Raw genomic sequence first — 57,671 nt, forward strand, 5'->3', positions numbered from 1 at the left:
TTGAGATTCGAGAAGAGCCTTCGGGTTCGGGTAACTACATTGGTTTCACCACAGATACTTCAAATGTCGAGACTACAGTCTTCACGCTTGCATTTAGCAGCACGACTTTAGGTGAATACACCTTCACGCTTATAGAAGCGATTGACCATACACCAATTCAAGGTAATAACGACCTAACATTCAACTTGCCGGTGTACGCGGTCGATAGTGATGGCGATGACTCTCTGATGTCGCCTCTGGCTGTAACGATTACCGATGATATTCAAATCATGGTTGATGGTGCGCTCAGCATTGAAGAGCCGACAGTGGCCGACTTAGCCGCGGGTACGCCGACAACAACGACCGTCAATATTCTTGATCAAGAAGGGGCAGACGGCACAACTATTACCCAAATCAATTACGATGGCACAGTGTTTACGCTTGACCAGAGTAATGCGGGTGAGCAAAAGTTTGTGGTTGCTGAAGGCTCACTCTATATCACGCTGCAAGGCGATGTGCGCTTTGAACCAAACCGCGATCTTAATCACACGGGCGGGGATATCGTTAAGTCGATAGTGGTCAGTTCAAGTGACTATGATAGTGATGTGGTGACTTCGACAGTCACGCTAACCATTACCGATGGCGATCTGCCAATCATCAACGTCATTCCTGGCGTGAGTCTTTCTGAAGTCGATCTGGCTGATGGTTCTGCGCCAACGGGTAACCCAGTATCGATGACTCAAGTGATTACCTATACCGAGGGTAGTGACGATGTTAGTCATTTCAGAATTGACCCTGCTCAGTTCAATACTTCGGGGGCTTTGAAGTCGAATGGCTTAGAGGTTGAGATTAAAGAGCAGCCAGCGAACTCTGGAAACTATATTGGCTTTGTAAAAGACGGTGCTAACGTAGAAACCAACGTCTTCACAATCAGTTTCTCAACCACCAATTTAGGGCAATACACGTTTACGCTGCTTGAAGCGTTAGACCATGCGGATGGCTTGCAGAACAACTCCTTAAACTTCGATGTGCCTGTTATAGCAGTGGATACCGATGGTGATGAGTCTGCGATGTCACCAATGACAGTGACCATTACCGATGATGTACAAGGTGTACAAGACGGGTCATTGAATATTGTTGAGCCTTCATTGGCGGATCTAGTGGCAGGCACACCAACTACGCCAACCATCGATGTAATGCCGACTCAAAGTGCAGATGGCGCAAAGGTCACCCAATTTATTTACGATGGTGGTACTGCTGTCACCTTGGACCTGAATGTATCGACAGAGCAGGTGTTTACCGTAACCGATGGTTTTCTGTACATCACGATTGAAGGCGAAGTTCGTTTTGAGCCAAATCGAAATCTGGATCATTCAGCTGGTGATATTGTTAGAACGATTGTGGTAACGACCAGCGACTTTGATAACGATACTGATACCGCGGATGTCACATTAACGATCCAAGATGGTATTGATCCGGTCATCGATGTTGTTCCTAGCGTAAACTTATCGGAAGTGAACCTAGCAGATGGCTCAACGCCGAGTGGTTCTGCGGTAAGTTCAACACAAACCATTACCTACACCGTGGGTAGTGATGACTTAAGCCACTTTAGAATTGCAACCAACGAATTCAATCCTGGTGATGTGCTGAAATCAAATGGTCTTGTTGTTCAGCTAAAAGAAGATCCTGCTTCACCTGGCGACTACATCGGGTTTACTGATGACGGGGCCGGTAACGTAACCAATGTATTCACCATTGATTTTGATAGTGTCAATAAAGGTCAGTTCACCTTCACGCTGATTGAGGCTCTCGATCACCTTGATGGCGCGCTTAATAACGACCTTAATTTCAATTTACCTGTTTATGCGGTTGATACTGATGGTGATGACTCAGTTAAGCGTGATGTTGTTGTCACCATTCAAGATGACCTCCAACAGATGCAAGATGGTACGTTAACCATCACAGAGCCAAATACTGGCACACCAACTACCTCGACCGTTGATGTATTGCCTACGCCAAGTGCTGATGGGGCAACCATTACACAGTTCACCTATGACGGTGGCTCTGCGATTACTTTGGATCAAAGCATCAGCGGTGAGCAGGAATTTGTTTTCACTGAAGGCTCGCTGTTTGTGACATTAGATGGTGATGTGAGGTTTGAGCCAAATCGTAATCTTGACCACTCTGCAGGCGACATTGTTAAGCTGATTGAATTTACTTCTTCTGATTTTGATAAGGATATTTCTTCTTCAACGGTCACACTCACTATCGTTGATGGTGATGGACCAACGTTGAATGCCGTTCCGAGTGTTAGCTTGTCTGAAAGCTTACTTGCTGATGGTTCAACGCCGAGTGGCAGCCCAGTCAGCGTGACCCAAACCATTACTTCACTCGCAAGCAGTGATGACATCGAGAAGATTGTCGTCGAAGTAGGGTTGTTTAATACCAGCGGTGTATTGAAGTCTGATGGCCTTGAATTGAGCTTGCGTGAAGAGCCTGCTGGTTCCGGTGATTACGTAGCATTCACAACGGACGGCTCAGGTGTTGAGAAAGTTATCTTCACCCTAGAATTTGATAACACTAACCCGAGTGAGTACACGTTTACTTTGTTAGAGCGTTTGGATCATGTCGACGGATTAGGAAACAACGATCTCAGCTTTGACTTGTCGGTATATGCACAAGACACCGATGGCGATATTTCACAGTCTAAACCGCTTTCTGTGACCATCAGTGATGATGTTCAATTGATGCAATCTGGTGCTCTTAGCATCACAGAGCCAAGTACGGGCACACCTACCACAACGACATTTGATGTGATGCCTGCGCAAAGTGCAGATGGCGCCACAATCACTAAGTTTACCTATGGCAGCCAACCTGAAGAGTCACTAGTACAAACCGACACGGGTGAGCAAGAATTTGTGTTCACTGAAGGTTCTCTGTTTATCAATCTTGAAGGTGATGTACGTTTCGAACCTAACCGTAATCTCGATCATTCGGGTGGTAACATCGTTAAGACCATTACGGTGACATCGGAAGATAAAGATGGCGATATTGTCACTTCAACAGTGACGCTGACTATTGCAGATGGTGCTCCACCAGTTATAGATACAGTACCAACGGTTGCATTGGAAGAAGCGAATCTGGTCGACGGCTCTTCACCGGGATTACCTGTGAGCCAAACTGAAACCATTACTTTCACAGCAGGAAGTGATGATGTGAGCCACTTCCGTATTGATACCACTCAGTTCAACACGTCTGGCGATCTGAAAGCGGATGGTTTGGTGGTTCAGCTAAAAGAAGATCCTCTGAACAGCGATAATTATATTGGTTACGTTGAAAGCGGCGGTGTCCAAACGGATATCTTTACCATCACCTTTAGCAGCATGGTTCTAGGAGAGTACACATTCACCTTGTTGGAAGAGTTAGATCATTTGCCAGTTCAGGGTAATAATGATCAAATATTCACGTTACCAGTGATCGCAGTTGACCAAGACAATACTGATTCTGTGATGAAACCTCTGACCGTTACTATAACCGATGATGTGCCTGTCATTACTGACACGACAGCGACCAGCACATTTGTGGTTGATGAAGATGATCTTGGATCTGTGGTGTCTCAAGCAACAGGTGCATTTGTTACCACAGAAGGTGCAGACCAAGTAGAGGTTTACGAACTGCGTAATATCTCTGCGCTTGAAGCGACATTGAACTCTGGAACCGAAGCGATTTCTATTACAGAAGTCACAGGAGCTGCGAACACAACGACCTATCAAGGTACGACGACAAGCGGGACTCCTATCTTCACGCTCGCGCTAGCGAATGACGGCTCTTATACCTTTACGTTGCTAGGTCCTCTAAACCATCCAACAAGCCCGAATTCCAATACCTTAACGATTCCGTTTGATGTTGTTGCGGTTGATGGTGACGGTGATGACTCTAATCAGTATGTATTGCCGATCGAAGTGCTCGATGATGTGCCAGTAATGAGTGCGCCAACAGGTGAGACGGTAGTTGATGAAGATGATCTTGCTGGGATTGGTTCTGATCAATCCGAAGATACCATTATTAATGGACTATTCACCGTTGATGAAGGTGCTGATGGTGTTGTTAAGTATGAATTGGTCGATGAAAACTTAGTGATTGCAGGCTTAACTTCTGATGGAGAAAGCCTAGAGTGGCTGCCTGTTTCACAAAGCGGTACAACCTTCACTTATGTTGCACAGACGGTAACTAGCAATCAGCCTGTGTTTGAAATCATTTTTGATACCTCAAACAACAGCTATCAATTTGAGCTGTTTAAACCACTTAAGCATCCTGATGGCGCGAATGAAAACACCATAGATCTTGATTTCTCTGTCGTGGCCGAAGATTTTGACCGAGACCAGTCGAACGCGATCGATCTGACTATTACTGTGACTGATGATGTTCCATTGGTGACTACTCAATCGATAACGCGAATTGAAGGGCAGGGTTACGGTAATTCCAAAGTTAACATGTTTGCTAATGCGACAGATGTGGGTGCGGATGATGCAGCACTGACTCGCATAGAGGGCATTACCAGCAATGGCGCTGATATCGTTTTCCGTACCGGAAATAGTGGGCCTTACAGTGATGGTTTCGATTTAAACAATGGTAGTCAAGAGGTTCGAGTATACGAGCAGACCAATGGAGGTGTTGATACTCGTGAGCTTGGTCGATTGCGTATTAACTCAAATGGTGAGGTTGAGTTTAGAGCTAACGGTTATCTAGAGCATAACGGTGAGACAATAGATTTCTCTATTAACGTGATTGCGACAGATGGAGATTTGGACACATCTGAAACACCGTTAGATATTACGATTACAGATAGGGACTCTACAAGAATCGCGCTGAAAGTGACGACCTTCGAGGATGCGGGTAGAGACTCAACCATACCTTACGCAACAGGCGATGAGCCGACTCTTGAGAATATTCAAGATAATCAAAGCGGTTTGCCTGATGCTCCTGCACAAATTGCGCTGCAGGTTAACATAAAGGACCAAGATAATAACGAGTCTATCGGCCAACTGACGATTCAGAGCGGTAATCACAGAGGGACGTTCTATTACTTTGATGGCGTGGAATATCACAAGTTAGTCGCTGAACCAAACGGTGATATCTTGTTTGGTCCGCCTCAAATGCAGCAGAGCTTTGCTCCAGACACGAATCAACCATTAGACACTATTGCGACAATCGACAACTTGTTCTTTGTTCCAGACCAAAACTACGGTTCGAATGACAATGGTGTGCGAATCAACTACGAGCTCGAAATTGATAACAACGGCACGCTTGATCATACAGTAAATTCAAACTTCAGAATTGAGATTGAAGCGGTAGCGGATATTGCAACTTGGGATGATGCGAATAGCGCGTATCAGTATCAAGTTAACGAAGATGAAGACAACGTTACGTTGCAGCTGAACGCAGAGTCGCAAGATAACAGTAATACTGAGACGATTACCTATGAACTTGAAGTTGTTCAGGGAGATGGCCAGTTTGAGCTTCTCGACCAAAACGGCAACGTCCTTACTCCGACTAACGGTGTTTACATCATTGCGGCTGGAGACATCAATAGTACGGTCGTAAACCCGATCGATAACTTCTCCGGTCAAATAGAGTTTAAAGCAACAGCGATAACGGAAGAGACGCGTAATCCGTACGATGATTCTGCAAATGGCGGGGTGGACAAAACGACCGCTCGCTCTGTAGAGCAAAACATCATCATTGATGTGACTGCCGATGCAGACCCTGGCTCGTTCAGCGTTAACCGAATCCGTATTAACGAAGACAATATCGATGATCCAGATTACGTCGGGCCTTTAGACAATAAAGACGCGTTCACGTTAGACGAAGTCATCACCATGACAGGTTCGGTAGATGCTGACAGTTCTGAAGAACTGTTTGTGCGCATCAGTAATGTTACGGAAGGTGCAGAGCTTTACTTCTTAGGTACCACGAATGTCGTTCCAACAGTCACTATTAATGGTATCGATTACCAAGAAATAGCGTATTCCGATTTGGCAAACGTTGAGGTTGTTCCAACTAAACACAGTAATGTCAATTTCACCTTCGATGTCACGGGTGTGGTCAAAGATACCGCAAATCTATCCACGGGCGCCCAAGTCGATGAGGAGATATTAGGAACTAAAACGGTGAACGTTGAGGTGAAAGGCGTTGCCGATACTCCTTATGGTGGAACGAATGGTACGGCTTGGACAGCAATTACTGATGGCACAACATCTGGCGTTCAAACCACAATCCAAGAAAGCCAAAATGGTGATACCTTTGCTGAGCTAGATTTCACTGTATTGTCGGGCGAGAGAAGACCAGATAGCGGCACAACACCATTACCTGACGATGGCTCAGAGTCGATAACGGTTATTCTTTCAGGCATCCCTGACGGCGTTATTCTGGAAGATGGCGATGGTACCGTGATTGACTTGAACTTTGTTGGTTATGAAACGGGACCGGGCGGTAGCCCTGATCTATCTAAACCTATCTACGAAGCGAACATCACTGAAGCGGGGAAAACTTCAGGTATCCGTATTAGACCTGTTGATTCGTCGACAGAGAATATCCATATCCAGGGTAAAGTGATCGTGACTGAGAATGATGGTCATACGCTCTCTTTTGATCAGGAAATTCGCATATTAGTTGAGCCTAGGATTGATACCTCAGCAACCTACAATACGGTAACTCGTGGGGACGAAGATACGGCGATCAACATTGATTGGCACCCAGAGGGCACTGATTACATTGACGATGATGAGCACTTCACTTCAATCGTCATCAGTGGCATTCCAAGTGGTGTTGCAAGTGTGGTTGTAAACGGTGATGTAATTTGGAATTACGATGCCGTAGCCGGAACGCTAACCATCACACCTAAGAGTGGGCAGACTCCAGAAGCGTTCACTCAGATAGCACTGAACAATAATTTTATTCAGATAACACCGGAGCAAGATTCGAGCACCGACTTTACGCTTAGTACGGTTGTCATGATTGAAGAGCGCGATCATGAGTATGTTGATGCAACTGATCCTGGTCAGGGCATCGTTACCGCGACGATTACAGGTACGATTGATGTGCGTGTAAGACCTGTCGTTGAACCTGGCGATGCCGACAACAAGATTGTCGTTTCAAACGAAGATGGCTCTGGAGATCTCACTACGATTACGGCTGATGCTAATGGTGTCATTAAATTTACAACTAACAGTGATAACACATCAATTTCGGATGAATACGTCGTCCGATACCAAGAAACGGATTTAAGCACAGTAGAAGAGCAAGTCGACGAAGTGATTGTTCAGTTGACTAACACCGACGGAAGCGCGTTATCTGATGATATTTTAGGGCAACTTTTGGTCACAGGCGCCTCTTACGAAGGCGGTGGCCGTTGGGTTGTGACCAATGAAGATGCCTTTAGCGTCAGTGCGCCCAATGGATTAGATTTCACCCCTGAAAATGATGCGGATGATGTGGCTACTGATTTCAATGATATCAAGATGACAATTTTCACCTTAGTATCAGATCCAGGTGATGCCAACAATGAAACTTCAGCCCAAGTACAGCGCACCGGGGAAGTAACGCTTTCTTACCCTGAAGTGCTGACGGCTCCTGACAAAGTTGCCGCAGATATTGCGATTGTGCCAGACAGTGTTATCGATGCGGTCGAAGATACACAACTTGATCTCGGCGCGGCACTAAACGGCATTTTAAGCTTTACGGGTCGCGATGATTCTACTGACCAAGTGACGGTGATCATTGATGGTACTCTGGTCATTGATGCTACTACATCATTCCCAATTAGCCTGTCGGGAACAAGTGATGTTGACTTTGTGAACGGGAAATATGTTTACGAGACGACAATCGAACAGGGCGTAGCCATCGATTCATCGGGTTTATTATTGAACCTGCCTGCTGACTATTCTGGCGACTTTAGGTTACCAATCACAATAGTAACCAAAGATACACTTTCTGGTGATGAGAAAACCTTGGTGACCGATGTAGTTATTAAAGTTGCTCCTGACGTTGAAGGTAATCCAGACATTGATGTTACGGTTGTTGGTTCGCTCGATGATTCATTTAATCCTGTCGATACTGATGGTCAACCTGGACAAGATCCGGTGGGTTACGAAGATACTTACATTCAGCTTGATTTCAGCACAACCATTACTGATCAAGTCAGTGGGGTTGAGGGTGGTGACGAAAAATTCACATCTATTACGCTGACTTTGGATGACACAAGTGTCGGTGCATTTTACACAAGCGCGGGTGTATCGCTTGGTACGTCCGTGACCTTCAATGAAGCGGAAATTAATGCTGGTGCTCTGGATAATGTATTGTTCCGTCCTGCTCCTAATTACCCAACGGGTAACGATATTAACCAAGTACAAGTTAATGTCAGCGGAACAATAACCGATACTGCTACCTACAATGACGCCTCATCTCCAGCCGGAACAGCAACCGATACTGATACGTTCAATACCAGTGTTAGCTTTGAAGTTGTCCCTGTGGTTGATGATGTGCTTGTAACAGGGCCGGGTAGTGATCCTGATGTCATTGAGATCACGGGCAATGAAGATCAAGCTATTTCTCTATCGGGAACAGGGCCAGTCTCCATTGCGCTCACTGACCTAGACGGCTCAGAGCAGTTCGTTTCGATTAAGTTCACCGGTGTACCCGATGGCTTCTTAATGAGTGCAGATCCGGGCTCTGCTTATACAGTGAAGAACAATGGTGGTGGTGAGTGGAGTGTTCAACTTCCTCAAGCTTCAGGATTGTCATTTGATTTGAGTGAGATTTCGATCCTACCGCCTAAAGACTTCAGTGGTACGGCTGAGTTTGGTGTTGAAGTCTTCACTCAAGAATCTTTGTTGGGTGTGCCTACTGCGGCGGCAAATTTACCAAGCTTTAAGCTGCATGTTGTGCCGGTGGGTGATGATGTTGATACCAACCCGACCGATTCTGTGACGGGTAATGAAGGCCAAAACATTGATATCGAAATCAATGCGACCATTCTTGATAAAGAGCTGTCGGCAACTGGAAACGGAACGTATACCGAAAACGCGCCAGAAACACTTCGAGTCGAAGTGGCTGGCGTGCCTCAAGATGCTTCTATCTACTATCCAGACGGAACCACCTTGGCTAGCTATGATCCTGCGACGCAGATCTGGACGCTAGATGTTCCTGCACAGTCACTAGATAAGATCGTATTCAACTCTGGTGAACATAACAGTGATGCAGGCAATGCACTGGGTATCAATGGCCCGCTGCAGATTACTGTTCGCTCTGTTGATACTGATGCTGATAACACGGAATACTTGGGGACTCCAACGACCTTCGATGTTGATTTGGTGATTGATCCTATCAACGATCAACCGATCTTTGTAAACGTAACGAATATTGAAACATCTGAAGACATCAGTGTTGCCATCGACAACTTTAGTATTTACGACGTTGACGCTAATTTTGATAATCCAGATGCGCCGTATGTTCTTACGTTGCAAGTGGATCAAACACTGCCGGGAGCGCAAGGTGTGTTTGAGTTTACCAGCTCACCTGACGTAACGTTTGTATTGCAGCCTGACGGCTCATTGGTGATTACTGGTAAAGAAGCCGATATCAATACCGCGTTGGTGAATGGGGCTGTTACTTTCAAACCAGACCCAGATCAGAACTATCTCAACCAGAGTGGTTTAGTCACGATCAATGCAACGCTCGATGACGGTGGTAATAACGGTCTGATTGACGCGGGTGACCCGAATACCGCTCAAAGCAATGAAGCTACCTTCACCATTAAGGTGACGGAAGTGAATGACGCTCCTGTGGCAAACAACGTTGATCTAGGCTCGATTGCAGAGGAAGGACAGCTTGTTATCGTTGAAGGTGACTTAATTGCAGCAAGCTCAGATCTTGAAAACCATAACCTCACGGTCACGGGTGTGACCCTTACTCAAGGCCAAGGTCAATTACAGCGCTTTGAAAACGCTGGTGGTGCTGACAACGCTGCGATTACGGGCCCATTCTGGATATTTACGGCTGCTGATGATTTTAACGGTGACGTTAAACTCGATTACAGCATTATCGATGATGGTACAACCAACGGCGTGGATGACTTCTTAACAGACACTGCTGAAATAAGTCTTGTAGTAACAGAAGTCAATGACCAACCAGTAGCAACCAATGTTGACTTGGGCACCATGCCAGAAGAAGGTCAGTTGATCATCAAAGCTGAAGACCTAGTTTCTGCAACGACAGACCCTGAAGGCGATGCGATCACTGTGACTGGAGTTGTTATCGATGAAGGTCAGGGGCAGCTTCAGAAGTTTGAAAACGTCGGTGGTTCTGACGACAACTCGATAAACGGTCCATATTGGGTATTCACTGCCGCTGATGATTACAATGGCAACGTTAAGTTCACTTATACCGTAGAAGACAATGGCACAACCAACGGCGTTGATGACTTCTTAACGGATACCGCTGAAATAAGCGTTGTTGTAACTGAAGTGAATGATCAGCCAGTGGCAACCAATGTTGACTTGGGTACCATGCTTGAAGAAGGCCAATTGATCATCAAAGCTGAAGACCTGATTGCAGCGACAACTGATCCTGAGGGGGATGTTGTTACAGTGACTGGAGTCGTTATCGACCAAGGTCAGGGACAGATTCAGAAGTTCGAAAATGTCGGTGGTGCGGATGACAACTCGATCAATGGCCCATATTGGGTATTCACAGCAGCCGATGATTACAATGGCGACGTTAAATTCACTTACACAGTAGAAGACAATGGCACAACCAACGGGGCTGATGACTTCCTAACGGATACAGCAGAAATCAGCGTTGTAGTGCAAGGCGTTAACGATACGCCTATTGTAAGTGGTGACAACGTCACCGATTTGATTGATGAAGACGCCGGTCAGTTGTTGAGTGGCATCAATGTCAGTGACCCTGATTATGTAGATGCATTCTCTGATGACTTAATGACAGTCACGCTGACGGTGGATTACGGCATATTGAATGTAGCTCTCCCAGCAGGGACGACGGTGATGGTTAACGGCAACAACACGGGTTCAGTCATCTTAGTCGGTACTCTTAACGATTTGAATGCTCTAATTGATACGCCAACCAGTCCAAGTGGTGTCTACCTCGATGCGAGTTTATCTCCAACCAATAGTATTGGATTAGAAGTCATCGCTAAAGACAGCGGAAACCCTTCTGGTATCGCAATAGAAACGACACCTGTGATCTATGATATTGCAGTGACACCTGTGGCGAATGCGCCAACCTTGTCTATCGACCCGACATTTAACTACGTGAGAAACATTACTACCAGCTCATCAGTGGTCGCTAATAGTGGAGTCGCTTTAGTCGGAATTGTTGCTGCATTGACGGATATTACTGAAGAGTTAACGTTGAAGATCAGTGATGTTCCGGATGGTGTTAATGTGGCCAGTGATGCGGGTACGGTTTCGCTAGTAGGTGACACTTGGATAGCGACGGCTGATGCGATTGATAGTCTCAGACTCGTCGAGCAACCATCAGCTGGTAAGCCGTTAACTCCTGGTAACTACACGTTGAAGGTTGAGGCGGTATCTGAGGAAACGGACAATAACGATATTGCGATATCTCAAAACATTGATCTAAACCTCAATATAGTTGCGAACCCACTCGATCTCGATCTGTCTTCTGAAACAGACGATGTGCAACTTTTAGCGAGTGACTTTGATACCAACCTCACTGGCGGGTCAGGAAATGACCGACTTGTAGGTGGAGCGGGTGACGATACGCTTGTTGGCGGTGATGGTAACGACACCCTGATTGGCGGTGGAGGCTCAGACATCCTGACTGGTGGCGCTGGTATGGATTCGTTCGTATGGCTGAATATCGAAGATGGCGTTGAAGACACCATCACTGATTTCAGCCTGTCTGAAGGAGACCAGATCGACCTAAGAGAAGTATTGCCAGAGTTGAAGAATACTTCACCAGACATGACAGCGTTACTGCAGCAGATAGACGCGAAAGTGGACGGGGATGATATTGAGCTTACGATCAACCCTGATGGTGTAGGTACAACGGAGCAGGTGATTGTGGTTGAAGACCTTGCGCCACAACTAACCTTAAGTGGCACTATGCCTTCGGATATTCTGGATGCATTAGTACAGCAGAACGTGATTACTCACGGTTAACGTGAAGCATTAAACCAATACGAAATAGGCCAGCAATGCTGGCCTAATTTTTGTCACTGTATAAATTGAAAAGACGTTACTTAAGAGAGTTGTGGATCAGAAACTCTTCTTCCACGCCTTTCAATTTCATCTCATCCATAATGAAATTTACCGTGTTCAATAGGCGCTGTTCGCCTTTTGGAATCAGATAACCGAATTGGCTGTTGGTAAACGGTGTTTCACAGCGAGCTGCCTCAAGGCGCTCATCCGTTACTTGATAGAACAGACCTTCAGGGGTTTCTGTCACCATGACATCTACTTTGCCTTCCGCAACGGCTTGCGGAACGTCTAGGTTATTCTCGTAACGTGTGAAGTTTGCGTTCTGCAAGTTAGCGTCGGCAAATATCTCGTTGGTACCGCCAATATTTACACCTACACGAACCGAAGACAAATTTACTTTCTCGATGCTGTCGTACTGTTCTGCTGTGCCTTTCGCAACCAAGAAACACTTACCAAAGGTCATATAACCTTGAGTTTGTTCTGCGTTTAACTGGCGTTGCATTTTGCGTGTAATACCACCCATCGCGATGTCGTACTTATCGTCATCTAGGTCGCTCAGTAGATCTTTCCATGTGGTACGAACAATCTGTAATTCGACACCTAGCTGTTCTGCAATGTGCTGTGCAACATCGATATCGTAGCCAGAGTAGGTTTTGCCGTCGAAGTAAGAGAAGGGCTTGTAGTCGCCAGTGGTGCCCACACGAAGAGTGCCTGATTTTTGAATGTCTTCTAACTGGTCAGCTTGTGCGACACCAGAAAGTGCCAGAGCAATGGAAGCAAGTAATAGTGATGTTTTTTTCATTATAATTGTCTGTTGTGTTTGTGTTGTCATTCAAAGTAACAGAAACAATCAGAGAAAGAGATCAAACCATTGGAAAGGGTTGGAGTTGAAAGTTTATTGAAGAGTTGAGAGTGTGAATCAGCGGCTATTGTTAGTTCTACAAGTATTAAAAAGCGATCTTAGCGATCGCTTTATATCTTAAATATTAATTACATTAAAATGCCAGAAGGTTAGGCCGCTTAATTATTTACTTACGAATTCAACAGCGTCACGAACAAGCTTTCCGAGTTCGTTCCATCTTCCTTCATCAATAAGATTAGTTGGAACCATCCAAGTTCCGCCACACGCAAGTACAGAAGGGATAGATAGGTATTCATCTACATTCTTCAAACTTACGCCGCCAGTTGGCATGAATTTTACTGGGTAAACAGCCGTTAGTGCTTTAAGCATAGCTGTCCCGCCTGAAGGTTCGGCAGGGAAGAATTTTAAAGTGCGAAGGCCCATTTCCATTGCCTGTTCAACTAGGCTTGGATTGTTAACACCCGGTACGATTGCAACATCTTTGTCGATACAGTATTGAACGGTACGTGGGTTAAAGCCTGGACTCACAATGAAATCAACACCAGCTTCGATAGAGGCGTCAACTTGCTCGTTAGTCAGTACAGTTCCAGAACCGATTAGCATGTCTGGGAACTCTTTACGCATGATACGAATTGCTTGGATTGCACACTCTGTGCGTAGCGTGATCTCTGCACATGGCATGCCGTTTTCAACAAGTGCTTTCCCTAGAGGGATTGCGTCTTCAGCACGGTTGATCGCGATTACAGGGATTACTTTTAGGTTTGCTAGTTGTTCATTTAATGTAGTCACGAATCTTTTCTCACTATGAAGCGATCATGGAGGGCAACGGTGATAAAGCACGCCAAGCTTCGGTAAGTCATCTACAAGAGCTAAGTTAGCTTAATATGCAGCATCGTTATTTAAACGCACGCATTTAGCATGCGTTTTGTCCTTCAACTTTTCCTATTTGCATAACTCTATATTTAAGTTAATCCATTATAAGAAATAAACCAATGAGAGTCGATTTAGGTTTTTAGGTCAATCACCGCACGTTCTAATGAGTCGGTTTGTTCGACCACAGACGTTGCAGAAGCTGCGTTTTTTGACGCTCCCGTTACACTGGTTAGTGTTAGCTGCTTAATTGTACTCACGTTTCCAATGATCTCTGAGGTAACAGCGCTTTGTTCTTTCATTGCATTCGCCACTTCCAAACTGTTATTTAGAATGGTTTCCATATCCATGATGACCGAAGAGATTCTTGAATGCGCATTCTCACAAGAGTCGACACTGCGGTTGCCTTTCTCACAACAACTTTGAATTGTATTTACGACCATTTGTGTTTGGTCTTGAACGCCTTGGATTATCGTTGAGATCTCTTCGGTTGAAAGTTGTGTTCGGCCAGCCAAGGTTCTCACTTCATCTGCGACCACCGCGAAGCCACGGCCTTGTTCTCCCGCACGAGCTGCCTCGATTGCTGCATTAAGAGCAAGTAGGTTGGTTTGTTCTGCGATGTCTTTAATCACCTCCAACACGGTATTAATCTTCTCTGAGTGAACAGAAAGGCGATTTACTTCTTCAGTGGCACTGACAAGATCAGCCGAAAGGGTATTGATGGTGTCTCTGGTGAATGCCACATCATTTAGACCTTCGTTCGCCGTAGCGAAACTGGTTTGTGCGTTGGATGAGGCGTTTTCGCTGTTGGTCGCAACGTTTTCAATATTGCTGCCCATCTGGTTTATCGCGGTCGCAATATTCTCAGTTTGTTGCTGCTGTTTGTTTAAAGCGCTCTCAACTTCCATTCCGTCGTGTTGTAGCTGGTTCGAAATATTGCCGAGCTCTTTAATAGAGCCCTGAACTTGGCCGACAAGCTGACGAATATCGGTGAGGACTGTATTAAATGCCTTTGCGATATCGGCAATCTCGTCCGATCCCTTGTCTTCGGCTCTTACGGTAAAGTCGCGTTGTTGAGCGACGAGCATCATGGACGAGTTCAACGAGGCTATTTTCTTTGCTATGCGAGATGAGATGCCGAAAGATAGCAGCATTAATAATGCAGCGACGGTAATAATGGAGCTTACAATGAAGGTCGTAATGGTTTGCTGAATCGATTCGACTTGCTGTTCTAATCTGCCTTCAACGTTGATGAATATAGAGATGATATCTTCAAACAGCATTTTCATTTCTGATTTGAGTTCAGCGACCTTGGCTGGGTTGCGGTCGATGGCATCGACCATTAACGAAAAATCTTTGTTGTATTGCTTTACTTCAAGTGTCAGCTTTTCTAACTCTGGGACTGCGATATCAGACTCTTTAAGCAAGACAGAGAAACTGCCCATCAGTTGTTGAAAGTGAGAGTACTCTTGGACAAATACCGACTTGAGCGTTTTATCGTGGCTTATTAGAAACTCTAACTCTGTTCGATTGAGCTGAAGCATAGAGACTTCGAGTGACTTTACTTTGATCAGCGTTTTCTCAAGTTTGATCAGTTTTAGATTGGCCAGTTCTGTGAATGACACAACAACCAATAACGAAATAATCGACAAGCAAGTAAGGCTCAGAAGGGAGGTTTTAATTTTCATAGGCGGGCACCAAAGCAAAACAAAATGACTCAACAACGTATTTATAATCGTGTTTCTCTTATTTGCGTGTAGATAGCATACGGGTCGATAATTGAGATCTGACTCGCAACGGAAACGTTTGCTAACAGTATTTTATAAAATGATTATTAACAAGTTAAATATTTATTATTTCAATGACTATTGATGATTGTTTTGTTATTAGTGATTATTTAGAGCGTAAAAGGAACCGGAAGAAGAAGGGGGCGGAGATGAGGTCGATAGATCTTGTTAATGGAGAATGCGGTGCTTACCTGAGATTAAAGAAGATGAGTACTTGTGCTTTGTCACACGAGCACTCATCCGTTTGTATTTAGCTTTCTGTCGGCATCCAAACTTGTTTAGACGTGATTTTGTGGTCTTTAAAGGTCAGTTCTTCAACCTTGTCTCCGTTAAGGTTCCAGCGCGTTAGTTTTCCATTCGCCACTTCGCCTTCATCGAATTTCGCTTGGCTTGCCTTATTGCCGTTAGGGTAATAGTCCGTTACCAGACCATCTTTTTGTCCGTCGCTGTATTCAGCGGTCAGGCTTTGTTCGCCATTTGGATACCATCGAGAAGCAACACCTGACAGCTCATTGTCTTTATAGTTGAGCTCGGCTTTCTTCTGGCCGTTGGGATACCAGGTTTCTGCTTTGCCTTGTAATTCACCTTTAACGTAATTCACTTTAGAAGCAACTTGGCCGTTCGGATACCAGTTGGTTTCTTGACCCAGTTCTAGGCCGTCAGAAAATTGAGCTTGGGTCGCGACTTGGCCGTTATCGAACTTCTCTTCAAATTGACCGGTAAAGGGTTTTGAGTGGTTTACTTGGTAAGCCACGCCTTTACGCATTTGTAAGTAGTCAACAGCATCTTCGCTGGTGGCCGCATAGCTCATAGAAGATACCGTACTAAGAGCAATTAAGATTGGAACGTATTTCTTCATAATGACACCTTTTTAATGGACGGGGAAAATGTAATCGGTGTGTTAAAAGCATTCCATTTTCCCGAACGGCTGTCAGTACTTATTACTGGTTTTCAAGTTTTCACTATTGGTGTGTCGTATTGGGGAACTTTATTTCATTTTTGATTTGATGGTGAAATCGAGCCATCGATAGGTACTTGAGCCTAAGGTTTGTATTTATGCAGCAGATCCCAAGGGATATGACATAAGTGATGATCTTCAGGGAAGTGGCTTAAGTGATGCTGATGGATGTTGTCGCTGGCAACATAATTGGTCAATGGCAACACCTCAACAGCAATACGGTCGGCATCATCTCGCGCGGCGATATAACACTTAGCTTCTGTTAAGTGTTCGGCATTAGTGCTGTATACGCCAGTTCGGTATTTCTCTCCGACATCGATACCTTGTTTATTCACACTGTACGGGTCAATGATCTCAAAGAGGTGGCCCATTAGCGTGGTTACTGAAGTGAGGCTTGGGTCAAACTCAATTTGTACACATTCTGCGTAGCCATCGTATTTGCTTGGTTTGCTTCGGTTATCCTTTATCTGAGAACTTCCATTGGCACGACCTGCTTCTGTGCTGATAACGCCAGGAACGTACTTAATAAATTCTTGTACGCCCCACAAGCAACCGCCAGCTAAATAAATTTGTTCCATACTTCTCTTTGAGCTCTCTGTGTTTGTTGATGTTCGTTAGGTACGTGAATCAATACGATAATACCCGTACGTATAAAAAAGCGTCTATAAAAATGAGTGCGCAAATAAAAACAAGCGTTTAGGCATTGTAAACCTGTGCGACTGAACAAACATAAGTTTAATATGATTTGTGGTTATATAAGTCAGTATTGCTTTGTCATCAACCCGAATCTCAACATCAAGTGAGCGTTACTCTAAACATGTTTGATCAAATAAAAGACTTCATTAATCCGAGCAAGAACCCAGACTTGACTCAGGCCCATGAATATCAGCGTAAGCATCTTCCTACATTGTGGCTGTTGGGCAAAACGGGCGCGGGCAAGTCATCGTTTATTCAAGCGGTTACTGGTGACTCTTCTGTTGAAGTCGGCAATGGATTTGCTCCGTGTACCATGACGGCGATGTCATATGAGTTTCCGCAAGACAAACCCGTGATGCGCTTTCTCGATACCAGAGGTCTAAGTGAAGCGAATTATGATGCGAAAGAAGATCTGGAAGAGATTGGTCAGGCAGGTAATGCGCTCGTTGTGGTGATGAAAGCCGACGAGCCTGAACAATCCGCCGTGCTTGCTGCTCTAAAACAGATTAAGAAACAGAAGAAGATTAAACACTTGCTGCTTGTTCATACCGCTGTGTTGTCTTCCAGTGAAACAGATCGAGCAAGGCAAATTCAGTTCAACACCAACCAAGTAGAAAAGGTTTGGGGTAAAGGGTTTGAATCGGTAGCGGTCGATTTTGAAACCGATAATGGTGATGTCTATAACCTCGAATTCTTGTTAGATCGCTTGACCAGCATACTTCCTGTTATAGGCATGATGGTGCAAGACAAAGAACACGCTACGCAAGAAGAAGCCAACTTTGACCAAGTAGAAAACGAAGTGCTCTGGTACGCAGGAAGTGCAGCTGCGAGTGATTTGATTCCGGGTGTTGGCTTGGTATCGGTACCTGCGATTCAAGCCAAAATGCTTCATAGCTTGGCAAACCAATATGGTGTTGAATGGAACAAGAGAGTCTTTAGTGAGTTGATAGGTACTCTGGGAAGCAGCTTTGCTGTGCAATATGGAATGAAACTGGGTACTCGACAGTTGATAAAGCTGATTCCCGTTTATGGTCAAACGGTCGGCGCGGTTGCTGCTGCGGCAATGAGTTTCGGCACCTCTTATGGTTTAGGTCGCGCGGCCTGCTTTTACTTCTATCATAAGAACAAAGGCGAAGAAGTGTCTGAACAAGAGATGCAGAAGATCTACAAAGAATCCCTGAAAAAAGGTAAGGCGGCGTCGGGCTATGAAGAAAATTAGAAACTTATTTCGATTACTGGCGGTGCTATCGAGTGGCCGCTGGGGTATTGCTCTGATTTCGGCGATCTTCCCAAGCCTCATCATGATGGGCTTTGGCCTGTTTTTGGCCGTCAAATACGGCTATCTGTTGGAAATGTCGATTGCCATTGCCGTGAGTACATTGGTATTTACCATTCCTTTATACATTTCTAGTCGTTCTTCACGCGATTCTTCAAGCCGATCTTCAAGTACGGAGCCCTTCCCAAATAAAGAGAGCGATGACCTTGGCGAGGATATTGCTGAAGCTGAATCACAACATAAAAAAGCTGATATCAACGATGCATTGGTTAAGGCTTCGACTGATTGGTCTCAAAAAGAACTGTCGATCTGGAATGATTCAAAACATCATGTACGCCAACAATTAATGGTCGACATAGAGTGGGGCAACCTAGACCAAACCGGTTTAGAGGTACTTGAATTCGTTGCGAAAAAGTTTGATAAGAAATCGCTCGATTTTTCGATTCCTGAAGGGCTAAAACTGTTCGAAGAAGTAAGTCGACGTTACAAGTTGGTAGTGCGAGAGCATATACCCGGCATTGAGTATCTTAAGGTTTCCTACATCAAAGCGGGCTATGAAGCTTATGATAAATACGGCGAGCTAGGTCAGAAGATCTTCAAAGCGGCTATTTGGGGCAACCATCTTAAAAACCTATATTTGAATCCGCTAAAAGTGATTTCCGATTTGGGTCGAGAACAGGCGACGGCATCGATGACAAGAGGTGTGGTTGATGACATGCAATACGCCGCTAAACAAGCCTTGTTAGATGAAGTCGCTGCGGTTGCGATTGATCTCTACAGCGGACGGTTCAGCATTGAAGACGAAGCTCTAAGGGCGTCGGATGTGTCTGAAACCGATGAGAAACGCTTTGCTCCTGAGTTAGAGCCTGTGCGAATCGTGTTGGTGGGGCAAACCAGTTCTGGTAAATCTTCACTTATCAATGCACTCAAGCAAGAGTTGGTTGCTGAAGTCGATGTACTGCCATCAACCGACACTTCAACGGTATACAACGCGTTTGTCGACGACAATGATGTTCGCGTTGTTGAGCTTCAAGGGCTTGATGGCAACCCTAAAACTGAAGCCTTAATGTTGAAAGAGATGACCCAAGCCGATGTGGTGCTATGGGTACTAAAAGCCAATCAGTCTGCACGTGAGTTGGATAAGCAGTTGAAAGATAGGTTTGACGCTTTCTATGATGATCCTAAGAATATCTCACGTAAGAAGCCGATAGTTGTCTCGGTTGTCAATCAGGTAGACCGATTAAAGCCTGTAGACGAGTGGAAACCGCCGTATGACTTAGAGAATCCAACATCGGCCAAAGCGAAGATCATTGCTCAAGCGCTCGAATACAATCAAACACTGCTACAACCCGATATTGCATTACCGCTGGCGATTGCGCCAGAAAAGGTACAGTTTGGTTTAGATACTTTAAGGCAGACGTTGATTGAGCGTATTGCTGATGCAAACAACGTTCAGAGAAATCGCCAACGTTTGGAAGCCATGAAAAGAGGCACATCGGTTAAAGGCCAACTGAATAAAGCGGTCAATGCGGGTAAGAAGGTTGCCCCTAGTGCATTGAAAGCAGCGACCCCAAAATTGGCTGAAATGGCCATCAAGCAAGTCGTGAAGAAAAAGTAATCTATGACTGCGTTTGCAATACGGTTCTGGTGAGGTTTGAGCCTCATCAGAATCTTAATTTTTAAAGCTTATCTTATTTAGTTAGAGCGGAGAGTTTTAGAGCTCGGATTTTTAGAAGATGACCTTTATAGAAATAGCTACCTTTGTCCTTTGTTAGAGATCATTGAATTTAAAAAGTAGCCGCAATTATTAGCTCTCTCTTTGAACTAGTTTAATAGTATATAAACTGATGCTAATCACATTTTATATAACACGCTATCATCTTTAATCACCATTCTAAATATTGATCACATTTATACTTTTCTAAGCTTTATTTATAAAACAATTGCACTATATTTAAATTTCGGATCATCTTGATTTCAACGTAGGGATATATTGTGAACATGTATCTGAAATGGCAATCAACAACATGGCTAACCCTGTTAGCTTGGTATACTTTAGATCATCAGCTCTCGTTCCACCTTTCTTCAGAGTAGTACCCTCTAGGCGTCACGCGCCAGCAAAGCAGCGTGCTTTGTTTACCTATCAGCAGCTTTGATAACCTTTGAACACATGAATGTCGCACTTATTATTCCGTACAGGGTGTTCGTTGTTTTGTCGTTTTTGTTAATTATCTTAGCGTCTGTTTAGGTTTGATTAATAAGTCATTATTTAACTTGTTTATTTTCACTGTTAATTCTTCGTGTGTCTTCATACGGACCGATTAATTTAATGGTGAGGATTCGTGACATCTAAAGAAATTATATTTCGACCTGATCGGAGTGTACTGAAAGGTATTATTATGGAAAACTTCAAACATCTACCAGAACCGTTTCGTATTCGCGTTGTAGAGCCAGTAAAAAGAACGACTCGCGCTTATCGTGAGCAAGCCATTGTCGAAGCGGGTATGAACCCATTCTTGCTCGACAGCGATGATGTGTTTATTGACCTACTGACAGACAGTGGAACAGGATCTATTACTCAGCGTATGCAAGCCGCGATGCTAATGGGTGATGAAGCTTATAGTGGCAGTCGCAGTTACTACGCACTGTCGAATGCGGTGAAAGATATCTTTGGTTATGAGCTGACTATTCCTACTCACCAAGGGCGTGGCGCAGAGCAGATTTACATTCCTGTTTTGATTAAGAAGCGCGAAATGGAAAAGGGACTCGACCGCAGCAAAATGGTCGCTTTATCGAACTACTTCTTCGATACAACACAAGGTCACACTCAAGTGAATTGCTGTGTGGCGAAAAACGTTTATACCAAAGAAGCGTTTGATACCTCAGTGAACGCAGATTTCAAAGGCAACTTCGATGTGGTGAAGCTGGAAGAAGCGATCTTAGAAGCGGGAGTGGCAAATGTTCCTTACATTGTGAGCACCATTACTTGTAACTCTGCTGGTGGACAGCCAGTGTCTATCGCCAACCTAAAAGCCGTTTATGAAATCGCTCAGAAGTACGATATTCCTGTGATCATGGACTCGGCACGCTACGCTGAAAATGCTTACTTCATTCAGCAACGAGAAGCCGGTTATCAAGATTGGACTATCGAACAAATCACTCGTGAGTCTTACAAATACGCGGATGGTTTAGCCATGTCTGCCAAGAAAGACGCGATGGTACAAATGGGCGGTTTGTTGTGCTTTAAAGACGACTCTTTCATGGGTGTATACACAGAATGTCGAACACTGTGCGTCGTACAAGAAGGTTTCCCAACCTATGGTGGCTTAGAGGGTGGCGCAATGGAACGCCTTGCGGTTGGCCTTTATGACGGCATGCGTCAAGACTGGTTGGAATATCGTATTGGTCAGGTTCAGTACTTAGTCGATGGCTTAGAAGCTATAGGTATCGTGTGCCAACAAGCAGGCGGTCATGCAGCGTTTGTCGATGCGGGTAAACTGCTTCCTCATATTCCAGCAGGCCAATTCCCGGCGCATGCTTTGGCGTGTGAACTGTATAAAGTGGCAGGTATTAGAGCGGTTGAAATTGGTTCTTTACTGCAAGGTCGTGACCCTGCAACGGGCGAGCAACATCCATGTCCTGCAGAATTATTACGCTTAACCATTCCACGTGCCACTTATACGCAAACCCATATGGATTTCATTATTGAAGCGTTCGAAAAAGTGAAAGAGAACGCAAGCAAAGTGAAAGGGCTCGACTTTACCTATGAACCGCCAGTGTTAAGACACTTTACTGCGCGCTTGAAAGAGGTAGAAATAAGCGAGAAACAAGCAGGAAAAAAGAATGAACAAACGCTCGAAGAAGCATTTTAGAATAAAAACATAAGCGAATAGTCACTAGAAATATACTCAAAGGCTCCCTCGGGAGCCTTTTCTTTTGGACCTTAAAATCGCTAGTCCATTAGGGCTTAAACTACGCTTGTTTGTTTTTCAGGGTCGCTTTCAGTATGCGTAATAACCACTGATTTAACGGTGCATCTTGTTGCGAACGGCGGCAGCTCATCACATAGCTCACATCAATGAGCAGTTTCTCAGGCAGGTCAATACTGCGACAGCCCTCTGGTACGCTGCCACTGAGTGTGATGCCGTAATAGTCAGACTTGAGGACTACATCGTGAATCATCGCAGGGTGGTCGACTTCTACTTTCGGAGTTACATCAAACCCGATGTTTCTCAGGCGCTCAAGGATCGGGTACTTGTTGTCATTCCACCCTGGGGTTTTAAATAGAACCGTTGGAAAATTTGCCAGTGACGCGAACTCTTGCGCTGGGTGAGCATCCCTTACAAAGAACACCACTTTTTCTTTTCCGAACTCCATTTGAGAAATCGACTGCGGCATAGTTTCATCAAAGTAGTGAACCGCGATTGATTCTTCGCCGTCAATCAATCGGTTCTTAACATTGCTTCCCCATCGAACAAATGAATAGTTTGCGTGCGGCGCTTGTTTACTCAAAGCAAAGTAGAGTTTCGAGCCAAAGCGCTCCCAAAATAGCGTATTCGCGTAGATCTTTATGTCGCCTTGGTAGGACTCTGGGGAAAACTCTTGGTGTTTTATGGACTCGATGCTACTGAGTATTTGTTCAAAATTACCGATATTACTTTCAACAAATGTTGTGGGTTCAAACCCTTGCTTAGATTGAATGAACAAAGGATCACCGAGTTGGGCTTTGAGCTTGGCTAGGTTTTTACTGATCGCTCCCGGCGTTTTACCTAATGACTCCGCCACTAAGCTAACATTACGCAGTTCATACATTCGCTTTATAACAAGGATATTTTGAATATCTAGATTGAGGTCCACAGGCTCTCCAAATCGGTCCTTAATAGGCAGAAATTATGTGACCTCAATATCATAGTGGTAATGCCAAACTTTTAAGACAGCACAGCGTCAGAACTTCGCTAATCCCTTGATTTTCCATTTGGTAAATCTTGCTTTTCCTCGAATGGTCCATGTTCGATTGTTAAAGTTACTCCAACAAAAACACAGATACCAAACGAACAAAGAATTAAAAATACAACGAGGTGATGTATGAACAAGTTAATCGCACTGGGATTGATGGCTCTATCAATGAACACAGCTTTCGCGGCTGACGGTACTTATGCGAGTACTCTCGATATGACGAGAAGTGAAGGTAATCAAGTAAAGGCTGAGCGTGTTGAATCTGAGCCAGTACTGGAAGGACGAAATGAAGCTTCTAATGGTGGAATCCAATTCCAAAAGAATGTTGATCAAAACCAACCGATCCAACTTACAGGTCGTCGTGATTAACGTTTAAAGTGTGCTTACCATTGTCATGAGAAATGCTGTGCCTTCGGGTACAGCGTTTTTCGTTTTAGAGTCTTTTATAAAATTCAGCCATCTAGCCTTGGCAGTATCTGTAACCTGTGGCATTTTGTTTTTCTATTAACGTTAACTTGCGACTGGGTGTGTGCTCGAATGACACACCAGTAAACAAAGACTCGAAAAGGACTAGCAATGAATCGAAAAGAAACGGGAATGATTCGTCATATTTTGCTGATTAAGTTTAAAGAAGATGCAGAAGAATCTGAAATAGAGAAACTGAAACGACTGTTTGAAGCGATGCCAAGTAAGGTTGAAGGCGTAACTTCAGTCGAGTGGGGGCTAAACGACAGCCCAGAAAACAAGAACCAAGGTTATACCCATTCGGTGCTAATGACGTTCGCTGATGAAGAAGGCCGTCAGAACTACCTTCCACACCCAGAGCATGATGCGCTGAAAGATGTGTTTCGTCCGCTTCTAGACGATATCATTGTGTTTGATTACTCCCTGTAACCAGCTTCTCAGTACGTCTCTTATGTTTTAGCCACCTTTGATAATGAAGAGTTAGGGCTTGTGTGATTAAGCCCTAACTAAACAAGGATCGATTTACTCTGTCGGTGAAATCGTAACAGGGGTGAACGAAGCAACCGCATTACCGCCAGCACCCGGGCGATCAACATAAGGAGTGTTTTGCATTAAGGTGTAATACACGTCTACGAAGTCATCATCATTCACTAATACGCTTTCAGGAATCACATCAATGATCTTACCTGTGATTTGAGGAATGATCGCATACCCCTGAACTTCAGGATCTGGAATCATCTTCAATATCTCTTCTGCGGCTTCAACTAGCAGTTTGGCTAGCGCTTTATAATCGGTGCCGTCATCGTGCTCCATCAAAATCATATCTGCTGCGCCCCAACGGTAGCGAGGCCAGAAGATTACCGTTTGATTTGGGTAGTATGTCTGTTTGTCGTAATCCAGATAAGGCATCTCAACCAGGTCGATCTGTGGTTCTATACGGCTTGCATTAACCCCAGTGACAATAGCGTAGATTTCAGCTTTGCCAGAGATCCACGGTTCTCTATCAATGGCCAAACGAATCTTAGACAATTGGGTGGTGTTCAGTTCTTCAGGTTCAGATTCTGAAATAGAGCGACGAACTTTATTCATTAAAGGCTGTTTTTGAGACTTGTGGGCGCTGATTTTATCACTGTTGGCATTGATTTGAGTTTCAGTACCCAGTTTGTTCATCTCAGTCTGCATCGCCATTAGGCCTGCTTTGAGTTCTTCTGCGCCGTTACTATCAATAACAAACACAGGAACGTCTGGTGTTTGGTAAACGTCTAGTTCGTGAACTTGCCCATACACATCATAAGCTTCGATGTATTGCCAGTTTGAATCATCGCCTGATGGTTCGAAAGCAAACAGCGGGCTCTCACCGTTTTTCCAAGCTTCAATCATCGCTTCATCAGCCATGCGAATTTCTAACACAGAGTCACTGAAGTCGTTGATCCCTTTCATCGTGCGATAACCAAGATCGGCTTTCTGCATTTTGCTTGAAAACGCGGAGTAGGGCTTGTCTGAGCTAAGCTTGTCTATCGGTGTAGACAGCTGTTTTTCTGTTATCTGGTCTTTTAAAGAAAGCTCAAGATCAGAGTAGCGGGTACTGATTTGCAACGCCAAAGATTGCTTTTGTGCTGAGGAGTTCTCTGAAAGAGAGAGTGCGTCTGTCGTGTCGATATTGTTTGCATAGGACTGAAAGCCAACCACTGTCGTTGCAAGTACCATACTGATAGAAAAAGATGGTCTCATAAATAATCCTTATTTTAGTTTTTATCATTAATAGAGCATTTGCCCTATAAGGATTAACCTATCAGTAACGTGAATGTGTTTAAAAGTTAGACAGCTTAATTTTATTTCGTTGTGCAGCACAGGATCTCAATTTAAATAATTTATAAAATATTAAGTGTGTGACGACTTGATATATGTAAATTTATAAACCAATCAATAATTTAATGACGAAATTATTAACTAGCCTAGTGATGTGTGGTCTATTGGTGGGGGATTAGGGATCGTGAAGAATGACTTCTGATGGAGGTTTTAGAGGGGGGAGATCTATAGGTACACCCTATATCTACTATAGCCACTGCGTTATTTCGGACTTGGTGTTTTTCGGTATAATTCGCCTCCCTTGATAAAAAGTAACCAATCAAAGCAGCGCCTAAACGATCCATAACGCTTACCAGATTGCTCTGAACATCAAACGCACTTTACACACCAACGTACTCTGTCCAACAACGTAGATTGCAATCGAACAACGTTAAGAAATTCCTTTACGTTGAATCGGTTCTAACACGATAGCTCCCATGTAACACTTAGCACCATTGAGGGTTTGGCTTAAACGCATCAGGAATACTGAATATGACGAATTTTAATGGCGCTTCATGCTTATCAAAAACACTGATTTTTCTCTCTATTATTTCGAAGTCCGCTTTCGGTTTAGAAGTACCTGACAACGCGCTCGAATCCTATGTGGGGGACTTCTCAGCGTTGCGTGAAAAAGGCGTTGTGCGTGTTTTAGTCTCTGGTGATATGGGCTTCTATCATATTGAAAATGGTAAGCCGAAAGGGATTCTTGCTGAGCAGATTTATTACTTTGATCAAGAGCTAAAACTGCGTGACCCTTTACTACGCGTTAAGGTTATTCCGGTTGAACGAAGTGAACTGCTGAGTGCCTTAAATCAAGGCCGAGGCGATATTGCGGTGGCGAACTTAACCGTCACAAAAGAGCGAGAGCAATTGGTCGATTTCAGTATTCCGATTCGTAGCGACATTGATGAATGGTTAGTGACAAGCCGTTCTACACCTTTGATTAACGACATCACCCAGTTACAGGGTAAAGAGGTCTGGTTAAAGCAGAATTCCAGTTATATCAGCAGTGTTCGCACTGTTAATAAACAGCTAGAGAAGAACGGTTTAGCACCCATCTATATCCATTTGTTAAGTGACAACCTCCAAGATCTTGAATTGCTAGACTTGATTAAACGCGGCCAAATTACCGCAACCATTGTGGATAGCCACAAGCTTGAACTATGGGGAAACCTAGAACAAGATATCCGAATTCATAAGGATCTCGCCTTTAGGCACAATGCGGATATTGCTTGGGCTATACGTAAAAATAACCCGCAACTGAAAGCCAAAATCGACCAATATTTGCAAGATTCAAAGCAGGGCACCTTATTGGGTAATGTCATCGACAATCGTTATCTCGAAAGTACGTCATGGATGAATAGAGCCTCTAATCCGATGCAAAACGAAAAGCGGGATAAGCTAGAAAAGCTGTTCATGGTTTATGGAGAAAAGTTCGAGATCGATTGGTTTATTTTGTTAGCTATGGCTTTTCAAGAATCAGGCTTGGATAACTCAAAAATATCGCATCGTGGTGCGGTCGGTATTATGCAAGTGATGCCAAAAACCGCCAAAGATTGGTATGTCGACATTGATAATGTTTACGACTTAGAAAATAATATTCATGCAGGCAGCAAGTATCTTCGTTTTATCTATGACCGATATTTTGATTTGCCTGAAATCTTGGATATCGACAAGATTCATTTTAGCTTAGCCGCTTATAATGCTGGACCAGCTAAGATCAGACGAATGCGCGTGCTTGCCGCTAAACAAGGCTACAATCCAAACAAATGGTTTAATCATGTTGAAGTGGTCGCAAGACAAAACATTAGCCAAGAGCCTGTAAAATACGTCGCCAATATTAATCGATACTTCACTATTTACCAGCGATTGGATGAATTTCAAGACATTCGAGAAGAGCAACTAAGCAACATGACTCGTCAGTTGAATGTGAAACGTTTTTCTCCTTACTTTGCTTATTAGTCGTGGCTATTCTCCATAAGCCATAAGCCATAAGCCATAAGCAAGAAAGCGAGAAAGCGAGAACGATAAACAAAAAGAGAGGTTAGCGACTAAGCTAACCTCTCTTTTTATAGGTACTGACTAACTGAATTGATTGGGGGGAGCAGTGAATTCTACGTTGCTTAAGACTGCTCAGCTGATGCCATGTACATCTGCATCTCTTCCAAGTTTGTTTTTGCAATCACTTGGTTATCAATAGAGTAATGAACTGTATCACCGAAACGTTGACCCGTTAGAGTCGCGCGAGTACCGTCGTTGTAGGTTAGCTCAATTGCAATTTCGTCTTGGTTAAGTACTTTCATTTCACTGTGGTCAATCACATGCTTTGCCAATGGGTCAATAGGTGCTTCTGTTAAGCTGTCATCCAGTTGGTCATTAACATCAATGTAAGTATCAACCTTCGAATCGAAGATGTGTGGCTTCTTGTTGATTGGGTTCTTACCCGTCCAAAATTCCAGTGAGTTAAACACGATGTAATCGGCAGCAACGGTAATACCGTAAGCAGGGGCAAGTAACATGTTTAGGCCACCACGAGCGTAACGGTTATCAACGGCTTTCACGTTAAACTCCATTAGTTTACCTGTTACTGCGTTGCTACCTACGCAGCCAAATAAAGTCACTAGGCTTGCTGAGATTATTATCGGTTTTACAAATCGGTTCATCATTCTCTATTTCTATATGTGTATATTTAGGAACCAGGAATTATGTCAAACTCAAGCGTCTTCTAATATAACGTCACACCTATACTAGATATCAGGAAAACCTATATCTTTATAAAAACCAGTCTGTTACCTGTATTTTGGTATTTGCTCTTTAAGTACTAATGTACTAGTTCGTGTTATTTTAGTTTGGCGTTTTAACAATGTTCTGTCATAACCCTAACTAAAGTATGGGAATGGAAAGCGATAATTCACAGTCATTTAAACGATATTATTTTTATCGTTTATTTAAATACGTGACTGCCTGAAGAGCTCGAATGAAACGATTTAACCTCAACCTCATCTATTACTTTATCGCGATATATGAAGAAGGAAACCTGACGTACGCAGCAGAAAGGCTCAACATCTCTCAACCTAGTCTCAGTGCTCACTTGAAGCAGCTTAGAGACGAATATCGAGATCTGCTCTTCGTTAGAAAATCGTACACGCTTGAACCGACGCCTGTTGCTAACGATTTATACCCAATCTTCAAGCAAGCGTACAAACTGGTCTCTCACTCGTTGCCTGAAACACACGACTTTGAACCTAAAGAGTGCAGTTATACGTTTAGAATTGCCGCGATGAGTATTTCAAGCAGTGTGACGCTGCCGCAAGTTCTGGATAGGATTCAGAAAGAAGCACCAGACTGCGTGATTGAAATCGTGAACATCAAAGAAGACATGGCGACCGACATTCGAGAGAAAAAGATCGACCTTGTTGTCGACTTAACCAGCGCACATCCAACCTTATTAAGCCAAGAGGTATGGAGCGATGAGTTGTGTATCGTGTGTAGCCAAAACCACTCGAACATCGACGAACAAGTCACCTTAGATCAATATCTTTCAGAAAAGCATGTAACGCTTACGCATGATAACTACCGAGTGAACCAGCTCTCCGAGTTCCACAGTCCAATATTTTCAGAGAGGAAAGTGGCAAGAAAACTCAATTCCATCGCTGACTTTTCGGACACGATTTATAATAGTAATTGGGTTGCTACCTTCCCCAAAAGCGTGGCGAAAGCGTACTTCGATGAAGAAAAAATAAAGATGTTAGATCTGCCGTTCGAGTACACCAAGCCATCATTGAGTGTGTATTGGCACAGCAACCGTAACGACGACATCGTAAACCGATGGCTAAGAGAACTGTTTACCAGTGAGATCTTAAAGCTTTCGGCATGATCAATTTGGCGTCTTAATAGGTCGTCTCAGTCTATAGAACAATCCAGCCTTTTAATAAGCAATGAAGCCTACTCATGTGAGTAGGCTTCATTATGGGTTGTTGCCTTCAGCGGTACGCTCTAACTCAATCTAAACGCAATGTTAGGCCTGAGTAGTTAGAGTATCCGCGCAGTAACACGTGGTAGGTTACGCCCGGTTGAGCGCTCACACTGCACTGCTCATTGTTTCCAGCGCGATAAGGGCGACAGTCGTAACTCGATGTCGTTGGCTTGCTTCCCGATTTCACGTAAAGGTCGGCATCACCTGAACCACCAGACATTGAAACCGTCACGTTTGATGCTGAATCTACAGTGAAGGTGTAGAAGCTCTCTGATGATTGGTTTCCGCTTAGGTTCGCAATCGGTGTACCTTTCGTTAATACATTGCCAGTTGGAGGTGTGACACCACAGCTTGCATTCACGCCTACGGTGTTAAAAGCATCTTCAACATCGGCAACCACATAGCCCATGTCTGCTGCAGCTTTTGCTACGCCACAGGCACCGGCATCAAAGGTACTGTTTGCCGTCCAATACAGTTGGTTTGCGACTGTGAATATTTCGAAGCCCTTACGCACATCCCAACCCGATTTGTTCGCTAAAAGGTAAAAGGCGCGGTTATAAACACCGCTAGATAAGTGGACGTTCAAACCGTCGTAGTATTCAGAGGCATGATCAATCGAGCGGCCATCTTTTGATGGTTGATCAAAGTAACGCAAGCCACCTTCCGATTTGAATATATCGCTACCAACAATCCAATCCACATTACCACGCAAGTAGTATTCAGCCGCTTCGCCCGCAATATCGGAGAAGGCTTCATTCATACCGCCCGACATGTTTCGGTAAACAAGCCCCGAGTTCTGCTCTGTGAACCCGTGGCTGACTTCGTGAGCACTCACGTTAATATCGACCAACGGATAAAAGGTGCTGCCACCATCGCCAAACGTCATTGATGAACCATTCCAAAACGCATTCTCGTAATTCGAGCTGTAGTGAACTCGCATCGTCAGCTGGAAAGTTAAAGGCGAGGTGTTCATCCACTCTTTATACATATCGAATACGACATTACCAAAATAGTGCGCATCGTTAAGAGGCGAGTAAGCCCCGTTAATGTATTTGTGATCGGTGTAGTTGGTGCCGTCGGCACAGTTGTAACTGTAGGCTGCGCTGCCGGACGTTCCGTTCCTCAAATCGACTGTCTTAACCGAATCGTTTTCTAACTTACAAGTCGTGCCTGTTTTGTCGATGGGAAAGCTAGGGAAGTCACTGCCATATTCATATCGAGTGGTTTTGAGGTTACCACCGGGGCCAGTACCAGACGATTTAGCGTGGTTTAAACCATTCCATTTTTGGATTACTTCGCCAGTCATGGCATCAATAAAGTAAAAAGGGCGCTCTGGATAAGAGGAAGCGATAAAGAAATCGACCAGATACACCACTTGGGCGACTTGGTTCTCATCCAATCTCACCATCAGTTTCGCGTTTTTGTTTTCAATCGACTTTTTGCCGACAGTAAACGTGCGGTGAGAGGAAATAGCGGCTTCAATCGCTTGTTCCTGATTCAGCTTTGGCGCGATGCTGGATAAGTCTCCACTGATCCCTTGTGCCATTGAGCCAAATACCTGAGTGGGTTGGTTCTTGGAAAGGGTGGCGACAACGGAGGTATCAAAGACGGGTAAACCTAAGTGAGTTTGTTGATAGCGGACTTTCGTTTTCCCATTGGGCAATACCACCCGTTTTACTTCAGAAAAACCTAATTCTAGTGGGGCAACACTCTTTGACTGCGCGACGAGGCTTTGTTGTAGCAGTGTATCATTATCGATTCTGACCATTTCTGCAGCGTGTGCAGTAAAGCCGAAAGACGTACCTAGAATGGCTGCTATTTTCCAGCTTAGTTGACGTTGTTGGTTCATTTTTCGTTCCTGATTTTAATATAAACTCCTTCTTCCCAACGGCTTTATAGGAAGTCTATATGCAACACGAAAATGCCATGTGTTGCGAATCAATATTGGAAGAGCATTTCGGCTTATGACAAGTTTTTATTAGAGATTAAGTTTTAGAGTATGTAATTCAAAGTTTACAAAAAATCTTATTGATCAAACTGTTTTTATAAAATCAAATTTTATTATTTATCGTAAACGTATGAAGGGGCGAGAGTTATTAAAATCCGCTTTGTTTTAATTTATAGAATTAAAGTATCTAAGCTAACTTCGATATTTTTCGGTTTTTATCTTAATTATAAATGAGTAAATAATTGAGTTTTTGGAAGTGGAAATATTGTCTTTATTATCAGTAGTAAACTTGTTTTAACAATACTCTCCAGAGAAGTTATCAAGTTTTCTTCATTTAGTTTTGTTAGGCAGAACTAAACTCTATATTTACTTGTTAAATCACAAACTAAGAACGATAACACGTTGTTATAAATAAAGTAATTAGATTAATATAATCGGAATAAGAACTAGACAGGTTTTTGGAGGTTAAAAATGGGTCAGGATGTATTGTTTGCGGGGCTATTTGGTGTTTTCTCTACACTAATTGGTGGGCTAGCGACTTATATGCTTAGTTTTAGTCGTGATCAGCGGCTAGAAAAAGCTGAATTCAAGGTAATTTATTCATCACTAGTTGCTGACCTGAGAGCAATCAGAAACGGTTTTGAAAAGGACAAAGAGTATATTCCTCGATTTTCTAGTTTTAACGTATTTAAAATGAAAGGTGGGTATGGGTATGCTCCTTCTGAGGTGTGTGTGGCACTCGAAAATTTGTCTTATGAGCTAACTCGAATTGAGGACATTACAAAAGAAGATGTGTCGTTTAAGGTCGCTGTAGCTAGTACTGGGAACACCAACCTTAGATACAATAACGGTACCAAGTTGACGGAAAGGAAGGAGTTACTTGAAGGTTTGAACGAAAAATTAGACAAGACCGTAGCACTACTGCAAAAACAAACCATACAAACCTTTTAAGAATAATTCGCAACGAGTGGCGTCTTCACTACGTATTGCGTTTAGTGTTTAAGGTGGATGTTGCGTTGCTCACACCCTGATAGGGCGTTAAACATACCGACTAAAATATTGTTATAATAGAAAATTTTATTAAGAAGTTAAGTAATGAGTATTGAGTTTTTATTGAATGATCTAGATAAGGTAAATTATTTGAGCAACTTGCTCACTAGTTCCGCAACTGGTGGAGATGCTGACAATTCAGAGTTTGTTCAACTTAGGCATGAGTTGTTAAAAAATCCTATTTTAGCACCTATGCTTCCGGGTTGGCTTAAGCTTCACCGTGATCTGGCGTCATTTTGGGGTTTTATTAAAAATAAACGAGGGACGTACGCAGAAAGACGTACATATCTTTCTGAAGAATTTGCATCCGTGTGTAATTTTTTAGAATTTGGAGAGCAGCCTGCTGTTAGATTAGAGCCAGTGAAACAGATTTCTAGTGTGCAGCCATCACCTCAAAAGGCCATCGTAGAACCCAAGAAAAACAAGGTATTTATTGTTCATGGGCGTGACAATGAAGCTAAGCAAGAAGCAGCAAGACATATCGAAAGTATCGGCCTTGAAGCCATTATATTGCACGAACAAGCAAGTAGTGGGATGACAATAATTGAAAAAATTGAGCATTACGCAGGTGAAGCGGATTTTGCAATCGTAATATATACGCCTTGTGATAAAGGGCGCGGAGCTTTCGAAACAACTGTACCAGCTCGTGATCGTGCAAGACAAAATGTTGTTTTCGAACATGGTTACCTAATGGCTAAGCTTGGGCGAAAAAATGTGTGTGCTTTAGTTAAGGGGCAAATAGAAACACCTAATGATATTAGTGGTGTAGTGTATGTTTCAATGGATCAAGCTGGTGCGTGGAAAAATGACGTAAACCTTGAGCTTAAAGCTTGCGGCTATAGCTTATAGCTTACCGCAGGTTTTGTATAACAAAGCCATTAAGGTGATGCTTTACACTCGGCAGTTTTGGTGTGGGGTTCTGTGCGCTTTTCTGGTTCAGTGGGGCACACCTTATGGCAGGTGTTATTGCTCATTTAGCAACCAAAGGTAGATAACATTTAGTTATAAACTTGATTGAAATTTTTGATTATACCTTTTTGAGTACTTTCAGTATTCTCGTCAACTTTTTGATGAAAAATTAAGTTAATGAGAGGTCTAGTGTGTTTGATTTGGTTGGTATTGTCGAAGCATTTGAACAGCCATATAAGATGGAATGTATATTAATAGCAGACCAAGTGTTTAAGGGTGATAAGAATCAGCATAGAGAAGAAGCTGGTCAAATAGGAAGTAAGCATGACGCATACTTCAACTCGAAACATTTCAATTCATATGTTGGACGATTTATGTACATGAACAATGAAGTTGCTAGATCTGGAGATAAAATAATAATCAGAGAATATGGCTTTGGTGAGATTATATGGGATAAGGAAACTAACATATTGAAAGCAGTTCACTATGGCACATCCATTGATCGTGAAATGCACTATTCATGCAAGAAAATTTGATATGAAAGCCTCTGACAGTGCGTGTTTAAATGAGAAATAACAAACTGTTTAAGAGTGATTCACAATGCTTGGTACCTCTCACTTCAAGTCAGTTTAGTGTTTATGGCACAATGTTTTAGGTAAGGTGTAAGTGTTGTTCGCACTTTAATTTGGCGTTATAACTACTTTTTGAGTACATCATTAGGAGAGCAAGATTGTACGAAAGTTCGTTTGAAATTCGGCTTGATTATAAGCCTTCGACAGGTAAGCCAGAACGAGTGTTTCTGGCGATGGCAGCTTATGTGACTGCTTTTGAGAATTTGACCTTTACTGTCGGTAAATCAATAGATGCTGAACTTAATTTCACTTATGAGCTTTCGGGCGTTCAAATTGGTTCTCTTAAAAGTATAATTAAGTGTACGTCTGGCTTACAAAAAGTAGCTAATGCGTTGACTTCAATACCTCTATATATCGCCAATTCAATGGTTGGTTTAGACTGCATCGAAAACGAAGACATTATTGATAGCGCTGTAAAAGGTGTTGAGGACGAACTCCTTGCACACGGCGCCGTAGAGTTTCCTAACCAAGTTAATATTGACAGTTATCAGTACGCCAAAGATCTCAAAAGTCTTTGCAAGGCTTCTGAACTACTTTCTGATGGCGAAACTATCGATATTCGCACACCTCAGGTTAATAACGTCACGTATCTAAATACGAGAGTCAGATTCGATAAAGAGGTCGACGATTTATTTGTAGCTGACAGTAAAGAGGTCAAAAAAATCGAAACTTTACTAGTCAAAAAGCCTGTATTCTTAGGTGACTCTCAGTGGGACTTTAAGAGTGTAGAGAGAAATGTCTCATTCTCAGCTCCTATAGAGCATAAGGAATGGCTAGGTCGTTATCAAAGCTGTGACCTTGGGCACTTAGACCCAGGGGATGCACTAATTGCTTATGTCTACTATCAAGCTGTGAGGTTGAAAGGTTCAAAGACATATACTCATAAACAGCACCGTATCTTGCATGTCGAACGTGTTGTAAAAGGAAAAGAGCTGCAAATTCGTATAGAAGAAGCGGAGAAGTCTCGTGAAGACAGCAAACAGTAATATTCTTGCTTTAATTGCTGACTACATTTTCGTAATACTGCCTTTCGTCATAATACTTATTGTAAGAAGTGCCCAAGGGGTAAGTGGTTCATTTTATATGCTTCCCGATTGGGGCATAGCCGCAACCATAGTGTATGGACAGTTAATTGTTAAGCTCGCTACGGCTCTCGCTAAAACGAATAAGCCAAAGAAAACCTCAGCGGTGAGCTTCTATCTAACGGTATTGATTGCTTTCGGTCTCGTGGTCAATGTGGTGATTAATATTCTAATGTTAGTTATTCCAAACGAAGTACTAGGTAAAACTCAGATAGCACTGTTTGCTTTAGCTACCATTTGTCACTTTATTATTGGCTCAGCTGTAAATCATATAGAGTTGGCAATAGAAAAAGCGTAGTTATAACAAACTACTATGGCGTAAATGACTAATTTGGGACTGTGTTTTCATCCCACATGGCGCCATCTCTCAGCATAGAGTTAAGGGTCACAAGCATCTTTCGAATACATGCGATTATTGCGATTTTCTTAGGCTTTCCGGAATCTAAAACGAGCATAAGTCGCTTTGAATATAGGGTTACATTGCATGGCTGCCATCATCGCCATGTCTAAAATGGTTCGTGCTTACTTTCGACCTCCTTGGATTATGCGCTTACCTTTGTAACGTCCACTTTCGTGTGTAATTGGAGAGACGACAATATTTCCTATTTTTGGGGCGCTCTGCAATATTGTATTTTTGATCATGCTGATTGAGTTGGCATTATGTGGCAGATATGGAATTCGAATATAAAAAAGTAGAACCAAATCATAGAGATTTTCAGTCATTAATCACTGAGTTGAATTCGTCACTTAGCCAGATTACTAATGACACAGGTGAAAGCTCTTTTGTATCTGACGCTTTTGACCCATCAAAAGATGGATGTATCGTGGTGTATCTGAATGATAGCGCTGTGGCATGTGGGGTGTTTAGATATCACGAAAGTGAAGTTTGTGAACTTAAGCGAATGTACTCTAACAAAGCTGGTGCTGGCTCATATTTATTGAAACAGCTCGAATGTTTTGCGATTGAAAAAGGGTATCGAAAAGCTATTTTATCGACACGTAGAGTTAACTCAAAAGCGGTGAGCTTTTATTGTCGCCACGCTTACTCAGAATCCAGTGCGTATGGCAAATATGTCGGTGTAGACCGTTCGATATGCCTCTCAAAGGTGCTAGTCACATAACCACCACCTTTATCCAGCATCAGTTTCACGGAGGAAACATGACAAGCGACCAATTACTGGAAAAGGCACTTTATAGCAGTGCCAGTATCCACCAACCTCATTCTTTAAAAGCCTATTTGGCTTCGAATCACCTTAATGATTATTTCGGCACAACAGACAATGTGTGGCTTAAAACGAGTGAGTTGATAGACCAAACTGAGATTGAAGTTTTAGGTGAGTACTCTGCAACGCTACAAGCGCCAAAGTTCTCAGATTTTCGTATTCAAAGGATATTGGATAATGGGGTATACCCAGCGGCGTATGCTGCTTTAATGCAGTGGTATGAGAATCAGGGCTTTCAAGACATCTTCTCGCATTACGTTTCACAGGCTTCTCAAGCCAGCGAATACCTTTCCCACAATGTGACGATATTATTGGCGCTGAATCGTGTTTATCGTGAGTTAGAGCCGTCTCAAGTTCCAGCATTCCTTAACCGATTCACTGAATTTGTCACATCGACCCGTTCTGATGGTGAACGAAGCACTGGCACAAGCGAAGGCGTAGAACTCAATAGCGTATTACAAGCATGCTTAAAGCAGTTTGGTTTCTTTGGACACAACCTCATTACGTTTACGTGGATAATGCGTTGCAAGGAAGAGCTGTCGAAAGAGCAATATGACGCAATGCTTTCTAACCTTTATCGACAGGCTAATAGTCCATTGGAAGATCCAGACGATGAGATTGATCAAGCTATCTTTGCGGAGTGTCAAAGCTCAGATAATTCAGATGAGCTCTATGACAATGTGCGCAGATTGGTTTTTGGGTATACGTCGAATCTGCACCAGATAACCCTAGCGGATGCATTGTGTTTTCTTCACGAAAGATTCCCTGCACATACATCGGAGCTAAAGCACATTGCAGAGTATCAGTGTCGTTTGTTAGAGCAGTAAATTTAGAGATAGAGCCACCCCGTTTCGTGGGGTTCTTAGTCGATACGACTAGTTTCAGGCATACCTAACTCAGTGAGCTTGTCCAACGTTTTTATCAGAAGTGGCCCTCAATTTATGGACATGACTAGAAACGTAGAAATCACTCTCGTGAATTTAATGGCAACAATAAATGACATACAAACATAGAGATAGCGCACAGAATCGAAAAAGGGGATATCGTGATCACGTAATCATTGATCTAGCCGATAGTGAGATAGTGACAAGAGTTCGATAATTCGTTGTCGGATCTAAATTAGAGCTGTAAATCTAATTTCTAAGTAGTTGTTATCTCAGGAAGAGTTTTTGTGCTATGCGCCCCTATATTAAATACATTATCCCTATTTTAATTCCTTTCATTATCCTCGTAATGCCGCTATCAGCGTTTCCATTTGAAGGCCTCACGATTATTCAACAACGCGTTATCGCGATCTTTTTATTAGCGGCATTGTGCTGGGTGTTCGAGCCTATCCCGATTTACGCGACGTCTGTTGTTATTATCGTTCTGCAATTATTGATGTTGTCGGATAAAGGGCTGATCTTTTTAAGGTTTGATCATGGGGAAGAACATTTTGGTGAGCTGTTAAAATACAGCGATATCATGGCGACATTCGCTAGCCCAATCATCATGCTGTTTTTAGGTGGTTTCTTCTTAGCGATGGCCGCCACTAAGTATCGATTAGACGTAAACTTAGCTCGCGTGTTGTTGAAGCCATTTGGACAAGATCCAAAGTTTGTGATGCTCGGCTTAATGTTGATCACTGGTATCTTTTCGATGTTTATGTCTAACACGGCAACAACAGCAATGATGCTCTCTATTTTAACGCCGGTACTGGCTGTGTTTGGTCCGAAAGACCCCGGTCGTATAGCGTTTGCGCTTTGTATCCCTGTTGCCGCTAACATCGGTGGCATTGGTACCCCAATCGGTACCCCCCCGAACGCTATTGCCCTTAAATATTTGGTTGGCGATAACCTCATTACGTTCGGTGAATGGATGGCATTTGGTGTGCCGTTTGTCGTGATTATGATGGCGTTAGCGTGGTTTTTAATCGGCTTTATGTACAAAGCTGACCAAAAGAAAATCGAGCTAAGCATCAAAGGCAAATTCCTTAAAACGCCCAAAGCCATTGCGGTATACGTCACTTTTGCGCTGACCATCATTCTTTGGTTAATGGGCTCAAGCCATGGCATGAACTCTTATACCGTCGCTCTGATTCCTGTTGCTGTGTTCTCTCTTACTGGGATCATCAATAAAGAAGACCTGAAGAAAATTTCTTGGGACGTATTGTGGCTTGTATCAGGTGGTATTGCGCTTGGTTTAGCTCTCGATAAAACGGGCTTAGCAAAGCTCGTGGTACACAGTATTCCGTTTGATACCTACTCACCCTATGTGGTGTTGTTCGGAGCGGCGTTCTTATGCTTGGTAATGGCAAACTTTATGTCTCATACCGCAACGGCTAACTTGTTAATGCCAATTATGGCTGCATTAGGTTCGTCTATGGCTTCACTCACGCCACTAGGCGGTGAGTTAACGTTAATTCTGGTTGTGACTTTTGCCGCTTCATTAGGTATGTCGCTGCCAATCAGTACGCCACCGAATGCGCTGGCTCATGCCACTGGTCATGTGCAAAGTAATCAAATGGCCAGAATCGGTATTATTTTGGGTGTGGTTGGTGTGCTATTGAGCTTTGTTATGGTGTGGCTGCTACATTCAATTGGTCACATAGGGTAACGATACGTGTATCAACAAAAGTTAGAAGCACTTATCGAACGCTATTTTAACCACACAGAACGTCGGGTGACGTGCTGTGCCGGTAACACCATTATTGAACAATCAGCGTTAAACACTCGTTTATATTATGTGTTTAGTGGAGAACTGGAAGGGTTTTATACCGATGCGAATACACCGCAAGTGCGAGTATTTAGCGCGGGTAGTGGGGCTTTTATAGGCGTTCATAGCTTCTTTTCAGGTAATTGGACAGCATCTTCAACGGTTGTTGCTAAAACCGATGTTGAGTTAGCGTGGATCGATAAAGACACGCCAGCAGAAGATGAACGTAAATTTGGTCCTCTTACCGCACAGTTCACACCTGTGATTGTCAATGAGTTGTCGCGTCGTCAACGCCGCGCAACACAGGAAGCGATCGCGAAACAAAAAGCGCTAGAGAAGTTACATACTGCTGAGCAAATGACGACCTTGGGTCAATTGGCTGCCGGGATTGCCCATGAGCTTAACAACGCTATTGGTGTCGTAAATAGTAAATCTGGTCGACTTGAAACGGTCATCATGGATCTGCTTGAAGAAGTGCATCCAGAAGCCAGTCAATTTTTCGATTTTGGGTTAATGCATGGTCAGAAAACGTCGTCGTTAGAAGCACGAACACGTGGGCGACAATTTGAAAGAAAATATGGTTTAGACAAAAACATTGCTCGCTCTCTTGCAAAGGCGATTCCTATTGACGCTTTATCTGCAACAGACGTTATTTCAAAGCATTGGCTGAAAAAACCAGAAGAAGCGATTCGTTTTTGGCAGATGGGTTGTGATTTACATGATTTACGTTTGGCATCTAGACACACTGTCGGCATCGTTAAATCGGTTAAACAACTTGGCAGAGTTGATATCGACACAGAAGAAGCGGTCGATATTAACGACTCCATTAACCATGCCTTATCGTTGTTACAAAGTGAGTTACGTAGAGTGTCTGTGCGATTGAGCCCTGCGGATCTACCGTCTTTTAAAGGTTCGAAAACAGAGCTCGTTCAGATTTGGGTCAACATTGTAAAGAATGCTTGTGATGCAATGTCGAATTCAGACGATGCCGCAATAGAGATTCAAACCAGATTAAGTAAGAAAAGAATATTAGTTACGATTACGAATAACGGCCCTGAGATAGACGAGGGGACTCGTAGAAAGATATTTCAGCCCAACTTCACCACTAAAAAAGGTGGTTTATCGTTTGGATTGGGCTTGGGTTTATCAATCGTTAAGCGGATTGTAGCGGGTTATGGCGGAAGTATTATTGTGAAAAGTGATGCTTCTAAAACGGTATTTAGAATCAAGTTACCAATAGAGGGTGAACATGGAGAAGCTTAATTTAATCTGTGTCGATGACCAGAGAGAAGTACTGAGCGCAGTGGTACAAGATTTAGAGCCGCTGGCGAGTTGGCTGAATATTGAAGATTGTGAATCAGCGCAAGAAGTGCTTGATCTCATTGATGAACTTGACGCAGAAGGCGAACACATTACCGTCATCGTGTCTGATCATGTGATGCCAGGGAAAACGGGTGTGGAGTTACTCACTGAAGTGTTCCATGACAGCCGCTTTCCGAATACAAAGAAAATTCTTCTTACGGGGCAGGCTACTCATACTGATACCATCAATGCGATTAATGCAGCAGGCATCGACCGTTACTTTGAAAAGCCTTGGCAAGCAAGCACATTAGTTGAGTGCATCCGTACTCTTGTCACTGAGTACATATTTGATCAAGGGCTTGATTACACGGACTATCAGAATGAGCTTGACCAGCAGGTTGTGTTGAGACGCTTACGCTAGTCTTTTATGTTAGCGACTTACGCTCGTCATTGATGTCAGTCGCTTGAAATTGTATGCACCGAAGGACGCTTTCTGAAGGGGTTTGTCTTTGAAAGAAGTAACCTTTCGGTGCCTATATTACCTATCTCTTTTAGTCGTTCGGGCTTTAGTACTCAGTTATTAACGCACTGGTTGCTGGCTTAAGTCTAAAACTCATACGCTACGCCAACGCTAACGGATGCATTGTGTTTTCTTCACGAACGATTCCCTGAACATGCAGCAGAACTTCGTACGATGCCGCTTTCTCTATATTCAACATTTGAATGCAATTTGTGGAATATATCAAAATTAATTAAATTGATAGTAAGTTATTACTTTTCATTATGTTAGGGTTCTTTTCTTTAGGTCAGCGGATTAGGAAGAGGCTAATGAAAAAGGGATTTGTGATAGCGATATCAATCAGCTTTGTTGTCTTCTTCTTTGTTGGTCGTGAGCTTCAGTGGCTCGGGTCCAGTAATTCCGAGTCGTTTCCTAAACTTCCTGATAGTCCCCAATTTGTTCCTTCTACCGATTTCGACGGTGAGTGGCTAGGCCGCCTTATTAACACCACTGGCAATAATATGTGTGAACGCACAACTATTACCGGAACCATTCGTGAGGGTAAGGCAACTCTAAGGCTTACCTACAACGGAACACCGTTAGAGGGCTGGGTTACGGAAAGCGGCGACTTACGTTTATATGCCAAACACCGCCAGTGGGACTATCGTTTTTCCGCAACTGGCAGCAGCAAGCGATTTGATGGCCGTTGGCACTTAACCAATGGCCCGTGCCAAGGAACTTGGTTTATAGAAAAGCTGGGTGACAACCTTGGCGTTGACGAATAAAGGACAATTTTCATGACATCCAACATTTGGCACTTTCGATACGCATTTGCAGAAGGTTATTACGTTAGGGAACTCTGCCTTTTTCCGTTCTCAATTGAAATTGGTTTACGTTGATGGATTAGCCGAACAAGATACATATGGTAAATTCTAGTTATTAATTAAGTTGTACATGGAGGTGCAATGAACATCGGAATCTATATTTATAATCAAGCAGAAGTTCTCGACTTCTCTGGCCCGTTTGAAGTCTTCAGTACAGCAAAGCGCTTAGGTGCTGAAGATCTAAATGTATTCTTAATCTCCGAAACTGCAGAACCAGTTATAGCTCGCGGCGGTTTTAAGGTATTGCCTGACTACTCGTTAAATAACCACCCCAAAATAGATTTGTTGATGGTCGTTGGTGGTATACATACTGACGAAATGAACAAGCCAAATGTGCTCGATTGGATATCTTCTGTTTCAGAATCGGCCTCACAAGTCGTGTCTGTTTGTACTGGTGCATTTCTTTTAGCTAAAGCAGGTTTACTTGAGGGGTTAACAGTAACCACTCATTGGGAAGACATCTCCGACTTAGCGCAGCAATTCCCAAGTTTAAATGTGAACAGTGATAAACGATGGGTGGCGTCAGGTAAATTCACTACATCTGGCGGTATCTCTGCAGGTATAGATATGAGCTTACATTTGGTATCAGTACATACCGGCCTACAGTTTGCCAAGAAAGTTGCGCGTCAAATGGAGTACAGTTGGCAGGAATGTAAATAGCTAACCATCAACAATGATTCAATATATGTGGCATTTATCTATGCCGTATTCCGGTGTGATTTGAAAACAAAGGACACAATATGCAAGTAAAGCTGGTCAAAGGTTCAGATCCTCAATTCGCTGAGCTAATCACCAAAACGAATATGGCGAGTTACTATCAGGCTCGTGGCATCGCTTGGGGTCATAGTCAGTTTTTACGTAGTTGGGATGAGCTGGATAACTATGAAGTCTATGTTGGTGGTAACCGTATTGGTGTTATCCGCTTCAGTTATACCAGTGGCACCACGTTTCTCCGAGACTTTCAGATATTAGCTGAGCATCAAGGTAAAGGTGTTGGCTCTAGGTGCTTGGATTTAGTGATCGAACATGCGAACAACCAAGCATCGACTCAGTTAGTGCTACGTGTGTTCAGTGAGAATCCCGCTATTAAGCTTTATCAGTCAAAAGGTTTTACAAAGGTTTCTGAAGTGAAAGGGCTTGTTGAAATGGAGCTGGTTTTAGGATCATCATTGAGAGAGTGCCATGGATAACCGTATCCAATTAAATTTTATTAAATATACGTTCTTTGAGTTGGTATTCGTAACCGCTCTATTGGCGTTTGTTTACTGGATCTCAGGCGGAGATCGTCAATCACTACCTACTATTGGGTTGATGTTCAGTGCTGTTGCGGTATTAAAAGTCGTCACGTTATGGTGGCAGTTCCGTAATCGCTCTTTTGAAATATCGAACAACCATGTTTGTTTCGATGGTTACGCTTGCGATATCAAGTTACAGGGAAGTATTCTTCCTTTTGGTATAGGGTCTGTTATTAAGCTTTCCTACACCAAAGGTGCGATGCAAAAACGTAATATTTACCTTCCGAAAGGGGCAATGAATCAAGACGAATGGCAGCGCGTATTAGCTTGCCGTGCATAGTTCCAGTTCTTTAGTTTGTGTTGTGCGTCAGTTTGTATTTCGGATGCGGTTCGTGTGCTAGTATCGCCTTTTTTGCACCGAGCTAGTATATGACTAACGACCATTTCCAAGGTAAATACGAAGTAGAGCTTAAGTATCGCCTCGATTCTAAATCAGAACTCTTGAAAACTTTGAGTCTTATTCCCCATGAAGTGATGCTCCAAGATAATCTTGAGTGCGATTGGTATTTCGATAGCCCAGACAGAAGCTTACAAGCTCAAAACAAAAGTTTGTGCATTCGGACTATGGAGCCATCGGGCATTAAGCTATGGATTGTAAAAGGCCCAGAGTCTGACCGGTGCGAAGCGACAAATATCACCGATGCGTCGAATGCCAAGAGTATGCTTGAGAACTTGGGTTACGAAGTGATTCTAAAAGCGCAGAAGACACGCAGTATCTACTTCGTGGGCGAATTTCATATTACTGTCGACTCACTAAAGGGTATCGGTGATTTTGCAGAGTTCGCTATCATGACGGATGATGAGTCTAAGTTATCGGTTTATAAAGATGAGTTGGAGTTATTAGCCAGTCGGTTTGGGCTGACTCAATCAGCACTACAAACTCAATCTTATAAGCAGATGTTCGAGGAAATGAACGCATAGCACAGCGATTAAGCGTTAGGGAGAGTTATGGACACCATTATCAAACAAGCCATCGAATTGCGCAAAGAGGCCAAGTATCAAGAGTCACGAGATTTGCTGGCGACACTACTCGATGATGAAAATTATGTTGCGAAAGCGCACTTGCAGATAGCTTGGTCTTACGACAATCAAGGCAAAGAACAACAGGCGATTGAGCACTATGTATTGTCTCTGTCTGGCGTACTGTCTTCAGTAGAGCGTTTTGATGCGCTTTTCGGGTTGGCGAGTACTTATCGAAGCCTAGGCCTTTATGCAGAGGCTTTAAGCTATTTCGAACAGACGATGGCAGAGTACCCTGATTCCCTTGAAGTTCAGCCTTTCTACGCGATGTGTTTGTATAATTTGGGTCGCCATAAAGAGGCAACGTCTCTGTTGCTTGAATTGTTGGTTTCTACGACCAATAGCGAGCCGATCAAAGAGTACCAACGAGCGATCTCTTTGTATGCTCAAGACTTGGATAAAACTTGGTAAGCGAGAGCTGTGATTAACACGCTTCACTTAATACGAGAAAAGCCTAAGCATCATTCGATACTTAGGCTTCAAGATTTAGCTTTTCTATTCAGATCAGCCGTTACGCTGAAAGCTCTTTACGAACGATCTCTGCGCCAGCGCTGAGTGCATTCAGCTTAGCTGAGGCAATGTCGCGAGGTAGGGGAGCCATACCGCAGTTGGTGCAAGGGTAGAGCTTGTCTGCATCAACATACTTAAGTGTTTCTCTCAGAGTGCTAGCCACTTCTTCTGGTGTTTCAATCGAATCGGTTGCCACATCGATCGCACCAACCATTACTTTCTTACCGCGAACAAGTTCAAGCAGTTCAAGTGGCACATGAGAGTTGTGGCACTCTAACGAGATGATATCGATATTTGATTGCTGCAGCATAGGGAAGACTTCTTCATATTGGCGCCACTCAGTGCCTAATGTCTTCTTCCAATCTGTGTTTGCTTTGATGCCGTAGCCATAGCAAATGTGTACTGCGGTTTCGCATTTAAGCCCTTCAATGGCCCTTTCTAAACAAGCGATACCCCAATCATTCACTTCATCAAAGAACACGTTAAATGCAGGCTCATCGAACTGAATAATATCAACGCCTGCGGCTTCAAGTTCTTTGGCTTCTTCGTTGAGGATCTTTGCAAATTCCCACGCCAGTTTTTCACGGCTTTGGTAATGCGCATCGTAAAGTGTATCAATCATGGTCATAGGCCCCGGCAAAGCCCATTTGATCGGTTGGTCAGTTTGCTGGCGTAAGAATTTAGCATCTTCAACAAACACCGATTTCTGACGAGAAACTGGGCCAACCACTGTCGGTACACTCGCATCGTAGCGGTCGCGGATCTTAACGGTTTCACGCTTCTCGAAATCGACACCATTCAGGTGTTCAATGAAGGTGGTCACAAAGTGTTGGCGGGTTTGTTCGCCATCACTCACGATATCGATGCCGGCTTGCTGTTGCTCATGCAGAGACACACGCAGCGCATCCTGTTTGCCATCGGTTAACTCGTTGCCTTCCAGTTTCCATGGAGACCAAAGTGTTTCTGGTTGTGCTAGCCAAGATGGCTTAGGCAAGCTGCCTGCTGTTGAAGTCGGTAATAGTGTTTTCATAATAATTCTGCCTGTCCTTAGATTCCCAAAGTGGATCGTATGTTTCCTAATGCGCGTAAAATAGAACGATTACAGCGCGTAGTTGGCAGACCAGTTTTCTAGTACCGACTGATATGGCTTAATGAAGTTTTCTTCTGCGAACTTACCTTGTTCAACAGCTAGTTTGCTTCGTTCTTCTCGGTCATACACGATTTGGGTCAGTGAGTGATCCAAGTTTTTCAAGTTTGGTTGGTAGCAGTTACCCGCAACCGCGTTCGCGTTGTAGATCTCAGGGCGGTAGATCTTCTGGAAAGTACCCATGGTACTGATGGTGCTGATAAGCTCTAGATTAGAGTAATCGTTCAGTAGATCACCAAAGAAATAGAAAGCCAGAGGAGCAACACTGTTCGGCGGCATGAAATAACGAACCTGTAAGCCCATCTTCTTGAAATATTGTTCAGTTAAAGAAGACTCGTTAGGTTGGTATTCAAAGCCTAATACAGGGTGTTGATTTTCAGTACGGTAATAAGTTTTATTATCTGAAACACTCAAACAAATAACAGGTGGCTTCTTAAAGTTCTCTTTGTACGCTTGAGAGTTAACGAAATATTTAAAAAGCTTGCCGTGTAAATCACCAAAATCGGCTGGAATACTGAATTTGTCTTGGCCTTTATTATGATCTAAAAGTAATACACTGAAGTCATAATCACGAACATAAGAAGAGAAGTTATTCCCGATAATACCTTCAATGCGCTCGTTCGTTTTGTGGTTCAGAATGTTGGTTTTCAGCACTTCAATTGAAGGGAATGCTTCGCCGTTACTTTCAATATCCATATCAACAGAAATGATTTCAAGCTCAACAGAGTAGCGGTCGCCCTTCGGGTTGTCCCAGTGTGCTAACGCATTGAAACTGTTATCGATCATTTGTAGTGCATTACGTAAGTTCGCTTGACGACTGTCGCCGCGAGCCAAGTTAGCAAAGTTGGTTGTGATACGCGTGTTGTCTGCAGGCTGGTAGTTTTCGTCGAGGCTAATGCTCTTAATCGTAAAGTTAAATTCATTATTCATGTTGATCTAGTATCCCAATTCGTTGTCTGATTCTCTCGGTCTTTAGTATTAAAAGTGTTTTTATTTTTTGCTGGTGACCGGATTAAGAATCGAAGGCTATGCTGTCTGAAATTAATGCTTAGTAGAATTAATGTCGTATAAAGTTAATCGCTTAAGGTTTTTATACGTGGATAGGTTGACCATTAACAATGGTATTACTTCACATTCATCATGAGGAATATTCATGATCTATATGTTTGAATATTCAAGTCGGTGTCAGTTATATTAATTAGCTTGATGGAAATATAACCACATTAATAGTGTGTTATTTAAGATAATTAATTTAATTAAGAGATGGATGAAATGAGTGAATTGCTGTTGTTGATTTTCTACTGTGCGTTACTAGGCAGTGGTGTTGGGTTTCTAGCCGGGTTGTTAGGTATTGGCGGAGGGCTGATCATTGTTCCTGTGTTAAGCAGCATTTTACTGTATTTAGAAGTTCTACCGTCTGACCAAGTTGTTGTCGCTGCGATCGCTACCTCGTTGGCATCGATACTGTTCACTTCCACTTCTTCTGCACTCGCTCACCACAAGAATGGAAATGTGCCTTGGGACTTGGCACCTTGGATCATGTTGGGTGTTGCCCTAGGTGCTTTGGTTAGTGGTTTTATGGCGGCGTTATTACCGGAAAAGGTTGTTCGTATCGTGTTTGCTGTGAGCGTGGTTCTTATTGCGATTAAGATGTTCTTAAGCAGTAAAAGTGACGCGCCTAAAGAACGAAAGCTACCGAATAAAGGTGTATTAACGGTTCTGACAACCATTACGGGTGGTTTGTCTGCAATGATAGGGATTGGTGGCGGCGCGTTACTCGTTCCTTTGCTCACGTTCTTTTCGGTCGATATGAAAAAGGCGATTGGCTGTGCGTCTGCGTGTGGCATTGTTATCGCGCTATTCGGCTCTATCGGTTACATCACCTCGGGCAGTAGCCACTTTGCTCTAACTGATGGCTTTGCAGGCTTTGTCTATTTACCCGCGTTATTGGGTATCGTGTGTACGTCTTGGTTCACGGCTCCTTTAGGCGCAAAAGCGACCAACCATTTACCTGTTCCGACTATCAAGAAGATCTTCTCAGTACTGTTGGTTGTTATCGCGGCAAGCATGGTGGCTCGTTAATGATGGTTAGTGACCTTCATCCGTTCGTAAATAAGAACACTTGATGATGCGTACATAACCGAACAAGGAGCAGTCATCAGGCTGCTCTTTTTGTTTGCCTGTCTACATTTATACGATTATGTCTATGAGTCTGTTGACAAAATCTTGTTGTTTAACCGGATTCACTGCTATAGCTAAATGTACTTGTTCAATTCAAGGGAATGCTAAAAGTGAGTGATTTATGGATCCGTTAACGCAGGGTGTACTAGGCGCTTCTTTGTCACAATCGGCGAGTAAAAAACAACATTTGGTGGTCGCTGGGATTCTAGGTTTGCTCTCTGGAATGGCGCCAGATTTAGATGCGTTTATTCAATCGGAGAGTGATCCTTTACTCGCATTGGAGTTCCATCGACAGTTTACCCATTCACTTCTATTTATTCCCATTGGCAGCTTGATTTGCGCTCTGGTTTTGTACCCTTTGATTGCAAAAAGGCGTGGTCTCTCGTTTAAACAGAGTTGGCTGTATTGCGCGTTAGGTTATGGCACACATGCTTTACTCGATTCTTGTACTACGTATGGCACTCAACTGTTCTGGCCGCTCACCAACGAACGTTACGCTTGGAATACCATTTCGATCATCGATCCTGTCTATTCACTGCCCATCTTAATATTGCTTGCGTTTGCAACATGGAAGCGAACTCCTTGGTTGGCTCGCATTGCGTTTCTATGGGCTTTGACTTATCCGACGTTAGGCATGATTCAGAGGGATAGGGCAGAAGCGATAGGATGGCAATTAGCACAAGAACGCCAACATACGCCTATTCGCTTAGAGGCTAAACCGAGTTTTGCGAATATCTTAGTGTGGAAAGTGGTGTACGAAACCGAATCTAGATACTACGTAGATGCTGTTCGAGTCGGCACTTCTGTTAAAACCTATCCTGGAGACTCTATTGCTAAACTGAATGTGAGTCAGGGTTTCCCCTGGCTTGATCCTAATTCCCAACAAGCCAAAGACATTGAACGTTTCCGTTGGTTCTCGAATGGTTATATTGCACAGGATCCAACGGATGAGCTGCGTGTTATCGATGTTCGATATTCTATTGTTCCAAACCAACTCAAAGCGCTTTGGAGCATCAAGTTGTCTCAATCTGCCGTTGCAGAGGCACATATAAAGTACGAAACCCACAGGGACAACACGCCACAATCCAGACAGATCTTTTTTAATATGTTGAAAGGCGATTAATGGTTAGAGGTCTTGAAAGCAAAAAGGTTGAGTCAGTGATCTGCTCAGCCTTTTCTTGTGCTGTCTAACCGAGAATTATAGGTAACGACTTCTCAAATGATCTTTGAAGTATTGAGCATTGAGCATTGAGCATTGAGCATTGAGTGTTTCACCTGTCGAGCCTTTAACCAAATCATCAGTAGTTAGTAGGCTGCCTCTGATCCAAATGTTCGACTCAAACTAAGTGAATCGCCGAATGATTAGAGAGCGAGCCTAGAAACTAAAGTTATGAAAAATAATAAATAAGTTAAGGCTATTATGCCTATGGGTAAGTATTTCATACATCCTCCTCTTGTTGTCACTGGTGTTATCTCATTGAGTGACGACATAAGATATGAATTAGAGAAATGCATTATGGGTGGTTCTTAATTGGCAAATTTGAATTTCTCTAATTCATCGTATCTATGTTTTTCGACAGCAATAATGACCCCAGTTAGCCAATCGCGGCTTTGAAATTCAACTCTGGAGTTATTATGAAATTAAAACCACTACGCACAGTTGTTCCTGCATTATTGTTAGGTTTATCAAGCTCGGCTGCCTTCGCTAAAATGACACTGACAGAACGTATTATTCCAACCCCTACTGGTATTTCCGCCGAACTGGCTCAGATAATTGAACGCCGGGAAGTCACTCCGCCACTTCCGGTTCCATCTACAGCGAAAGAGTGGCTCGCCCTGCAAGCAGTATTTGATACTCCAGGTATGGAGATAGCGCAGGAAGCCCTCGAACGTTTAGAGGTGACATATGAAGCTAAGCAGTTTGCGGGGGTGGATACTTTCTTTGTTACACCGAAGAACATTACCCCCGAATACAAAGATAAATGGCTAGTACATATTCATGGGGGAGCGTTTGTATTTGGTGGAGGAGAGTCTGCGTTGCGAGAAGCTATATGGGTGGCTAACGGGTTAGGGGCGCAAGTGATTTCGGTTGATTATCGCCAGCCGCCACTGCATCCATTTCCTGCTGCTATTAACGATGTTGCAGCAGTATGGGAAGAGCTGATTAAAACTCAAAAAGCGGAATCTACCGCGTTGTTTGGCTCATCAGCAGGCGGGAATTTAACGCTTGCCACGACACTTAAGCTACAGGAGCTCGATTTACCTATGCCTGGTGCACTGTTTGTTGGAACGCCAGCGGTCGACCTAAAGGAGACCTCAGACTCCTGGCATACTTTAAAAGGACTTGATGCGCTTGGCCAGAGAGAGGGTTTGATTCAAGGTACGTTTGACTTATATGCAGGAGGCGAGCCTCTAGACTCACCGCTGTTATCGCCAATTTATGCTCAAATTGAAGAGTTTCCGCCAACGATTTTTGTCTCCGGGACACGGGATTTATTGCTAAGCGATACTGTACGCATGCACCGTTTGTTGCGTAGCGCTGATATTGAATCAGAGCTTCATATTTATGACGGCCAGTCACATGGTGATTATATGAATGGCATTTTGAGTGATATGCCAGAATCCGATGATGCCTTAAAAGAACTCGGGCAATTCTTCAACACTCATATAAATTAGTTTTTAATGCACAGGGACGTGGCTTCTTTATTTAGGAGACAGTTATGACTCATCTATTTTCTTCATTGTTTACATGTGTATTGACATTATTGCGCGCTAACCATCATTACTCTCAGCATCAGTCACTCTGGGAGCATGGGGATTCTTCATCTCTTTGGCTCTCTCCAATATATGATGAAAAGAAAGGTAAGCAACGGTCACAGGTAAATGGGAACCTATCGAGAGGTAGTGAAAACTGTGTTTAGTAATGTGCCCCGTTTAGTACTTATTATGTGTTTGGCATGGGTTAATTCTCATGTATTGGCTAATGACTCTCTCGAACTTGCTGATACTTCTAGCCCAAGCCAGACATTGGCGAGCTTTATGACCGCATCTGATGTGCTAATAGATCACTGGAGAAGTGAACAGTTACACCTACCGGCAGCTCAACACGCATATTTACAAGTGATGCGTACCATGGATCTCTCTTTATTGCCTAACCGTAGTCGAACAGTGGTTGTAATGGAAAGGATTCTCTTACTGAGAGAAATCATCGATCGTTTAGACAGCGAAATACACACTAGAACTCCAGACGCGCTGCAAGTGAGTAAAGATGACCTGATCCATTGGCGTCTTGCCAATACTGACATCGTATTATCCAAACAAATGTCGGGAGATAATGTTGAGCAGTTTCTATTTAGTTCCGGAACGGTTCAGAGTTTACCTCGTTGGTACAGAACCGTAGCTGCTGTTGATTATCAAGTCGAAAACCGCACTGATTATTATCAAGAATTTGTGCTTACTCCTGGTCCTTTGTTTTCCAAAGACTTGATTCAATCATTACCTCCTCCTTTCAAGAAACTGTATGGTCCATTACCTTTATGGCAATGGTTAGTGTTAACCGGGGTGCTCACCTTGTGTTCAGCTCTTGTTAAGTTAAGTTTTTTATTAGGTGTTCGATGGAACTCCCGTTGGGAAAATTATGGGCGAAAGTGGCGTATAGGACGTCTTATTTCATTAGTTTGTACAGTGATACTTTTGCTATTAGCTAGGAGGGTGATAGATGAAGGGGTCTGGATAACAGGTACAACTTATCAGTTCTTTTCGACGCTGTTTTTATTGACACAGTTTTTCTATGTTTCTTGGTTGATCATGGCCATATTTAACTACTTTGCTGATATTTATGTATTCAATAAATATCAAGGTAAGCATGTAGACTCATCATTGATTACTGTGTTAGCACGTATTTTTGGTGGCTTAACCATTGTTATTCTGGGTATTTATGTTATCGAATTTATGGGTTTTTCAATAACCCCTATTTTGACTGGCTTAGGGGTTGGTGGTTTGGCTGTCGCGTTAGCAATTAGGCCAGTACTAGAAAACGTGATAAATGGCCTCACTCTGTACGCAGATGGTGGCGTTAAAATTGGAGAGTTCTGTCGTTATGGCAATAACAACTTAGGAACGATTGAAAGTATCGGTTTACGTTCCACACGTATTCGTACACTTGAACGTTCGTTAATCACTATACCAAATTCAGAGTTTGCTAATATGGAAATTGATAATCTTGAGCGACGGGACAAACGTAGAATGGACCATCTATTAAGGTTGCGTCCAGAGGCAACGTTGGAACAGTTACGTGTGCTCATTGTCCATATACGTAGGTTACTGTTGCAACACCCTATGATCGATGAAGATCCTGTGCGAGTCAGATTGATGGGGATTGGCGAGTATTCAATCAACATTAATATGATGGCTTATATCAAGTGTTGTGACCATGAAGAGTTTATGGCTGTGCAAGAGGATATTCTGTTTGCTGCATTAGCCTATGTCGAACAAGTAGGTGCAACTATTGCACATTCCACTCAGTACCAACTGGTGGATAAACGCAATGAAGGTGCTTTGGAGCAGAAGGAAAAAGCCGCTCAAGTGGTTGCAGGGTGGCATGAAGATCAAGCCTTCCCATTCCCTGATTTTGCTTACGAATACAAATACGAAATTCGAGACACTATCATGTATCCAGCTAAAACTTCGGCAGTACACCGAAGCTCTAGCGGTTAATCAAACCAGTAGCTCGTACTTTGTGCGAGTTACTATACTTCCGGTTGAATGACTTTATCAAAATAGTGCTGTAGTGTTTGGTGAATGAGTTGATTCAATGGGAAGCCTCGCTTGGATTGCAAGTAGCCGCCATTGATCTGTAGTTGGCGCATTTCTTTCGGAAGTAATGGCAGCGGATAACAACTTAACTCCGTTTCATTTTCTGTCATAAAACTACTGCCAAATGAGAAGGCGTCAGAATTCTTTAACTTGTTTAGCAGTACTCTTACACTGTGTGTAGATAATACAATCCTCGCTTTATAGCCTTTAGCTAAATACAAATCTTCGATTGGCGCTCTTTTTGAATTCACACCATCCACCAGGATTCGCGTGATGGGTAAGTGGTGTATATCTTCCCATTCACTAGATTGGCTGAGCACTGGGTGGTTCTTACGCGCGATGAGACTGAGCTTTATTTCTTTTAGTTTGTGTTGATATATTTCTTGCGGAAGCGGAAATACTGAAAAATGCAGCATGTAATCAATTTGGCTATTGAGCATTTCGGCAAGTGTTTGTTCTTGCCAATAGATCATTTTGAAGTTCGCATTTGGTAAAACTTTTCTCAGAGCTGAAAATATTCCCTCTCCATATTGGTCAAGCAAAAAAATATTCATTGCTATAGTGATGTCGCCAGTAAAACTTTCTGGGTCAAAATTCTTATAAGACTCAATGACTTTAGCCAATGGAATAAACATTTCCTCAGCGGCCTCAGCTAATTTTTCTGCTAACTCTGAAGGTTCTACACCGTGTGCTTTTCTAATGAAAAGCTGATCGCCAAACGTATCTCTAAGCTTTGCCATACCGCGGCTGACACTGGTTTGAGAGATACCGAGCTTATCTGCGGCAAGGTGGGTATTGCGCGTTTCAACAACCGCTTGTAAAAGCTTCAGTAGGTTTAGATCTAAATCGCGTAGTTCTCTCATAAACCGTCCTTGGTTAATTTAGAAGTGGTGGTAAAACTTAGCCATTGCTAGGTTAGGCTTATATGTAGATTAAGTGAAATGTAATAATATTCAACTAGATATTGCCTCGTTTAGAGGCAATAGCACATTAGAGTAAAAAGGATTGAGCGAGGTACAGCACACTAAAAAAAGCGGCGGCATCCGTAAATGTAGTTAGGAGAGGGCTAGATAGCATCGCAGGGTCGAGATTCAGACGTTTAAGAATCAGCGGTAGCGTTCCTCCTGTGATCACTGCTAGCGTTGAAGAAAAAAGGTACGCGACACTAACTAATATAGGTAATGCGAGATGTTCTTCGCCGTAAGTCAAAAATGAGAGTAGAGCGAGAACTGAGCCAATCACCGCGCCATTTATAATGCCGATAGGTAGCTCTTTTACGATCACGAACAACACATCTTTTGGTGACAAGTTCCCGACAGAGAGCTCTCGAATCGAAACGGCAACTGCTTGATTTCCAGCTGCACCGGATAAGTTCGCAACTAAAGGTAGTATTGCTGCTAACAGCGCAAATTGTTCAATTACGGGCTCGAATTGAGCAATGATTGATACCGCTGCGTAGCTTAATAGAACAGAAGGTAGCAAAAATGCTAGCCGGCGTAGATTACGTTTCGCGGTCGGCATGGTGCGAAACTCATCCCCGCCAAATACACCAGCTTGTTCAAGAAGCTGCTGTTTTGATTGACGAAACAGCGCCTCATTCAATTGTCTAAATCCCACAACACCAATTTGGAACCCTGAGTTATCGATTACAGGAAGGACTGGGTGTGTTGTCGTATCTAGTGCACTTTTTAGTGAATTCAAATCCCACTCAGCCGGTACCGCCAGTAGTGAGGAGTTGAGGTGCTCTTTTAGTTTCCCACCGAAAGGTAACCCAAATAAGTCTTTGAGCCTGATTGCTCCCAGATAATTACCATCTCGATCCTGCAGGTATACGTAACGCCACTCTTGATAGTTATAGCTAGAGTCATCATCGGAAATAAGATGGCTGAGCTCGGCAACCGTTGTGTCTGAATCAACCTTCAACATTTCATTGTTGCAAATACCTCCTACCGTGTCTGATTCATAATTAAGCGCTGCTTTTTCTTCTTTTTGCCAAGCGTTGGGTAAGGACGTATTTAGCTGTGTTGACCGCTCCAATGGAAGCTGAGTGAGTAACATACGGCGGTCCGGAGATTGGAGTAAAGGGAAAACTTCTTGGAGGTTCTGGATTGGCAGTTTTTCTGCTAAGTAACGTAATTGAGAGCTACTTAAGTGATCAATTAAGTTAGCCGCTAGTTCAGGATCTATTTGAGAGAGTAGCGACCAAGCGTGAACTCTTTGATCATCATCTAGTCTCCTTAATGCATTGGAGATCGCTGGTGTATATGCGTGGAGCAAGGTTTCGCGTAAGAGCTTGTCTTCCTCCGTTTCAAGGCTAGTGAGTATTGACTCGTAAAGGTGTTCGGACTCTGTTGAGTGTGACGCTTTTGAATGTAAACGTGTCGTTGATAAAGTCATGGGGCCTCAGCATTATTCTTGGTAGTGATGATTAGGATCGTTCAAAAGACTCTGGTTAGATGACCAGAGTCTTCAAGTCATAGGCTTAATCGAACATTAAGATGATATAGGCCAAGAATAAGACTAAGTGTGTGGCGCCGTTGAGCGGGTTGGTTCGGCCACTACTGAAACTGACACTCGTCATCAGTAAGGTCGTAATTAACAAGACCATTTCGGCAGGTGCTAGACCGAGATGAATCGGTTCATTCATGACACTTGATATCATCAGTACCGCAGGCACAGTCAATGCAATTGTTGCCAAGACAGAACCAAAGAAGAGGTTCATCGCGCGCTGAAGTTGATTGGTAAGAGCTGCTTTGACTGCGCCAACCGCTTCGGGAGCCAGAATGATCAACGCGACAATTAAACCGCCTAATGCGACGGGGGCACCCATGGTAGAAATACCATCATTAATCGGCAGTGCGAGGCTTTTTGCCAGTAGAATTACCACAATCAAGTAACCAATTAGCATCAAGCTGTGGAATAAATTACTTTGCAATGGCCCATGATGGTCGTGGTGATCTTCGTGATCCGAGTTAATAAAGTAGTCAGTATGGCTACGAGTTTGAATGAACAAAAAGACCGCATATAAAGCAACAGAAGCGAAGACTAAAATCCACATTAAGCTTGATGACATATTTCCTAAAGCGTCTACGCTCGCAAAGTTGGGTAGCACTAAGCACAGCATCGCGAGTGGAATAATGGCGACTAAGTAAGCTTTGATTCCATGAAGGTTATAAGTTTGAGTGTGATACTTTAGGCCGCCAATCAGTAAAGTGATACCGACAAACCCATTGAGTACAGCCATGATCACAGCAAACATGGTATCGCGTGCGAGCACAGGGTTTGAATCACCAGTAAGCATGATTGATGAGACCATAATGACTTCAAGCAATACCACAGAAAGCGTCAATATGAGTGTCCCATATGGGTCACCAAGCTTTATAGCGAGTGCGTCAGAGTGACGGACAACAGCAAAAATAGCAGTCATGACGACATAGAAAAGTAAGGCGGTGAGCAGTATATAGGACATGGATGATAAACCGCTCATGAGTAGGTTATCGCCAACTAGTTTGAAAAATAGTATAGCGATAGCACCTGTGAGAAGTACATGTTCTTGTTTAAGTAGTTTGAGCATGATGACCCTTTTTAGTGGTCCTAATTGCTCGTCATAATCCTTTAACGAGAAAGCGAGGATAAATTTAAGTAACTGATTCCAATCCAGTCTTTTATGTGCGTAGCAGCAAAGCTAAGCAGTATTCAAAGCACCGATGAGAGGTGTTCATCTGTGAAACGAAAGCGAGAAAGAGTCACAGGTAGGTGGTGGCATTCTTTCTCTGATTCATCGGAGGGGAACAAATTAGAAACGGTAATTCAAACCAACAGACATCAAAAATTCGGTGCTTTGGTAGAAATCGATATTCGATGTGTTTAGGGTTGCGCCACCAAATGATGTCACGCTCCAGTTCTCCCAGTTAGGGATATCGTTGTATTCATAAGCCACGAATACTCGGTGGAAATAGTCAGCGCGCTCTTGATTAAATAGCGGGTTAACTGATTCAAAATCGCGATAACCATGGCTACTCGTGACAGCAAAATGATGATCATTTAAATTGGCAAAATAGGTGGCTTCAACTTTGTATTGATTATATGAAGCCGCAGAACCTTCAGCGTTATGATCGGTATAACTGAATGCAGTAATTAGTCCTGAGCGATGGTTTAGCATCGACAGGTATTGCCCTTTTAAAAAATAGGTATCATGATCTCTCGCTAACTCTTGATAAGCGACTCCTTCATTATCAAGTTCTGAGGTCGCATAGCCTAAATCGAAAGAAACTCCGGTATTGGCAATATTCGATAGCTTTAGACGATAGGCATCGCCTTCAACGTCGGTTGTTATTCTTTGTGTACCTTCTAGGTAGGGGTTGTCCCAAACTTCGCCGGAAACAATTGTCGGAAGGTAAGCTATGTCTATTTGCGTTCCATCTGGTAAGTCACGTTGGTATCCAACCTCAAAGGCGAGAGTACCGACGGCAAGATCGTCACGAGACGTACCTGCATAAACTCGGTGGGTGTCTTGAGTATCTAGCGCCAAGTTTAAGTTTCCAAGAGGCGCTGCAAAGATCTCG

The 57,671-nt window shown here is 43.3% G+C and carries 43 protein-coding genes and 1 pseudogene (1 of these 44 running past the window's edge); 28 read left to right on the top strand and 16 right to left on the bottom strand.

Going from position 1 to position 57,671, the window contains the following annotated elements; translation table 11 throughout:
* A partial coding sequence (locus BCV39_RS05695; protein WP_102433394.1) for a cadherin-like domain-containing protein occupies window positions 1-12,182 on the top strand: 12,182 nt, incomplete at its 5' end.
* A 76-nt stretch (window positions 12,183-12,258) separates the two neighbouring features.
* On the opposite strand, the gene BCV39_RS05700 is transcribed toward BCV39_RS05695, so the two are convergent.
* From BCV39_RS05700 to BCV39_RS05720, 5 genes are all read right to left on the bottom strand, one after another.
* On the bottom strand, window positions 12,259-13,023 hold the full coding sequence (locus tag BCV39_RS05700; protein WP_102433393.1) for a transporter substrate-binding domain-containing protein: 765 nt from the start codon (window positions 13,021-13,023) through the stop codon (window positions 12,259-12,261).
* A 222-nt stretch (window positions 13,024-13,245) separates the two neighbouring features.
* On the bottom strand, window positions 13,246-13,872 hold the full coding sequence (locus tag BCV39_RS05705; RefSeq protein WP_102433392.1) for a bifunctional 4-hydroxy-2-oxoglutarate aldolase/2-dehydro-3-deoxy-phosphogluconate aldolase: 627 nt from the start codon (window positions 13,870-13,872) through the stop codon (window positions 13,246-13,248).
* A 215-nt stretch (window positions 13,873-14,087) separates the two neighbouring features.
* Complete coding sequence (locus tag BCV39_RS05710; protein WP_102433391.1) at window positions 14,088-15,641, bottom strand: methyl-accepting chemotaxis protein; 1,554 nt, start codon at window positions 15,639-15,641, stop codon at window positions 14,088-14,090.
* 349 nt (window positions 15,642-15,990) lie between these two features.
* Window positions 15,991-16,599 (bottom strand): toxin-antitoxin system YwqK family antitoxin, encoded by a 609-nt coding sequence (locus BCV39_RS05715; RefSeq protein ID WP_102433390.1) that lies wholly within the window; start codon window positions 16,597-16,599, stop codon window positions 15,991-15,993.
* Window positions 16,600-16,781: 182 nt separating this feature from the next.
* On the bottom strand, window positions 16,782-17,276 hold the full coding sequence (locus BCV39_RS05720; RefSeq protein ID WP_102433389.1) for a peptide-methionine (S)-S-oxide reductase: 495 nt from the start codon (window positions 17,274-17,276) through the stop codon (window positions 16,782-16,784).
* Window positions 17,277-17,515: 239 nt separating this feature from the next.
* Between BCV39_RS05720 and BCV39_RS05725 the strand changes: the two genes are divergently transcribed.
* From BCV39_RS05725 to tnaA, 3 genes are all read left to right on the top strand, one after another.
* On the top strand, window positions 17,516-18,613 hold the full coding sequence (locus BCV39_RS05725) for a GTPase (RefSeq protein ID WP_048659500.1): 1,098 nt from the start codon (window positions 17,516-17,518) through the stop codon (window positions 18,611-18,613).
* Window positions 18,600-20,288, top strand: coding sequence for a GTPase (locus tag BCV39_RS05730; RefSeq protein ID WP_102433388.1), 1,689 nt, complete (start codon window positions 18,600-18,602; stop codon window positions 20,286-20,288). Before BCV39_RS05725 ends, BCV39_RS05730 begins: the two co-directional genes overlap by 14 nt.
* Window positions 20,289-21,069: 781 nt before the next feature.
* Window positions 21,070-22,542, top strand: coding sequence for a tryptophanase (gene tnaA / locus BCV39_RS05735; protein ID WP_055318953.1), 1,473 nt, complete (start codon window positions 21,070-21,072; stop codon window positions 22,540-22,542).
* Between the two features lie 100 nt (window positions 22,543-22,642).
* Here tnaA and BCV39_RS05740 read toward each other — a convergent pair whose 3' ends face one another.
* Window positions 22,643-23,527 (bottom strand): LysR family transcriptional regulator, encoded by an 885-nt coding sequence (locus BCV39_RS05740; RefSeq protein ID WP_057622168.1) that lies wholly within the window; start codon window positions 23,525-23,527, stop codon window positions 22,643-22,645.
* Window positions 23,528-23,755: 228 nt separating this feature from the next.
* Between BCV39_RS05740 and BCV39_RS05745 the strand changes: the two genes are divergently transcribed.
* Complete coding sequence (locus BCV39_RS05745; protein ID WP_048659496.1) at window positions 23,756-23,995, top strand: hypothetical protein; 240 nt, start codon at window positions 23,756-23,758, stop codon at window positions 23,993-23,995.
* Window positions 23,996-24,202: 207 nt separating this feature from the next.
* Window positions 24,203-24,520: a Dabb family protein gene (locus BCV39_RS05750; protein ID WP_170960825.1), complete on the top strand. Its 318-nt coding sequence runs from the start codon at window positions 24,203-24,205 to the stop codon at window positions 24,518-24,520.
* Window positions 24,521-24,613: 93 nt separating this feature from the next.
* On the opposite strand, the gene BCV39_RS05755 is transcribed toward BCV39_RS05750, so the two are convergent.
* Window positions 24,614-25,822 (bottom strand): DUF3103 domain-containing protein, encoded by a 1,209-nt coding sequence (locus BCV39_RS05755; RefSeq protein WP_102433504.1) that lies wholly within the window; start codon window positions 25,820-25,822, stop codon window positions 24,614-24,616.
* A 609-nt stretch (window positions 25,823-26,431) separates the two neighbouring features.
* Between BCV39_RS05755 and BCV39_RS05760 the strand changes: the two genes are divergently transcribed.
* The gene (locus tag BCV39_RS05760) at window positions 26,432-27,901 is read left to right on the top strand and encodes a transporter substrate-binding domain-containing protein (protein WP_102433505.1); all 1,470 of its coding nucleotides are present in this window, start codon (window positions 26,432-26,434) and stop codon (window positions 27,899-27,901) included.
* A gap of 161 nt (window positions 27,902-28,062) precedes the next feature.
* On the opposite strand, the gene BCV39_RS05765 is transcribed toward BCV39_RS05760, so the two are convergent.
* Complete coding sequence (locus BCV39_RS05765) at window positions 28,063-28,605, bottom strand: DUF3332 family protein (RefSeq protein WP_102433506.1); 543 nt, start codon at window positions 28,603-28,605, stop codon at window positions 28,063-28,065.
* A 311-nt stretch (window positions 28,606-28,916) separates the two neighbouring features.
* Here BCV39_RS05765 and BCV39_RS05770 point away from each other — a divergent pair, with 311 nt between their 5' ends.
* Window positions 28,917-29,816 carry a LysR family transcriptional regulator gene (locus tag BCV39_RS05770; RefSeq protein WP_102433507.1) on the top strand — a complete coding sequence of 300 codons (900 nt, stop codon included), beginning with the start codon at window positions 28,917-28,919 and terminating at the stop codon, window positions 29,814-29,816.
* A gap of 124 nt (window positions 29,817-29,940) precedes the next feature.
* Here the strand turns inward: BCV39_RS05770 and BCV39_RS05775 are convergent, their stop codons facing one another.
* Entirely contained in the window at window positions 29,941-31,764 is a 1,824-nt protein-coding gene (locus tag BCV39_RS05775) for a M4 family metallopeptidase (protein WP_102433508.1), read from the bottom strand.
* 570 nt (window positions 31,765-32,334) lie between these two features.
* Between BCV39_RS05775 and BCV39_RS05780 the strand changes: the two genes are divergently transcribed.
* The 5 genes from BCV39_RS05780 (at window position 32,335) to BCV39_RS05805 (ending at window position 35,834) form a co-directional block, all read left to right on the top strand.
* A complete protein-coding gene (locus BCV39_RS05780) occupies window positions 32,335-32,814 on the top strand; it encodes a hypothetical protein (protein ID WP_102433373.1) in 480 nt (159 codons plus the stop codon).
* Between the two features lie 144 nt (window positions 32,815-32,958).
* Window positions 32,959-33,762: a nucleotide-binding protein gene (locus BCV39_RS05790; protein WP_102433372.1), complete on the top strand. Its 804-nt coding sequence runs from the start codon at window positions 32,959-32,961 to the stop codon at window positions 33,760-33,762.
* A 251-nt stretch (window positions 33,763-34,013) separates the two neighbouring features.
* Complete coding sequence (locus BCV39_RS05795; RefSeq protein WP_102433371.1) at window positions 34,014-34,358, top strand: hypothetical protein; 345 nt, start codon at window positions 34,014-34,016, stop codon at window positions 34,356-34,358.
* A 194-nt stretch (window positions 34,359-34,552) separates the two neighbouring features.
* Window positions 34,553-35,440 carry a hypothetical protein gene (locus tag BCV39_RS05800; RefSeq protein ID WP_102433370.1) on the top strand — a complete coding sequence of 296 codons (888 nt, stop codon included), beginning with the start codon at window positions 34,553-34,555 and terminating at the stop codon, window positions 35,438-35,440.
* Window positions 35,421-35,834 (top strand): hypothetical protein, encoded by a 414-nt coding sequence (locus BCV39_RS05805; protein WP_102433369.1) that lies wholly within the window; start codon window positions 35,421-35,423, stop codon window positions 35,832-35,834. The genes BCV39_RS05800 and BCV39_RS05805 overlap by 20 nt, the downstream gene beginning before the upstream one ends.
* 28 nt (window positions 35,835-35,862) lie before the next feature.
* Here BCV39_RS05805 and BCV39_RS05810 read toward each other — a convergent pair.
* A pseudogene (locus tag BCV39_RS05810) lies at window positions 35,863-36,127 on the bottom strand (transposase); the annotation flags it as partial.
* 80 nt (window positions 36,128-36,207) lie between these two features.
* Between BCV39_RS05810 and BCV39_RS05815 the strand changes: the two are divergent.
* From BCV39_RS05815 to BCV39_RS05865, 11 genes are all read left to right on the top strand, one after another.
* Entirely contained in the window at window positions 36,208-36,657 is a 450-nt protein-coding gene (locus BCV39_RS05815) for a GNAT family N-acetyltransferase (protein ID WP_102433368.1), read from the top strand.
* Window positions 36,658-36,695: 38 nt separating this feature from the next.
* The gene (locus BCV39_RS05820; protein WP_102433367.1) at window positions 36,696-37,586 is read left to right on the top strand and encodes a hypothetical protein; all 891 of its coding nucleotides are present in this window, start codon (window positions 36,696-36,698) and stop codon (window positions 37,584-37,586) included.
* Window positions 37,587-37,935: 349 nt separating this feature from the next.
* Entirely contained in the window at window positions 37,936-39,354 is a 1,419-nt protein-coding gene (locus BCV39_RS05825) for an SLC13 family permease (RefSeq protein WP_102433366.1), read from the top strand.
* 6 nt (window positions 39,355-39,360) lie between these two features.
* Window positions 39,361-40,716 carry an ATP-binding protein gene (locus tag BCV39_RS05830; protein WP_102433365.1) on the top strand — a complete coding sequence of 452 codons (1,356 nt, stop codon included), beginning with the start codon at window positions 39,361-39,363 and terminating at the stop codon, window positions 40,714-40,716.
* Window positions 40,703-41,176 carry a response regulator gene (locus BCV39_RS05835; protein ID WP_017062404.1) on the top strand — a complete coding sequence of 158 codons (474 nt, stop codon included), beginning with the start codon at window positions 40,703-40,705 and terminating at the stop codon, window positions 41,174-41,176. The genes BCV39_RS05830 and BCV39_RS05835 overlap by 14 nt, the downstream gene beginning before the upstream one ends.
* A 407-nt stretch (window positions 41,177-41,583) precedes the next feature.
* Window positions 41,584-42,039: a hypothetical protein gene (locus BCV39_RS05840; protein ID WP_102433364.1), complete on the top strand. Its 456-nt coding sequence runs from the start codon at window positions 41,584-41,586 to the stop codon at window positions 42,037-42,039.
* A 180-nt stretch (window positions 42,040-42,219) separates the two neighbouring features.
* Window positions 42,220-42,798 (top strand): DJ-1/PfpI family protein, encoded by a 579-nt coding sequence (locus BCV39_RS05845; RefSeq protein ID WP_102433363.1) that lies wholly within the window; start codon window positions 42,220-42,222, stop codon window positions 42,796-42,798.
* An 80-nt stretch (window positions 42,799-42,878) separates the two neighbouring features.
* Window positions 42,879-43,328: a GNAT family N-acetyltransferase gene (locus BCV39_RS05850; RefSeq protein ID WP_102433362.1), complete on the top strand. Its 450-nt coding sequence runs from the start codon at window positions 42,879-42,881 to the stop codon at window positions 43,326-43,328.
* On the top strand, window positions 43,321-43,713 hold the full coding sequence (locus BCV39_RS05855) for a hypothetical protein (protein WP_102433361.1): 393 nt from the start codon (window positions 43,321-43,323) through the stop codon (window positions 43,711-43,713). The genes BCV39_RS05850 and BCV39_RS05855 overlap by 8 nt, the downstream gene beginning before the upstream one ends.
* A gap of 89 nt (window positions 43,714-43,802) precedes the next feature.
* Window positions 43,803-44,354 (top strand): class IV adenylate cyclase, encoded by a 552-nt coding sequence (gene cyaB / locus BCV39_RS05860; RefSeq protein ID WP_102433360.1) that lies wholly within the window; start codon window positions 43,803-43,805, stop codon window positions 44,352-44,354.
* Window positions 44,355-44,381: 27 nt separating this feature from the next.
* Window positions 44,382-44,864, top strand: a complete 483-nt coding sequence (locus tag BCV39_RS05865) for a tetratricopeptide repeat protein (protein WP_102433359.1) — start codon at window positions 44,382-44,384, stop codon at window positions 44,862-44,864.
* Between the two features lie 100 nt (window positions 44,865-44,964).
* On the opposite strand, the gene BCV39_RS05870 is transcribed toward BCV39_RS05865, so the two are convergent.
* Both BCV39_RS05870 and BCV39_RS05875 read right to left on the bottom strand, forming a co-directional pair.
* Window positions 44,965-45,993 carry a methionine synthase gene (locus tag BCV39_RS05870; protein ID WP_102433358.1) on the bottom strand — a complete coding sequence of 343 codons (1,029 nt, stop codon included), beginning with the start codon at window positions 45,991-45,993 and terminating at the stop codon, window positions 44,965-44,967.
* Window positions 45,994-46,062: 69 nt separating this feature from the next.
* On the bottom strand, window positions 46,063-47,040 hold the full coding sequence (locus BCV39_RS05875; RefSeq protein WP_102433357.1) for a DUF1852 domain-containing protein: 978 nt from the start codon (window positions 47,038-47,040) through the stop codon (window positions 46,063-46,065).
* A 342-nt stretch (window positions 47,041-47,382) separates the two neighbouring features.
* On the opposite strand from BCV39_RS05875, the gene BCV39_RS05880 reads away from it, so the two are divergent.
* The 4 genes from BCV39_RS05880 (at window position 47,383) to BCV39_RS05895 (ending at window position 53,007) form a co-directional block, all read left to right on the top strand.
* Window positions 47,383-48,192 carry a sulfite exporter TauE/SafE family protein gene (locus BCV39_RS05880; protein ID WP_017064214.1) on the top strand — a complete coding sequence of 270 codons (810 nt, stop codon included), beginning with the start codon at window positions 47,383-47,385 and terminating at the stop codon, window positions 48,190-48,192.
* 220 nt (window positions 48,193-48,412) lie between these two features.
* Complete coding sequence (locus BCV39_RS05885) at window positions 48,413-49,414, top strand: metal-dependent hydrolase (protein WP_102433356.1); 1,002 nt, start codon at window positions 48,413-48,415, stop codon at window positions 49,412-49,414.
* A gap of 512 nt (window positions 49,415-49,926) precedes the next feature.
* Window positions 49,927-50,967, top strand: a complete 1,041-nt coding sequence (locus BCV39_RS05890) for an alpha/beta hydrolase (RefSeq protein ID WP_102433355.1) — start codon at window positions 49,927-49,929, stop codon at window positions 50,965-50,967.
* 363 nt (window positions 50,968-51,330) lie between these two features.
* Window positions 51,331-53,007 carry a mechanosensitive ion channel family protein gene (locus BCV39_RS05895; RefSeq protein ID WP_241902318.1) on the top strand — a complete coding sequence of 559 codons (1,677 nt, stop codon included), beginning with the start codon at window positions 51,331-51,333 and terminating at the stop codon, window positions 53,005-53,007.
* Window positions 53,008-53,039: 32 nt separating this feature from the next.
* On the opposite strand, the gene BCV39_RS05900 is transcribed toward BCV39_RS05895, so the two are convergent.
* The 4 genes from BCV39_RS05900 to BCV39_RS05915 all read right to left on the bottom strand — a co-directional run.
* Window positions 53,040-53,969 carry a LysR family transcriptional regulator gene (locus BCV39_RS05900; RefSeq protein WP_102433354.1) on the bottom strand — a complete coding sequence of 310 codons (930 nt, stop codon included), beginning with the start codon at window positions 53,967-53,969 and terminating at the stop codon, window positions 53,040-53,042.
* A 127-nt stretch (window positions 53,970-54,096) separates the two neighbouring features.
* The gene (locus BCV39_RS05905; RefSeq protein ID WP_102433353.1) at window positions 54,097-55,503 is read right to left on the bottom strand and encodes a magnesium transporter; all 1,407 of its coding nucleotides are present in this window, start codon (window positions 55,501-55,503) and stop codon (window positions 54,097-54,099) included.
* A gap of 85 nt (window positions 55,504-55,588) precedes the next feature.
* Entirely contained in the window at window positions 55,589-56,680 is a 1,092-nt protein-coding gene (locus tag BCV39_RS05910) for a calcium:proton antiporter (protein ID WP_102433352.1), read from the bottom strand.
* Window positions 56,681-56,902: 222 nt separating this feature from the next.
* Window positions 56,903-57,671, bottom strand: partial view of a DUF2860 family protein gene (locus tag BCV39_RS05915; RefSeq protein ID WP_102433351.1) — the 3' portion only. Its footprint extends 188 nt past the window's final position; only the last 769 of its 957 coding nucleotides appear in the window; its start codon lies off the right edge, out of view — the gene reads right to left on this strand; it ends in the stop codon at window positions 56,903-56,905.

Origin of the sequence: Vibrio sp. 10N.286.55.E10 (genome assembly GCF_002872555.1) — a bacterium.
GTDB lineage: Bacteria > Pseudomonadota > Gammaproteobacteria > Enterobacterales > Vibrionaceae > Vibrio > Vibrio crassostreae.

Excerpts from the sequence above, each read along its gene's own strand:
- cyaB (WP_102433360.1), top strand. The coding sequence starts at position 43,803 with ATGACTAACGACCATTTCCAAGGTAAATACGAAGTAGAGCTTAAGTAT.
- BCV39_RS05910 (WP_102433352.1), bottom strand. The coding sequence starts at position 56,680 with ATGCTCAAACTACTTAAACAAGAACATGTACTTCTCACAGGTGCTATC.
- BCV39_RS05900 (WP_102433354.1), bottom strand. The coding sequence starts at position 53,969 with ATGAGAGAACTACGCGATTTAGATCTAAACCTACTGAAGCTTTTACAA.
- BCV39_RS05875 (WP_102433357.1), bottom strand. The coding sequence starts at position 47,040 with ATGAATAATGAATTTAACTTTACGATTAAGAGCATTAGCCTCGACGAA.
- BCV39_RS05890 (WP_102433355.1), top strand. The coding sequence starts at position 49,927 with ATGAAATTAAAACCACTACGCACAGTTGTTCCTGCATTATTGTTAGGT.
- BCV39_RS05755 (WP_102433504.1), bottom strand. The coding sequence starts at position 25,822 with ATGAGACCATCTTTTTCTATCAGTATGGTACTTGCAACGACAGTGGTT.
- BCV39_RS05885 (WP_102433356.1), top strand. The coding sequence starts at position 48,413 with ATGGATCCGTTAACGCAGGGTGTACTAGGCGCTTCTTTGTCACAATCG.
- BCV39_RS05870 (WP_102433358.1), bottom strand. The coding sequence starts at position 45,993 with ATGAAAACACTATTACCGACTTCAACAGCAGGCAGCTTGCCTAAGCCA.
- BCV39_RS05720 (WP_102433389.1), bottom strand. The coding sequence starts at position 17,276 with ATGGAACAAATTTATTTAGCTGGCGGTTGCTTGTGGGGCGTACAAGAA.
- BCV39_RS05770 (WP_102433507.1), top strand. The coding sequence starts at position 28,917 with ATGAAACGATTTAACCTCAACCTCATCTATTACTTTATCGCGATATAT.
- BCV39_RS05750 (WP_170960825.1), top strand. The coding sequence starts at position 24,203 with ATGAATCGAAAAGAAACGGGAATGATTCGTCATATTTTGCTGATTAAG.
- tnaA (WP_055318953.1), top strand. The coding sequence starts at position 21,070 with ATGGAAAACTTCAAACATCTACCAGAACCGTTTCGTATTCGCGTTGTA.
- BCV39_RS05790 (WP_102433372.1), top strand. The coding sequence starts at position 32,959 with ATGAGTATTGAGTTTTTATTGAATGATCTAGATAAGGTAAATTATTTG.
- BCV39_RS05905 (WP_102433353.1), bottom strand. The coding sequence starts at position 55,503 with ATGACTTTATCAACGACACGTTTACATTCAAAAGCGTCACACTCAACA.
- BCV39_RS05700 (WP_102433393.1), bottom strand. The coding sequence starts at position 13,023 with ATGAAAAAAACATCACTATTACTTGCTTCCATTGCTCTGGCACTTTCT.
- BCV39_RS05765 (WP_102433506.1), bottom strand. The coding sequence starts at position 28,605 with ATGATGAACCGATTTGTAAAACCGATAATAATCTCAGCAAGCCTAGTG.
- BCV39_RS05780 (WP_102433373.1), top strand. The coding sequence starts at position 32,335 with ATGGGTCAGGATGTATTGTTTGCGGGGCTATTTGGTGTTTTCTCTACA.
- BCV39_RS05815 (WP_102433368.1), top strand. The coding sequence starts at position 36,208 with ATGGAATTCGAATATAAAAAAGTAGAACCAAATCATAGAGATTTTCAG.
- BCV39_RS05745 (WP_048659496.1), top strand. The coding sequence starts at position 23,756 with ATGAACAAGTTAATCGCACTGGGATTGATGGCTCTATCAATGAACACA.
- BCV39_RS05825 (WP_102433366.1), top strand. The coding sequence starts at position 37,936 with ATGCGCCCCTATATTAAATACATTATCCCTATTTTAATTCCTTTCATT.
- BCV39_RS05835 (WP_017062404.1), top strand. The coding sequence starts at position 40,703 with ATGGAGAAGCTTAATTTAATCTGTGTCGATGACCAGAGAGAAGTACTG.
- BCV39_RS05730 (WP_102433388.1), top strand. The coding sequence starts at position 18,600 with ATGAAGAAAATTAGAAACTTATTTCGATTACTGGCGGTGCTATCGAGT.
- BCV39_RS05865 (WP_102433359.1), top strand. The coding sequence starts at position 44,382 with ATGGACACCATTATCAAACAAGCCATCGAATTGCGCAAAGAGGCCAAG.
- BCV39_RS05725 (WP_048659500.1), top strand. The coding sequence starts at position 17,516 with ATGTTTGATCAAATAAAAGACTTCATTAATCCGAGCAAGAACCCAGAC.
- BCV39_RS05855 (WP_102433361.1), top strand. The coding sequence starts at position 43,321 with ATGGATAACCGTATCCAATTAAATTTTATTAAATATACGTTCTTTGAG.
- BCV39_RS05710 (WP_102433391.1), bottom strand. The coding sequence starts at position 15,641 with ATGAAAATTAAAACCTCCCTTCTGAGCCTTACTTGCTTGTCGATTATT.
- BCV39_RS05715 (WP_102433390.1), bottom strand. The coding sequence starts at position 16,599 with ATGAAGAAATACGTTCCAATCTTAATTGCTCTTAGTACGGTATCTTCT.
- BCV39_RS05880 (WP_017064214.1), top strand. The coding sequence starts at position 47,383 with ATGAGTGAATTGCTGTTGTTGATTTTCTACTGTGCGTTACTAGGCAGT.
- BCV39_RS05850 (WP_102433362.1), top strand. The coding sequence starts at position 42,879 with ATGCAAGTAAAGCTGGTCAAAGGTTCAGATCCTCAATTCGCTGAGCTA.
- BCV39_RS05845 (WP_102433363.1), top strand. The coding sequence starts at position 42,220 with ATGAACATCGGAATCTATATTTATAATCAAGCAGAAGTTCTCGACTTC.
- BCV39_RS05895 (WP_241902318.1), top strand. The coding sequence starts at position 51,331 with ATGACCGCATCTGATGTGCTAATAGATCACTGGAGAAGTGAACAGTTA.
- BCV39_RS05840 (WP_102433364.1), top strand. The coding sequence starts at position 41,584 with ATGAAAAAGGGATTTGTGATAGCGATATCAATCAGCTTTGTTGTCTTC.
- BCV39_RS05760 (WP_102433505.1), top strand. The coding sequence starts at position 26,432 with ATGACGAATTTTAATGGCGCTTCATGCTTATCAAAAACACTGATTTTT.
- BCV39_RS05820 (WP_102433367.1), top strand. The coding sequence starts at position 36,696 with ATGACAAGCGACCAATTACTGGAAAAGGCACTTTATAGCAGTGCCAGT.
- BCV39_RS05775 (WP_102433508.1), bottom strand. The coding sequence starts at position 31,764 with ATGAACCAACAACGTCAACTAAGCTGGAAAATAGCAGCCATTCTAGGT.